The organism is Flavobacterium sp., from assembly GCF_044373165.1.
GTDB lineage: Bacteria > Bacteroidota > Bacteroidia > Flavobacteriales > Flavobacteriaceae > Flavobacterium.
In genome coordinates this window covers 1-41,298 of sequence record NZ_JBILQL010000012.1, presented here as the reverse complement: position 1 = coordinate 41,298, position 41,298 = coordinate 1, and the positions used below count along the sequence as shown (strand labels likewise).

Genomic DNA, 41,298 nt, shown 5'->3' with positions numbered 1-41,298 from the left:
GTTAAACAATTTTTATGCCAAACTATTCATTATGAGTAAGAACTTAACAAAGAGAGCAGAGGACTATTCCAAATGGTATAACGAGCTGGTAGTTAAGGCTGATTTAGCCGAAAATTCAGGCGTTAGAGGTTGCATGGTGATTAAACCATACGGCTATGCAATTTGGGAGAAGATGCAAGCAGAATTGGATCGTATGTTCAAAGAAACAGGTCACAGTAACGCCTATTTTCCTCTTTTTGTTCCCAAAAGCATGTTTGAAGCCGAAGAGAAAAACGCTGAAGGTTTCGCTAAAGAATGTGCTATAGTGACTCATTATCGATTAAAAAATGATGAAAGCCGTCCGGGTAAGTTAATGGTTGATCCTAATGCTAAACTGGAAGAAGAGCTTATTGTTCGTCCTACCAGTGAAGCTATTATTTGGTCAACCTATAAAAATTGGGTTCAATCCTACCGAGATTTACCACTATTGATTAACCAATGGGCTAATGTTGTGCGTTGGGAGATGCGTACCCGATTGTTTTTAAGAACCGCTGAGTTTTTGTGGCAAGAAGGGCATACGGCTCACGCTACTAAATCTGAAGCCATTGAAGAGTCTGAAAAAATGATGCATGTTTATGCTGATTTTGCAGAGAATTTTATGGCCATCCCTGTAATCAAGGGATTGAAAACAGAATCCGAGCGTTTTGCCGGAGCGGAAGAAACGTACTGCATCGAAGCCTTAATGCAGGATGGTAAAGCCTTGCAAGCCGGAACTTCTCACTTTTTAGGGCAAAATTTCGCCAAAGCTTTTGATGTGAAGTTTGCCAGCAAAGAAGGGAAGTTAGAGCATGTTTGGGGTACTTCTTGGGGAGTGTCAACCAGACTCATGGGAGCTTTAGTCATGACGCATTCTGATGATAATGGTTTGGTGTTGCCTCCTAATTTAGCACCTATTCAAGTAGTAGTAGTGCCGATATTTAAAACTGAGGAACAATGTGAGGCTATAAAAACACTAGTTGATGATTTGACCCAATCACTTAAAAAACTAAATGTTTCCGTTAAATTTGATACCAGAGATACTTTGTCGCCTGGTTTTAAGTTTAATGAATGGGAATTAAAAGGTGTTCCGGTTCGAATTGCCATTGGTCCTAAAGACTTAGAAAACCAAACTTTCGAAGTGGCAAGAAGAGATAATCTGACCAAAGAAGTTATTCCAACTGAAGGTGCCGCAACTTACATTGCTGAATTGTTATCTCAAATTCAAAATGATTTGTTTGAAAAAGCTTTATCTTATCGAAATGAACACATTACAGAGGTTAATACTTTTGAAGAGTTTAAAGATTTTTTAGAGCATAAAACCGGATTTATTTCGGCACATTGGGATGGAACCCCTGAAACAGAAGAAAAAATTAAAGATTTAACCAAAGCAACCATTCGTTGTATCCCTTTAGACAGAAAACCAGAAGAAGGAACATGTGTTTTCTCCGGAGGCAAATCAGCTGGCAGAGTGTTGTTTGCGAAAGCGTACTAATAAAAAAGATAAAAAAAATAGTTGCAGCCTTGCGGGATTAAAAAATAGTTGTATTTTTGCCACCGCAATTTTAAGCAAAGATGGCCCGTTCGTCTATCGGTTAGGACGCCAGGTTTTCATCCTGGTAAGAGGGGTTCGATTCCCCTACGGGCTACAATTTTTATCTTAGGCTTAATGGCCCGTTCGTCTATCGGTTAGGACGCCAGGTTTTCATCCTGGTAAGAGGGGTTCGATTCCCCTACGGGCTACAAAATTAGTTGTAAATTAGTTTTATAAAACAATTGTTTAGTGTCTCAAACGAATGTTTTATTAGTTAAAACCAAAGTGATTATTTATTAATTGTGGGAGGTTTTTCTTTTTTAACTAATAGTTTATAAATTATTACAATTAAATTAAAAAGAAATGGCAAATCATAAGTCCGCTTTAAAAAGAATCAGAAGCAACGAAAAGAAAAGAGTGTTGAACAGATACCAACACAAAACCACTCGTAATGCAATTAAAGCATTAAGAATGGCTACTGATAAGTCTGATGCTTCTGCAAAATTGTCTGTCGTAATTTCAATGATCGACAAGTTAGCTAAAAAGAATATCATTCATGATAATAAGGCTTCAAACCTTAAATCTAAATTAACTAAGCATGTAGCTAAGTTATAATCAGGAAGGTTATCAATTAAAAAAGCACCCAATCGGGTGCTTTTTTTATTTACTGTAATTTATTCTTTTTGTTTGAGCCCTTCTATCATTTCTTTGGTGATAGGTTTTGAAAGGAAATCAACTACCATGGGGTAATTTTTAGTCTTCTCTACATCTTGTGGGTCAATGGTTGAGGACAGAACAATAAATTTCGCCTCAGGGAAAGTTTCATGGTATCTCTCTTCTAAATAGTGGTCTAAAAATTCCCAACCATTCATTATAGGCATGTTTAAGTCTAAAAGTACTAAGCGTGGATAAGTCATGTCTGATTGCTGGGCTAATTCTTTAAAAAAAAGAATCGCTTCCTCACCATTGGTAGCCGTTAGTATTTCTTTGGCAAAGGAGGCGCGCTCAATCACTTTTTTACAAAGCATTAAGGTAATAGCATCGTCATCAACACAATAAATCTTATCTAACATATTTTTAGCTATTTTTAAATACGATTATAAAGGTAGTGCCTTTGCCTACCGTACTTTCTACATTTATGGTGCCACCCATGGCTTCCACTTGGGATTTGACCAAATACAAACCTAAGCCTTTACTGTCAGGATGATTGTGGAACCTTTGGTATAACCCGAATATTTTGTCTCGGTTTCGTACTAAGTCAATACCGATTCCGTTGTCTTTAAAGGTTAATATCAAATCATTATCTACTACTTTAGAAGAGATGGTAACTCGCAGCTGCTTGTTTTCAGAGCGATATTTAATGGCATTCGTGAGTAAATTCAAGAAGATGCTTTCCAAATAAGATTTGTTAATGTTTAAAATAGACACTTCTTCCAAATCAATTTTAAGGATAGGTTTGTGAAGTCCGATTAAGAAACTCAATTGGTTAAATACGTTTTCAAATATTTCCTTAATCAGTACTTTTTCTTTTTGAATGGACGGATTGTCTTTTATGATCACCACCTTCACCAAATCATTAATGGTCTCATTTAGCAAATGGGTTGACTTTGAAAAACCGGTGATGATTTCTTTTAATTCCGGATCTTCAATGGTCATGTCTTCTACTAAATTCAACAAACCGGTTAGGTTGGATAATGGCGCCCTTAAATTGTGTGATGTAATATAGGAGAACTGTTTCAAATCTTTGTTGTTTTGTGTCAACTCCCTAATCAACTGTTCTCTTTCCTTTTCCTTATTCTTTTCTTCGGTTACATCTCTTTGAATCGATATCCAGTGAGAATGTTCTCCGTCTTTGTTGGTTACCGGTATCATCGAAAAGTTATTCCAAAATTCTTCCCCGTTTTTTTTGTAATTAATGGTTTCAACGAAGCATTCTTTATAGTCTTGAATAGCAGTCTTCAACTTGTCGAATTCGAGTATGTCTGATTTTGGTCCGATGAACATTATAGGCGATTTCCCTATTACATCCTCAGCCGTATAGCCGGTCATATCGGTGAAAGCGGAATTCACAAATATAATGTTGGGAATCACCTCTTTTGAGGTGTCGATATCCGTAATCATTACCGCATCTTTGGTTTGGGTAATCACCGTTTCTAATAACCTAAGTCGTTGTTCTTCCTCTTTTTGCTTAGTAACGTCCTGTATGGCTCCAATCATTCTGATGGGTTTGCCTTCTTTGTCTTTTACTAAAAAACCCCTGTCAAAAACATATTTGTAACTTCCGTCAGCACATTGAAAACGGTACTCGTCTTGCCATTTTTCGGTTTTTTGCTCTAAAAAGGAATACAATTTAACCGACATCTTCAAACTGTCCTCCGGATGAATGCGTTCAAACCACCAATTTGACGTTTTCCCTACATCTTCCTTCTTATACCCAAAAATTCCCTGAATCCCTTTGTTCCATATAAAACTATCGTCTTCAATTTTCCAATCCCAAATGGTGTCACTCGTTGCTTTGGCTACAATATCATAACGCTCATTGGATTCTAAAATCTCATTATTGGTTAACTTCAATTTTTCAAAAACAGATTTGTTGTTTTGTTCATTGTGATGAAGAATCAACTTCAAAATCAAACCCGAGATTACAATAAAGAATAAATCTCTTATGTAGAAGTATAAAGAAGTATGCTCCGGGGAGTTTTTGATATAATCTAGAAAAAATTGATGACCAATAAAGGCCACAAACATTAAAATAAGGACGTAAGTTAATGTAATTTTATTCGAATTATTTTTCATTACTTCAAATATATAGATTTTCAATTTAGTTTTAAAATTTGATGGAAAACTTATCAAGGTTTTTATAAACTTTTGATCCTATTTTAAGAAACAGTAAACTAATGCCCTTATCGTTTTTTATCTGAAAATAAAGTGTACCTTTGCACCCACAAAAAAGCACACATGGAATCTATCAGAAACATTGCAATTATTGCGCACGTTGACCACGGTAAAACCACTTTGGTTGATAAAATTATGTACCACTGTCAATTATTTCGCGAAAATGAAAATACGGGCGACTTAATTCTAGACAACAACGACTTAGAGCGAGAAAGAGGAATTACCATTACCTCAAAGAATGTTTCTGTAGTTTACAAAGGCACTAAAATTAACATTATTGATACTCCGGGCCACGCCGATTTCGGTGGTGAAGTAGAGCGTGTCTTAAACATGGCCGATGGCGTTTGTTTATTGGTAGATGCTTTCGAAGGACCTATGCCGCAAACCCGTTTTGTATTGCAAAAAGCCATCGACTTAGGATTAAAACCTTGTGTGGTAATCAATAAAGTAGACAAAGAAAATTGTACTCCGGAAGAAGTGCACGAAAAAGTATTCGATTTAATGTTCGAATTAGGCGCCGAAGAGTGGCAGTTGGATTTCCCAACCGTTTACGGTTCTGCCAAAAACAACTGGATGTCGGATCATTGGGAAAATGTTACCACTAACATCGAACCGCTTTTGGATATGGTGGTGGAACACGTTCCGGCTCCAAAAGTATCTGAAGGTACACCTCAAATGTTAATCACCTCTTTAGACTTCTCTTCTTTCACCGGTCGTATTGCCATCGGTCGTTTGGAAAGAGGCGTTTTAAAAGAAAATATGCCTATCTCTTTGGTGAAAAGAGATGGTAAAGTATTCAAATCAAGAATCAAAGAACTACATACTTTTGAAGGTCTTGGCCGTAAAAAAGTGGAAAGCGTTATAGCAGGTGATATCTGTGCTATCGTTGGAGTAGAAGGTTTCGAAATTGGAGATACTATAGCCGACTTCGAAAATCCGGAAGCTTTGCAAACCATCGCTATCGATGAACCAACGATGAGTATGTTATTTACCATAAACGATTCACCTTTCTTTGGGAAAGAAGGAAAATTTGTAACCTCGCGTCACATCAAAGATCGTTTGGCCAAAGAATTGGAAAAAAACTTAGCCCTAAGGGTAGCCGATACCGATTCTGCCGATAAATTCATGGTGTTCGGTCGAGGCGTTCTCCACTTATCAGTTTTAATCGAAACCATGAGAAGAGAAGGATATGAATTGCAAATCGGGCAACCGCAAGTAATCATCAAAGAAATCGACGGTGTTAAATGTGAGCCAATCGAAGAATTGACCATCGACTTACCGGAACACGTTTCCGGAAGAGCGGTTGAGTTCGTTTCTGTTCGTAAAGGGGAAATGCTTTCAATGGAAGGTAAAGGCGAGCGTATGATTATCAAATTCAACATTCCGTCAAGAGGAATCATCGGTTTGAGAAATCAATTATTGACCGCTACTGCCGGAGAAGCCATCATGGCACACCGTTTTATCGGTTACGAACCATTCAAAGGAGAAATTGCCGGGCGTATCAACGGTTCGTTAATCTCTATGGAAAACGGTAAAGCGATTCCATACTCAATCAACAAATTACAAGACAGAGGTAAGTTTTTCGTTGATCCTAACGAAGACATCTACGAAGGTCAGGTGGTTGGAGAAAACTCTCGTGGCGATGATATGACGATAAATATCACCAAAACCAAACAGTTAACCAACTTCCGTTCTGCCGGTGCCGACGATAAAAACAAAATCGTTCCGGCCATCAAGTTCTCTTTGGAGGAAGCCTTGGAATACATTCAAAAAGATGAGTATGTAGAGGTTACGCCTAAGTCATTGCGTTTGCGTAAAATTTACTTGAATGAAAACGACAGAAAACGTTTTAAACTATAAGTTTAGAATCACCATAAAAAGAAACCCATTCACAATTGAATGGGTTTTTTGTTTTCTTGAAGCTAATCCGGCTATCCGTTGCAATCTTTTTTGTGTCACCCTGAGCGTCCCGAAGTTTCGGGAAAGGACTTTTATGCTTACAAAAAAGGATTTCCACTACTATCCGGGCTAGAGATTCTGATTTTCTAATTTACTTTTCTTGAAAATTGAAAATATGTTATTGCCGAATGTCCACAGGAAATTCTCCTCTTAATCAAATGGGCTAGGTTTATTTTTTCAGCAGGAATTCCATCGGAATAGACAATCTTTCCGCCCAAGCTTCTTCAGAATGATTTTTTCCCGGAAAGAATTTGGTTTGCCAATTGTCTGAAGTAAATCCTTTTTCAACCATAACGCTGTCAGCCATTTTCTGCAACGGCGGATACAAGGCGTCTAAGGTTTGGTCGCCGTAATCAAAGTAAATTCGGTTAGACTTTGGATTAGGCAGTTTTTTTCTCATGTACGCATAAAAAGCGTCCGGAATCGGATTGTTTTCCACTGCAAAAATACCCGGCCAATGGGTCGAAATACAAGCCGCAGCACCAAAAACTTCAGGATATTCACATATCGCATACAACGAAATCAAGCCGCCCATACTCGAGCCCGCAATAAAGGTGTTGTCTTTGTCTTTGGCTGTGGAAAATCTTTTGTCGATAAATGGCTTTAATTCGGATACCAAAAACTTCAAATACAAATCGGAGTAAGGGTTAAAGCTTTCCTTTGTTCTACCGGCTTTTTGGAGTTGGGCTGTAATAGTATCTTTTTGTACCGCAGTCAAACTCTCATAAGGCTTTTGCGGAAAATATTCAGGATGCCTTTTTGCCGCAATATTCCAAATACCAACTACTATAAACTTTTTGACTTTACCATCTGCATTCAGTTTACCGGCTACTTCGTCTACTTCCCAGGCTTGTTTGTTCCAAGTAGTAGTGGCATCAAAAAGCATTTGGCCATCGTGCATGTAAATTACGGCGTATTTTTCAGTGGTGTTGTAGCCTTTCGGTAACCAAACATCAACATTTCGACCCTCAACAAACTCCGAATAAAAATTTTCAAAACGCTGTACAAAACCACTGGTCACTTTGATGTCTTGTGCTTGGAGTAAACTTTGGGTAAGCATCAATAAAAGGCAAAAGGTGGTTTTCATAATTTATCGTTTTAAAGTAAAATGTCCTTTAGCACTTCGGCCATCTTCAAATTGAATCGAATACCAATAATCGTCTCCCGGCATTGGTCTTCCGTTGTAAGTTCCATCCCATCCAATTTCAGTGGTACTGAGTTGTTTCAGCAGTTTGCCGTAACGGTCAAAAATATAAATTATCGAACGGAAATTATAAAGTGCGCTGACACCTTTCACATTCCAAAAATCGTGAAATCCGTCGCCGTTTGGCGTAAAGTACTTAGGAATTCCCAATACCGGAACTACAATTGGTCCTAAAACACCACAACCGTTTTTATCTCTAACATAGAGTGTGTGGAAACCAATTTGTACATTGGTAAAGAAACCGGTATCACGGTAGGGTCCGCCGGCATCATCTAATGCAAATTCATATACTCCTGAACCATTAACTGTAATAGCAATAGAATTAATATCTTGTAAGTCTTCAATATTGATATTTTGAATACTGGCAATTTCCGAACCAAGAACAGTAATGGTTCTGGTTTTAGAACATCCGGCACTGTTAGTTACTACAACGCTATATACACCGGGAGTGTTGACTGTAATAGTATAATTAATTTGTCCCGCCATAATGGTATTGTTTTCATACCATTGGTAAGTGTAAGCCGCCGGTGAGCTGTTGTCCAATAGCCCTGCATTTAACAAAGCCTCGGTTGACGGTAAACAAATGATAACCGTTTCTTCCTGATCGATTTTCGGCGTCGGATTTACTGTAAAAGGAATTATCGTTTGAGCCGTACAACTTGTATTGATAGGATTCTCAACTATTACGGTTACATTTTGAGTACTAGTTCTGAACGGATTTGGAAGTTGGTTCGGAATATTACTCGGAATTAAAACATTATTTTCATCATAATAATATACATTCATCCCGGTTTGTGTACCTAAAATTTGGCCTAAAATACCTGAAGTGTCAAAATTATAAAGACCATTCTGATTGATCGGAATAAATTCGTCATCGCAAACAATCACGTCATTCAGGTCAACTGCAAAGGCTTGCGGTAAATCATCCACTATAAATTGCAGTTGTACTTCATCATAACAAGGTTGACCACCCGTTTGAGTAGTATTGTTGCTGACTCTAATAGTTATGGTTTCCGAACCATTCACAAAGTACGGATTGGTAAACGGCACAATTTGAGAACCGTCTGCTCGGTAATATTTTACATTTACACCGGTTTGCCCGTTCAAAACCGTTGTAGCAAAAGTGGAAGTGTCAAAACCAAAAATGCCATCGTGGTCATCATCGCAAGCCCGAATTAAATTAGCGGCATTTATCGGATTTGCTATTGGTGTTGATTCTACAACCACATTGAAAGTCCTAAAACCAAAGCAAGAGTTGTCTAAAGTACTGTCGACACGGACCCAAATGGTTTGCAAGTTAGGAAAACCTATATTTCGGTAGTTAGCGATATTGGTTATGGCTAATGAGTTTCCGTTGGCATCAGTCTCGGCTAAGAAATCGGCTTCGGTTTTGTAAAATTTGATGCTCACATTTGTTGGCAAAATAGCTGCCAAACTGTTTTGAATAGCAGTGAAATTGAATGGTCCCGAGATTCCGTCGTAATCGTCATTAATTGCATCCAAATAGTCATCGCACAAATATTGATTCGGAATGATAAAGTTTGGTGGAATTTGGGTAACCGAAACCACCAAATCAATTCGGGCAACCCGATAACAACCATCGCTGTTTTCTACTCGGGCATAAACACTGCCGGTTCCCGAAGTGTAGGCGATAGGGTTGGTTATTTGTGCTGTTGCAATCTCATTTTCTGCCGCGTTTAATGAGGTAAAATAGGTGAAAGTTTCATTCAGGTAATTCCCTGAAATCACATCGTTTTTTTGGGTTAGGTTGAAAATCGAAATACCATCAGTATCGTTGTCACACTGTTTCAATGATATCGGAGTGGTTACTACCGGTAAAGCATAAGTTGTTAGTGTTGCCGAATCGGAATACAAGCCACAACTGTTGCCGTTTTTATTTAAAAAAACGCGGTATTGGTAACCCGCCATAGCCGGTGTAACATTAGCTACTGTTAATGCCACTGTAGTTGTTCCGGAATAGTTGGCATTGTTGGTTAAATTTGTCCAAGTCAAACCATTGTCAGTGGAAAGTTGCCACAAATAACTGTTAACCGTTACCGAGGTAAGTGTAAATACCGCTGATTGTAATTCACAAGTAGCCACGTCTTGTGGTTGTGCCGAAATGGTAATCGGAGCTGCGATTGTATAATTTCCGTTCGGAATACCATAACCGCTACTGTTTAAAACTAAACCTTCACCGATAATAGTGACAGGCATGTCGCCCAGAATTCCATCGTTGTTTTCATCAGTAAAGCCGGCTTCTGTAACATCAAAACAACCATCATTGTCACTATCGGATTCTAGGTAATTAAAAATTCCGTCTCCATCAGTGTCTGTGATACTGTAATTGATTATGCCACTGTCGGGATTTGTTTCCAAATTGTTAGCAATACCATTACTGCCAACCGGATTTACTGTGATTCCATTGGTATTGGTGCTGTTACCCGGACTACCGGATTCTATGATGTCAAAAATTCCGTCGTTGTCACTATCAACATCTAAATAATTCGGAAAACCATCATTGTCTTGATCATCGGGTGTTATACCGGTGCCAAATAGGTCGTCTATACCATCGCCATTAGCATCAACTCCTGATAAGACCGTGTAATTTTCTCCTTGTGATTCCACCATATCTGGTATAGTATCATTGTCACTGTCAAAATCATATTGGTCCGGCACACCATCGTTATCAGAATCTTTAGGTACACAATTGGCAATCAACCTCATTGCTGCTCTACTGGTGTTCGTGTCGACTAAATTGATATTTGTTATTGTAATGGCGTTGATTAAGTTTCCTTTGATAGAAAACGTACCTGTCCCGGGAAGCAAAGCAATAGTGTTGTTTAAACGGAATCGGATTTCAAAAGAAGAGTACTCGCTGACACCGCTTTCAAAAATTCCGTCGTAATTGGTATCAATTAAGATTTGATTGTCAGGATTTAAAACAGTAAGGGTTTTGTTAATCGGACATTTGATCCTAAACTCGGTTGAAGCACTGAAATAGTCGTTGTTATCCGCTACAGAGGCATATTCTAATGCCAAACTGATTGGATTGTTGAAGGTGGCGGTATAACTAACACCGTTGTTTTTTCCGGTCGCTGCTTCCGTAACAAAATTACCTGAATTGTCACCTACAATTGGTGTCGTTGAAGGTGTTCCTGTGCCCGTGAAATTGATACTTCCAATAAAAGAATTAATGTAATTATCCACAAAAACACTACCCAACGTGGTATTGGTTAAATTGACTCCCAAATCACCATAAGATTCGTTACAATTAGTTATACCGTCGTTGTCGTTATCCGCATCAATGTTATTATTGACTCCGTCATTTTCATCATCCGAAGGGCAGGAACTAACCGGTATTTCTGTTGAATTGATGGGTAATGTACAGCTCGAAATAGTAGCTGAAACATAATAGTATCCTGGACCTAAAGCAGAAGGGGTGTAACTGCTGTTGGTTGCGCCACTGATAGGATTTCCGTTAAAATACCATTGAAAAGTATCAAACGGACTCAGGGTATTTACTGAAAGTACTGTATTTGGAATACAACTTTGCTGGTTAACATCCAGTTGGGTAAAAGATATTTCAGGTTCAAAAGTAAATCCCGAATAGAAACCGCCAAAAGTAGCTGCGCCACTGGTTCCGTAAGCAGCCAAATACAATTCTTCAGTAGAATATACAGAAACATTACCTGTTAATCCTGTGATGACATAGGTTTCATAATCATCATTTCCTTGTACAGGAGTTGGTCCGTTAACAGTAGCAATTCCGCTTAAACTGCTTAGGGTATAGGGTACGTTGTCAATTAAAAATGTAAGAGTTGCACCAACTTTAGTGACTAAAGTGACTCTTCCCGTAAATTGTCGTGTCCCTACAAAGTTTATCGCCGGAATATTATCGATGATTCTTGGCGTTTGACAGCTTAAAGGCGGAACAAAGAATAGTTCTTGATTGCGCTGGTCTACAGCACTATTGTCTCCAATACTCTGATAAGCGAATACTTTTTGACTGGTTCGCAAGTACAAATTTCCTGAAGCATTAAAGTTGGAGCCGTCTAGAACAAGATAATCCCCTGCATTGATGGTGAAATTAGGCGTGGTTGAACCCGATAAAAAGACCTCAGTATTATCAACATCTGCCACTAATAAAACCGTCTCAACAGCATTCACTCCCGTACTCTTAATGAAAATAAATTCTGTATTACTTATTCTTTCCAAGGGAACAATTTGGTCAAAACCCAAATCAAGATTTCCTTGTGCATTGCTTCCGCCAAAGGAACCACAATTCAAGGCAATTGGCTTGTCAGAAGTCACCAAGGCACCAATAAGACCGGCACGATTGGGATTGTGCGGTCCTTGAACACTCATTACATAACTTTCTCCGCTGTTCAACACAATACTGAAAGGAGTGTCACCGTTACTGCTGTTGACAGGTTGTATTCCGGTACCAAAGTCACTGAAGTTAATTGTGGTATTGTTTTCGGTGGCTAAGACGGAAACAAAAGTGTTGTGTATGTTAACATAATTTCCAACTTGCAAGTTGGTTAAAGCACCTATCCTGAAATGATTTCCTAAAGAAGCTTTTCCTTTTGAAACTAATTGTCCCGCTTGATTTCCGTCGCCTGCTGTTACTCTGGCAGAAACGTAAATTAGGTCATCTGCTTCAACAATATAGCCTTTGTTTGAAAATATTTGGTTGGAGGAACCCGCATCTACATGGAGTTGTGTATTGTTTCCAAAACCTACGTAATAAATAAAAGGATTATTTCTGGAAACTGTTCCGTTGATGATATTTCCTCCTAATTCAATAATTCTGAAATTGATCGGATTAACATTAGGTGTTGAGATGTATAAATACTGGTCTTCTGAGATTACTGCACTCGAACCGGATAAAGGCGGTATGTAATGTGTTTTACTAAATTGTGAGAAACAATTTGAAGTGAAAAATGCGATAAGGAATAAAAAAAATAACTTCTTTTTCATTCGCTAAAATTAGGAAATAAAAAAGAAAACATAAAACGAACTGCTCTATTTATGTTTTCTTTAAGAATTGATTTTAGGCAAGCCAAATCTACGCTGACTTGCCTAGTATTGTGATTGATGATCGAATTATAAATCTCTTTTTTCGATGATTTTATAAGAGGAATAAATAAAAATGGCCGACCAAACTAAAACGACGGCAACTGAGGTGTAGGGCACATCATAATTTCTCATGTCTTCCACTCCAAGTTGGCTTCCAATGGTTCTAACAGCATTCAACTTTGTAAAGGGTTGAGGCACCAAACTCCACATAGACATCAATGGGAAATAATCGTATATTTTATCTACTAATGCGCTGTTTTTAAGGTTGTTGTAGGCAATGGCATAGGAAATCATTTCAAAAATAAACCACATAAACAAAAAGCCCAGAGCAAAAGCGGAACGTTTTATCAAAACTCCTATAAAAAGGCAGAAGGAAAAGAATCCTACTAATTTTATAAAGTAAGCGAACAAATAGTCCATGCGGGAGAAAATAATTCCAATTTCATCAAATGAAGAAAAAATCAATCCCAAGATTAAAGAAACAATAAAAACAAATAAGGTTGAAATGGCAGCAAACAAAACAATAGTATAAACCTTTGAAATGATAAATTCCTTCTTACTCATTCCGTCTATCAGGTTTTGTTTTAAGGTGCCGTAACTGTATTCATTAGCCATCATCGAAACAATAATAACCGCAAGGAAAATTTTAAGGAATGCTGCAATAAAAGAGTTAAAATGCCATATAAAAGGAAAATCAAAAATTCCTTGGTCAGCCAATCTGATGGGTATAGGCCCGATATCAAATTTAATGGAGGCGATAAACGATAAAAATGTAAGTAATATAAAATAGGTGATGGTAAGGATTCTACTAGCTTTATTTTTCCAGATTTTTTGTAATTCTATGGATAAAAGTCTTTTCATTGTCTTGATCTTGTTATTTTGTTAAGGCTAAAAATTGTTCTTCCAAGCTTAGTTTTTTCAGTACCAAATGGTTCAAGTAAATGTTATTTTCGAAACAGTATTTGTTCAAAACAGCCGGTTCAATCAGGCTTTTAAAATGAGCCACTATTTTACCTTCTACTTCCGATGTTTTTTCAATTTCCGGATGTTTTAGCAAAATTTCTGAAAGCTTTTTCATGTCATCAGCCTGAAGTTCAAAGTGGCCTTCATTTGCAATCATTCCGTTGACAGTTCCATTGTACAAAATTTCACCATAACGCAATACCAAAACATGACTACATACTTTTTCTACTTCATCCAAAAGGTGAGAAGCCAAAAGTATGGTGGTGCCTTGAGAAGCAATTAACTTAATAATGTCACGAATTTGGTGAATTCCTTGTGGGTCGAGTCCGTTGGTTGGCTCGTCTAAAATTAATATTTCAGGATCATTCAAAAGTGCTGAAGCAATAGCCAAGCGTTGTTTCATTCCTAATGAAAAGGTTTTGAACTTGCTGTCTTTTCGATCGGTCAGTCCAACTATCTCTAACTTTTCCTGAATTTTTTCGTAATTGATGCCTTTAATTTTACAAACCAACTCCAAGTTTTCTTTGGCGGTCATATAAGGATAAAAATTAGGACGTTCAATAATGGCGCCTACTTTTTTCAAAGCGTCGTGGGTAAGCATAGTACCATCGAACCAATGGTATTCACCCGAGGTTTTGTTTACTACATTTAAAACAATACCTAAAGTTGTTGATTTTCCGCTGCCGTTAGGTCCAAGAATACCATAGACATTGCCTTTTTGAATTTCGAGTGAAACGTTATTTACCGCATGGATTTTGCCGTAACGTTTGTGAAGATTTTTAATGGATAAAATGGTCGATTCCAATGGTCAGTTTTTTAATTCAAAAGTATGACGAATGAAATCTATTTTTGTTACTGTTCTTTTTTTTGAAAATAAAACCTACTGAGGAATTGTTTTTTAAGATTCAAATAAAACAAGGTTTCGTTAATGTCTTTCAGTCTTGTGGTTAGTGTAATTTTATTCCCTCTGGAGTCGTTGGTTGCCTGAGTTCTGCAGACAGTACATTCGAATTCACTGAAATGCAAATTGATTTTTTTTGTTTCCACATATTGATGTCCGAGTAGGGAACAGCGATAATTTTTTTTCACCATTCCTTGAGTCAAGTAAATGTTTTTCATAGGATAGGATTTTAATGCGTTGTACTTTACCTATACAGTATTGTCAAATCTAAGAGACTTGATTAGTATAAACTTATTATTTTGTCGTTGATAAGCAAAAAATAATCGACAAAATACAGATAATCAACACTTTATTAAAAAATAAACTTACAAAAAACGGGAAGGTGTTATTTATTTGTAAGGTACTATAACCGGTTGTCCGATTTGAAAATCAGGAAGTGCTAAGTCGTTGTTTTTGAAAGAATTGGTTCTGAAAAGATTTTCGCCTTCAAAAGGAATGGAAGGATAGTAGGATAGCGATATTTGAAAACTGTTAAAAACCAAGTAATCGTTATTAATCAGTACGCCAATACTAAACTTAGAATAGAGTGTTTTGTCTAAAAACCGATTATCTTCATCGCCTAAAAATCCGAATGTCATATTGTAAAAAGGGCTAAAGTGAAAGCCGTGCCAATTGCCCGGAGCATAAGTTTGCGTTTGAAAAGCTACCGATAGTTTTCTTGTTCCGTTGATCAAAGGATTGTTGAATCCGGCAATTCCGTTGTCGTCAGAAATAATCAACCGGTCTTTGATAATGGGCGCGCGATGGTTTCCGATAACCATAGTAGGCTTAATGAATTGACGGAGTTTCCAATTGCCGACGTTGAGTAAATTGGTAAAGTAATTGCCTTCAATTCTAAAAGTAGTTTCTTCAGAGCAACCGTTGTTAAAAAAACTTCCCCATTCGATATTGGTACTTAAATAACCGAATGAAAAATAATCGCCATAGGCAAATCGACCGCCAAAATAACTTCTCTTGATATTGTTTTTTTCTTGAAATCCTCCGGTAATCGAGTAAACTTGACCATAGGGTATGTCTTCAATAATCCCGAAATTAAATAAGTATTTGTCTTCTGCAAATTTCCGAGTATTCAAACCTATTGTAGCCAAATACAATTTTTCATTGGCAAAAAATCGGCTTGGGTCGTAGATTAAATCCGGGGTTTGCAGGAATCTTACATTTTTAAATCCCAGTGTAGTTACTAAGTTGGTTGTTCTAGAATCTTCGTTTTTTCCCTTAAATATTTTAAATGAATGTCCGAACCAATATTCTTGAGCATCTGATTTGAAGTTTTGATTGTTGAAAATACCGCTGTTGTTGGGCAAAGAATCAATAAAAAAGCGCTTTTCAAAAAACATACCGCCGGCCAATCGTGTTAATGGTGAGAAAAACTGTCGCTCTATTCGGGCGTTTTTGGTGGTGTAATTGTTTAGCGAATTCTCATAAGTTAACGAAGTATTTATAAACGTATTCTTGATGTTGTTTATAGAATACCTGCCTAAATAGGCGTCTCTACCGGTTTCAAAACGCCTGGTATATTCGTTGCGAAATTCGTGTCCTAAACCTAAGAAGTTTCGTTCTGTTAGTTCAAAGTTACCCTGTGAAGTTGATAACGCACCATTTGGAATCAAACTCCATGTATCTAAAACCCGTATCGAAATGTCTACCGAATCACGACTTCCCGGTATTTCAACCGGCTTGATAACAACGCTTCGGGTATACCGTTGTCTTCTAATTAAACGTTCAGATTCTTTGACAATCAAAGAATCTAAAGGGTCATTTTTTTTGAAAAGGAGTAGGTTGCGAATCGTCCAGCTTTTTGATTTGATGTGCAAACTGTTGCCAAATTTCTCAAAACCTTTTTCGGGTTGGTCTTTGAAATTTTCTGCAGAATAACCAAAAGGATCTAAGGTTTCTATGGTAATGCTTCGGATGATTTTACCTTCGTTGCGGTCAAATGATTTTTTGATTAAAAAACGCCTTCTTTTGGCACCGCTGGTTGATTTTGTTTGTCGGTTGGATTTGAATAATAACCTGTATATAAAACGATTAAACTTACTTTTCTTGGAGTAGTTTTCAATTTTTTTATACACTTGGGTTGAATCGTTACCGCTGTTAACCTCTTTTTGCTGCGCCGATATGTTGCCGCAGTACAGCAATAGCAATAGGAAAAGGTAGGACTTGAGGTTCATAGCATTTAATAACGAAAGGGAAAGATATAAAATAAAACCGCTACACTAAAAAAACCCCCAATTGATTTAACAATTGAGGATAGTGTTTTTTCTGGTTTGAATTTATGATTTTTGCTCTTTGTTGAAGTAAACCAAGTAGTAATACATTTGCTTTTCTTCATCCCAGCCTTTTTCCACAAACTTTTCAGCGCTTTCCGGATTGATAAAATCGAGTTTGATTTGAATATTAGTGTCTAAGTTGATGACATTCTTAATCGATTTTCGGGCATCAGTTACTGCTGCATTGGCAATAGGGAAGTTGGTAATGTCTTCAATACTGTATTTTTCGCCTTTGTCTACTTTGTAGTTCTTGAACTCCGGAATCAAATCGGGATTGTCCAATACTTCATTCAAGAATTTGCTTTCTTCAAACTCGTCGTTTTTGGCAAAGAAATTCACCGAACGATTCATAAACATGACTTCTTCTTTTTTATCTTCTGCCGGAAGTACTACATCTTTAGCAAATCCTTGACAGAATTTTAAATACTTTTTAGTGTAGAAATTTTCATCTTGGAAAGCATCTACGGAAAGGAAATGTTCCAACCAATAGCGCGCATCATAGCGGTTGCTGTCGACGGTCAGGATTTTGTACCCTTCTTCTTTTTTGTGGTTGAAAATCAAACAGCCTTTATCCAATTTATTAAGGTTGATACCTTGTTGCAGTATCATTTCCAAAGTGCTGCCTTTTTCTTCAAATTGCATAAAATCGCTCTTGATTTCACTTTTGAAAACACCAATGGCATCAACGGTGTTATTGTCAATAGAAACATTGGTCAAGTAAGCCACATATACTTCTCCATTCTTAATGTGCGGATGATTGGACTGTTCAAATAAGTGTTTGGTTATTTTTTTAGAAACCTCATGCGTATCACTCGGATTGGTGAAAATTTCTGTAGCCAAATTAAACATGTCGTTGTATTCTAAATCGACATCGTGGGCAAATTGAAAATAGTTTTCTTCTTTTTCGCGGAAAGGCTTAAAAAAATACTCTTTCAAGAGCGGCACAATTTCGTCATTCAGACCATAAGGTTGTTCCGATAAAAAAATAGCTTCGTTGCGGCTTTTGTTTCCAACTCGGTGGATGGATAACGATTCGATGTGGGCGTTGAATAGGTTGATCATTTGTGGCTGTTAGCTATCAGCTGTTAGCTTTTAGCAGTTTTATAATTATAATTTTTCTTATTAATGTTTCAGTGCTGATAGCTAAGAGCTAACAGCTAAAGGCTTTACTAATTCCAATTCTCTTCAAATCCAAAATCTTCAAAGCTGTCGTCTCCGCCAAACATGTCTAAATCGTCCTCGTCTAAATCGTCTTCAAACTCAGAGTAGAAGTCTTCGTTTTCGGCTTCAAATTCTTTTTCCGGTGCAACATTTGGTAATTCTCCGTGAGAGAATAACAGGTTGGGATAAATGACACCGCTTTCGGCATCTTCAATAGCGGCCAATTCAACTAAGAATGTCCACATATTGATAAAATCGTAAACATAAATAATCTTGGTTTGGTCTTCGCCTAATAGTTGGTTTAAAGGATAATCGCTCATGATTTTCATTTCACCGGGAACATCGCCCGAATCAAACATTGGGATTTCCTCTTCTTGGTTCCATTGGTCGTCACAGGTGTAAAAGGAAGCCACTTCTAAGCCGTCAAAACCAAAAGCATTAACTATGGCATTGTGCAAATCTTCTAAAGTATCTTCTTCCTGAATAGCAATGTCTCTGAAAACATCTTCTTCGGCATCGAGTATGGCTCTGAATTTATAAATCATAATCGTAATTTTTATAAGCGCACAAAGGTAAATTTAATTTGCAATATTTGATTTGAGAAAGCCGAATTGTTGAAAACTATTTGGACATAAAAAAACCGGCACTAGGACCGGTTCGTTCTTATTTTTTTTCCTCATTACAGAGACCAACTACTCTATGAAAGGTGTCATGTAATGCAGCTAATGCCTTTTTTATCTCGTAGTCAGATGACTTTCTTTGTACCAAATCATTCACTTTTTTAGTCTCTTTCTTCAAAATCACTAACGATTCAATGAGTTTTGGACTTCGGTATTCTTCAGGCATGTTTTCTACCGATAAGGCTTCGGCTCTTTCAACCAAAAGTTCAGAATTCGACTTGATAGGATTCAGAATTCCTTCCTCTGAAGAATGGTAACTTTTTGAAATAACTTCGTGATAAGCTCTAATCTCAGGCCAACGTTCTGTTATGGTTTGAGCCGAAACAGAATTCAGGGCAAAGAATGCCGCAAAGGCAAAAAGTGATTTGATAATTTTCATTGTTTAGTGGTTTTGGTTATGCAATGCTACAGAATTTTATTGGGATATTTTGTTAAAGTAATTTTTTTTTAAAATTTTCTACAGTTCATCTGCCAAAATCTACAATTCGGTTCATTTAAATTTTTATGCCTGCTTTTTTGCCTGAAGTTTGTCTCATCAAAACAAAAAACAATGAAATCATTTTACACTTTCGTTTTTCTTTTAGCCACTTTCGCAATTCAGGCGCAACAAACTATTTCAGGAACCGTACTCGATGAAAAAAGCAAGCCTATCACCGGTGCTAACATTTTTATCGATGGCACTTATGACGGTGCTTCGTCTGATGAGAGCGGGAATTTTAAATTCACCACAACTGCTAACGGCAATCAGGTTTTAGTGATTAGTTTCTTGACCTATGAAACGCTAAAAGTCACAATTAATGTGGCTGAATGTCAAAATAAAGTTTTCAAACTCAAGGAAAGTGTCAATTCACTCGATGCCGTTATTGTTACCGCCGGAACTTTTGATGCGGGCGAAAAAGCCAGAGTTTCGGTCTTGAAACCCTTAGATATTGTAACTACTGCCGGTGCATTAGGTGATATAGTGTCGGCTTTGCAAACGTTACCCGGAACCCAAACCGTTGGCGAAGACGGCAGATTATTCGTTCGTGGTGGTGAAGCCGATGAAACCCAAACTTTTGTAGACGGTATTCGAGTAGCCCAACCTTATGGCGCTACAACAGCGAATGTACCAACCAGAGGGCGATTTTCTCCTTTCTTATTCAGTGGCATGTCGTTTTCTACAGGAGGTTATTCGGCCGAATACGGAGAAGCTTTGTCGAGTGTATTGTTGTTAAATACCCAAGACGAAGCCACCGAAGAAAAAACAGATATTTCGTTAATGACCGTTGGTTTAGGTTTGGCCAATACCCAAAAATGGGGCAACAACTCGTTGAGCTTTAACACGGCTTATATCAATTTAGAGCCGTACCAAAAAGTATTTCCGCAACGTGCCGATTGGAACAAACCTTTTCAGTCACTTTCGGGCGAAGCGGTTTACCGTCATAGTTTTGAGTCGGGTTTGTTTAAATTATATGCGGCTTTTGAGGCTTCTCAATTCGACATCAACAGCGAAACCATCAACAGTCCGGATAAAATAAGAGTTGATTTGAACAACAATAATTTTTATTTGAATTCCTCTTACAAAAGAAATTTTGGTTCACAATGGCAATTGTTTACCGGTTTGAGTTATGGTTACAGCCAAAATACAATCGGTATTAATGTTGATAATGTATCGAATGGGGAACACGCTTCCCATTTGAAATTGAAAGTAAAAAAGTCTTTCTCTGATCGCGTGAAACTGTCTTTCGGGAGCGATTATTTTATGACTCGTTTTAGCGAAGATTTCAAAGCCAATTCAGGTCAAACCTTCAATAGCGGTTACGATGCCAATATCGCTGCTGTTTATGCAGAAACGGATATTTTCTTCTCTAAAAAGTTTGCTTTTAAGTTGGGCGCTCGCTCGTCCCACAACGATTTGCTTAACGAAACGGTCATAGCGCCAAGAGCTTCCTTAGCCTATAAAGTGTCTCAAAACGGTCAGTTTTCCTTTGCCTACGGTAGTTTTACTCAAGCACCACGGCAAGACTACTTGAAATATGCGGATGATTTAGAGAGCGAAAAAGCGGAACACTATATTTTGAACTACCAATTCAACAAAGATCGCAGAACGTTCAGAGCTGAAGTGTATTTAAAATCGTATGAAGATTTAGTGAAGTTTGACACGCAGTCTGTTCAATTTGATTCCAATTTCAGCAATTTGGGTTCAGGTTATGCTCGAGGATTGGATGTGTTTTGGAGAGACAACAAATCGGTTAAAAATCTGGAATACTGGATTTCCTATTCTTACATAGATACCCAAAGAAATTACCGAAACTTTACCGCTGAAGTGACGCCGAGTTTTGTGGCCAACCACAGTTTGAGCTTGGTATCGAAATGGTGGATTAACAAATGGAAATCGCAGTTAAGTGTTACCAATACTTTCACCACCGGACGACCATTCAATAACCCTAATGAAACCCAATTTATGAATGGCAGAACCAAAGGCTATAATAACTTAAGCTTGGGTTGGGCTTACTTAATGACACAGCAAAAGATACTGTATTTTTCAGTCTCTAATGCATTAGGAACGGCCAATGTTTTTGGTTACGAATACGCCAATACACCCAATGCAGAAGGTGTTTACAATAGAAGAGCCATTCGCCCAACCGCCGATCAGTTTTTCTTTGTAGGTTTCTTTTGGACCATTAGTGAGAACAAAAAGGATAATCAGTTGAATAATTTATAGGTGCTAACAAACTAAGGCAAAAGTCTCAGCACCATAGCATCTTAGTACCTCAGCACCTTTTTAAAAACAATTCATCCCCAAAAATCTACAGTTCGGTCATAATAAATTTCACAGCCGTACCAACCTCCCTAATTTTGGAGTATAAAATAACAAGAGTTTTAATCATCAAAAAAAAGAAATCATGACAAAAATTATTACCATTATCGCCCTTTTAGTTAGTTCTATTTTATCCGCTCAAACCTCTTATGAACAAGGTATGGGAAAAGCACTCGGCCTCTGGAAAGAAGGCAAATCTAAAGAAGCTTCTGATTTAATGGAGCGTATTGCCGCAGCCGAAAAAAACAACTGGTTGCCCAATTATTATGTAGCTTTTATCAATACAACGGAAGCCTTTAATCCGGCCAACAAAAACAATGCAGCGGTATTAATTGAAAAAGCCCAACAAGCGCAAGATGCAGCTTCAATGGTAAGTCAAAATAACCCGGAACTATTAGTTATGCAAGCCATGATTTATACCGCCATGATAGTTCAAGATCCTATGGCTAACGGCATGAAGTATTCTCCTAAAGTAATGGAGTTGTACACCAAAGCTAAATTAATAGCCCCCGAAAATCCCAGAGCGGTGTATTGCAAAGCCGAGTTTGAAATTAACAGTGCGCAATGGACCGGAGCCGATGTAAAAAAATTATGCTTAGATTTGGAATCAGCAATTCCATTGTTTGAAAAGTTTGTGCCCGAATCACCTTTTCACCCAAAATGGGGATTAGAAAGAGCGAAAGAAGCGTTGAAGAATTGTAAATAAAGGCACTAAGATACTAGGGCACTAAGGTTCTAAGAAAATGAACTCAGTGCCTCAGAACCTTAGCACCTCAGAACCTTAGCACCTAAAAAAAAGTAATGAAACCATTATACAAAGAAATTCCCAGAGCCATCATCATTTCACTAACCATCTTTGTAGTGTTGGTTTTGATTCGATGGATTACCGGAAATACCATAACCTTCGATTATGGCTTGTTGGTCAACTTTGGCTATACCATGCTTTACGGGTTGACTTTATACCTTTCGAATGCCTTTGTTTTTATCTATTTAGATAAGGTTTTCAAAACAGAAAGATTTACACCTAAACGTATTTTGATTGGGTTTATACTATCGTTTTTGGGATCTATCGGCGTGATTTTTTTATTGCGAATTTTTGAAGATGTAATCATAGAAGGAATACCATTCAGTGTATTTTTAAGCAAAGAACACATGGCCAATTACTTGGTGGCGATTGTGATAACTTTGGTAGTTACTTTAGCTTTTCACGCTTTTTATTTTTACAAAGCCTATGCTGAAAACAAGGTCAAAGAACAAAAAGTCATCGCCGGAACCGCTTCGGCTCAATTTGAAAGTTTAAAAAACCAAATCGATCCGCACTTTTTATTCAACAGCTTGAATGTGTTGAGTTCCTTAATTGAAGAGAATCCGGATAATGCACAAAAGTTTACAACGTCTTTGTCTAAAATCTACCGCTATGTTTTGGAACAAAAAGACAAAGAACTGGTGTCAGTGGAGGAAGAATTGTCATTCGCCAAAACGTATATGAATTTGCTTAAAATGCGTTTTGAAAACAGTATCAGTTATGAACTGCCAACTGAATTCGACAATCCGGAAGCCAAGGTAGTACCGTTATCACTCCAGCTTTTATTGGAAAATACTATCAAACACAATGTAGTGAGTGAGCAAAAACCACTTCACATCAAAATTTATATTGAAAGCAATTACTTAATAGTTGAAAATAATTTACAAAAGAAGGAAGTCTTGCAAGATCGAAAAGGCGTTGGACTGCAGAACATCGTTAACCGATATGGCTTGATTTCAGAAAGAAAGGTTTTGGTCGAACAAAACGAAACCGTTTTCAAGGTCAAAATTCCAATTTTAACCAAACAAATTGTCATCATGGAAACACAAAATATTTACAATGAAAACATGGCTTATGTCAGAGCCAAAGAACGAGTAGAAAAACTAAAAGGATTTTACGGTAACTTAATTTCGTATTGTTTCGTTATTCCGATTTTAATATTCATTAATCTTAAGACCAGTAATTTTCAATGGTTTTGGTTCCCGATGTTGGGTTGGGGAATGGGCTTGACTTTTCATGCCTTAGAGACTTTCGGTTACGGGAAATCCTGGGAAGAAAAAAAGATTCGTGAGATTTTGAATAAAGAAAACAACCCTAACAATAAATGGAGTTAGTTATGGAAAAGTCTAATGAAATTTTAGAACAAATCGCCAAAGAAAGAGTACACAAGTTAAAGCAGTTTTACACGCACTTGTTTATTTATGTCATCGGAGTATTAGTGTATGTGTCTAAAACCTATTTTGGAGTGCCATTGAACTTTTGGCCCATTCGTTTTATCAATGAATTTGTGATGGGAGTTTGGACATTCTTCTTAGTCATGCAAGCCTTACAGTTATTCATAACACAAAAGGTTTTCGGAACCCAGTGGGAACAAAGACGCATTCAGAAAGTTATAGAGAAAGAAAAAATAAAGCAACAAAAATGGGAGTAATCATGGAAACAAATAACGAATTTGAGCGCTATCAAAAAGCAAAGAAACAAGTAGAAGAGATCAAAGGATTTTATGGCCATTTGACTTCGTATATATTAGTAATGGGCTTGTTGATTTTTATCAATTTGCGATACACACCACAGTACTTATGGTTTGTTTGGTCAATGTTAGGTTGGGGAATCGGATTGTTTTTTCATGCGATGAGAGTCTTCAATTGGTTTCCGTTTCTCAATAAAGAATGGGAAGAAAAAAAGATCAAACAATACATGGAACAAGAAAACAAAAGCAATAAATTTGAATAGTTATGGAAAATTACGACGAAATTAAATACCAAGAAGTTGCGAAAAGAGTCCAAAAAATCAAAGGTTTTTATACGCATGCCGTTGTTTATTTGGTAATCAATACCGCAATCATTATTTCTCAGATTCAATTTAGCAGTAACGACAGTTGGAGCTTCGAACTCCGCCATTTTTCTACAGCTTTCTTTTGGGGTATCGGATTAGCGGCCCACGGACTTTCTGTTTTTATGCCTACCATGATTTTGGGCAAAAATTGGGAAGATAGAAAAGTTAAGGAGCTAATGGAAAAAGAAAAAAATAATAAATGGGAATAAAAATAGGCGCTGAGGCACTAAGGTTCTAAGTAAAAAGACCTTAGTACCTCAGAACCTTAGTACCTCAGAACCTTATAGCCTAAAGCATGAACATCATCATCATCGAAGACGAGAAGCCAGCAGCTCGATTGCTCCAACGCAAAGTGGAAAAATTGGGTTTAACAGTCAACACACTTTTACACTCCGTAGAAGAGGCCATTCAATGGTTTAACGCCAATACGCATCCCGATTTGATTTTCCTCGATATCCAATTGTCCGATGGACTATCATTTGAAATTTTTGAGAAAATCGATATCAAAAGTGCCGTTATTTTTACTACGGCTTATGATGAATATGCCTTGCGAGCTTTTAAACTCAATAGCATCGATTATTTGTTAAAACCCATAGACGAAGACGATCTGGAGACTGCTGTTACCAAATTCAAGAGTCAGTTTCAAAAGAGTTTGGTGACCGGTTTGGATTTCGAAGCCATCAAAAAAATGTTAGTCAATCCAATCGACCGACAATTCAAAAAGCGCTTTACCATCAAAATGGGACAGCAACTCAAAATGATTAATATAGAGGAAGTTGAGTGTTTTTACAGTGAAAATAAAGGCACTTATTTGCACACTTTAGACAACCGCGATTATTTGCTAGACAACACTTTAGAACAACTCGAAACCGAAATCGATCATGATGCTTTTTATCGCGTTTCCCGTAAATTCATTATTCCGATGAAAGCGATTAAAGAGATACAATTGCACAGCAATTCCCGATTGAAAGTGATTTTGCCGACCTACAAAGACGATGAGGTGATTGTAGCCAGAGAACGGGTGAATGAGTTTAAGGAATGGTTAGGATAAGCTGCTTAAAGTTGGTAAAGTTTTGTTAACTCTGTTTCAATCTCAACCCTAAGTTGTTAACTTCGTTAGCTTTAAATACAAGATATGAAATGGCTTTCGGCTTTGTTATTTGTTTTGGTGTTGACATTGGGTCAAACTGCTTCGGCTCAAATAGCGGTTTACGAAAAGTTTGAGGCCTTTGAAAAGGACATTATCAAAGAAAATGATTCTATTTATGTAATTAACTTTTGGGCTACTTGGTGTGCACCTTGTATAAAAGAGTTGCCTTATTTTGAAAAATTACACACTGATAATCCCAAAGTGAAAGTCATTTTGGTAAGTTTGGACAGCCAAAAAGATTTGGAAAAAAAGCTGATTCCGTTTGTAGCAAGAAAGCAATTAACCGCCAATGTTATTTTATTAAGCGATAAAGATTACAATTCGTGGTTAAACAAAATCGACGAGTCTTGGTCGGGCGCTATTCCGGCAACATTCATCCTGGACGGTAAAAGAAAACTTTTTGCCGAACGCGAATTTGAAAGCTTTACCGAGCTCAACGACTATGTTAACGCATTTATCCATCATAACTAAATAATTCATTATGAAAATTTTACCCTTTCTTATTATTTTTTTCAGCTCACTGTTTGTGGGTGAAACACCGGTTTCAAATGGCTACCAGCCGGGAGACAAAGCCACCGACTTCAAATTAAAATCGGTAGACGGGAAAATGTACAGCATGGCTGATTACAAAGACGCCAAAGGTTTTATCGTTGTCTTTACTTGCAATACTTGTCCGTTTGCGGTTAAGTATGAAGACCGAATCAATGCCATTGCCAAAAAGTATACACCAAAAGGTTATGTTTTATTGGCCATTAATCCGAATGATCCGGAAGCACAACCCGCTGATACTTTTGAATTGATGCAAGCCAAAGCTAAAGAGAAAGGATTTGCCTTTCCTTATTTGGTGGATGAAGGACAAAAAATTTATCCGCAATATGGCGCTACCAAAACACCACATGTATTTTTACTGGATAAAAATTTAATCGTGAAATATATTGGTGCTATTGATGACAATTCTGATGATGCATCGGCTGTAAAAGAGAAATACCTTGAAAATGCCATTCGATTTTTAGACAATGGTAGCGAACCTAGTCCGGCTCAAACCAAAGCCATAGGTTGTTCGATTAAAACCAAGAAAAAAGCTTAAACGATAAGGACTTCAATTGAAGTCCTTTTTATTTGATGAAAACTTTTCTTATGCCTACTAAGGCAAAGATTAGCAAAGTATAGGCTATAAAAAACGGGACAATCAATTCAATCCAACCCAATGGTAGCATTATGGCTATGATTAATAACTGAAATCCCAATCCGTAGAGTGAGAGCAGTGTCATAAACCAATTGGGAAAGGTCTTTACTTTGTAGGCATCTGAGTCTAAAGTGTGAATGATTTTGTCAAAAAGGCCATAAACAATTTGATAAATACCAAATAAAATATCCACTGATTTTTGGGTTTCACCCGGTAAAGCTTTCGGTGCTTTGTACTCGAAAATTTTACTGGTTCCATCACCGCCAACCGATTTATTTCTTAAAATAACATAATAATAATTGTACAGAGTGCCTTGTAATTGAAGTCCGATAAAAGCCAAAAGCGTAAACCAAATCGAGGTTTCAGAAACATAACAAATTGCTATCAAAAACAAAAAGTTCAAAACAATATCAAATACGCTGTCTAAATACCTTCCGGAGTAAGACGGTGTTTTTTTTAGTCGGGCCAATTCACCATCAGCGGCATCAATCCCCGATTTTAGAAGGATAAAAAAGGCAGCCAGTAAGTAATGGTGTTCCAAAATGCAATAAATTGCAATCAGTCCGGAAAGCCCGAATAGTAAAGTAACATGAATAGGAGTGAAGCGAGAATCTTTTAATTGAAGAGCGAAAAATCTCCCGAAAGATCTTCCGTAATCCGATAAATCTAAAAATTTATCTTCTGTGGCAAGTTTAGACATTTAAGTTGGTAAACAAGGAAACTGTGACAATATAGTCGGGTATGCGTATTATTTTGAAAATCGATGTAAAGTATACGTCATTGCCGTCAATAAAAAGAAAGCCACAACCTGATGTGTTAAACCTAACCAAAGCGGAACCGCATACAACAAAGTAAGAACACCTAAAGCGAATTGGACAAAAACCAACAAAACCAAAGCATTCAAGCCTTTTTGTTGTTGGGCCGAAATGATATTTTTTTTGCTTTTGAAATACAAGTATAAAATCAAGCCAACAACTACATAAGCCATGCTTCGGTGCACAAATTGTACGCCGCTTTTGCCTTCTGTAAATCGCAGTAACCAACTGTCATATTCCATTTTAATACTGTCGTGAAAAAACTGTCCGTCGCTCATTAACGGCCAATGGTTGTGAATTAATCCGGCGTTCAAACCGGCTACGAAACCACCGTAAATGATTTGGGCGATTAAAAAGAACATTGTAATTCGCGCTAATTTTTTTAGAGGTAAAATCACTGCTTTTCTTTCCGGATAAATCAAATCCAAAGCCACCCAAAGCGTGTAAGCAAAAGTGATAAAGGCAAAAGTCAGGTGCAAGGCCAAGCGAAAATGACTCACATCCGGACGGTCTACTAAACCGCTTTTCACCATAAACCAACCGAAAAACCCTTGTAAAGCACCCATTCCCAACAGTATGAAGCATTTGTTTAAAGTGGCTTTGTCAATGCGTTTTTTGATTAAAAAGTAAACAAACGGAATGATAAATACTAAACCAATGATTCTGCCGATAAAACGATGAAACCATTCCCAAAAGTAGATGAATTTGTAATCGTCTAATTGAAAATCGTTGTGGATATTTATTTTTTGGTATTCCGGGAATTTCTTGTAGTCTTCAAAAGCTTGTACCCATTTTTCTTCGCTCATTGGAGGAAAGGTATCGGTTACCAAATGCCAATCGGTCATTGACAAACCGGAATTGGTTAAACGAGTGATACCGCCAACAACAACCATGATAAACACTAAAACACAACCGGAAAGTAGCCAATAAATGACTGATTTGTCTTTTTTCATTTCTATAAAATGTTTTGCAAAATTACCAATTGGAAAACGAATTAGCCATTCAACAAAAGTTAATCTAATACCAATTTATTTCACTCTTTTCAACCCTATTTTTTCGGCTTTGGATAAAACAAAATCGAAGGCGGCTTGGTATTCGTTAGGAATTTCTCCTTCCAAAATAGCTTCTTTAACCGCTTCTTTTAACACACCAATTTCTCGTGAAGGTTGCAAATTGAACAGTTCCATAATCTCTTCACCTGAAATTGGCGGTTGGAAATTGCGCACATGATCGCGTTCTTCCACTTCAATGATTTTTCTTCGAACAATGTCAAAATTGTTGTGGTATTTTTTAAACTTAGTCGGGTTTTTGGTGGTGATATCGGCTTCGCATAAAGTCATCAGGTTGTCTACATCTTCGCCGGCATCAAACACCAATCGTCGTACTGCTGAATCGGTAACTATATCTTCCGATAACACAATTGGTCTTGAACTCAGCATCACCATTTTTTGCACGAATTTCATTTTTTGGTTCAAAGGCATGTGCAATCTTTCAAAGATTTTCTTCACCATTTTACCACCTAAAAATTCATGCCCGTGAAAGGTCCATCCTTGTTTTTTATTGAAGCGTTTGGTTGGCGCTTTGCCAATATCGTGTAACAAAGCCGCCCAACGCAACCATACATCATCGGTATTCGGGCAAATATTATCTACCACTTCCAAAGTATGGTAAAAGTTGTTTTTATGGGTATGACCTTCGATTTCTTCTACGTTGTTGAGTGCTGTCAATTCGGGTAAAATAATATCGAGTAAACCGGTTTTGTATAAATGTAAAAAGCCAATCGACGGTTTCGGGGTTTCGAGAATTTTGTTCAATTCGGTTACAATACGCTCGCCCGAAATGATTTTGATTCGGTCTTTATTGTCGGCAATCGCTTGCAAAGATTCTTCTTCAATAGTAAAATTCAATTGGGTAGCAAAACGAATCGCTCTCATCATGCGCAAAGGATCATCTGAATAAGTGATGTTTGCATTTAAAGGCGTTTTGATAAGCTTGTTTTGCAAATCGGTTAAACCATTAAATGGGTCAACCAAATCCCCAAAATTATTAGGATTCAAAGAAAAGGCCAAAGCATTGATGGTAAAATCCCGGCGGTTTTGGTCGTCTTCCAAAGTGCCGTTTTCCACCAAAGGATTTCGACTGTTTTCTGCATAACTTTCTTTGCGAGCGCCTACAAATTCGATGTCGATTTCTTTGTAACGCAACATAGCTGTACCATAGTTTTTAAAGACTTGTACTTTGGGTTTATTGGGTAATAATTCGGAAACTTTTAAGGCTAAATCAATCCCGGAACCAACCGCAACGATATCAATGTCTTTTTTGAAATCGCGTTGCAACAAATAATCGCGCACAAAGCCGCCAATCACGTAACTCTCCAGATTGAGTTCTTGGGAAGCTTTTGAAATGATTTCGAAGATTTTATTGTCTAATGCTTTGGTGTAATTCATAATTAATTTGAAGATTTGAAGATTTGAAAATGGATGGATTAATTTTCAAATTTTCAAATTGTTTACTTGCGAATAATCTTAACCTGACTATCACTACTTAATTTAATAATGGTTGAGGGTTTGTCGCAATTTTTTTCGTGGTGCAAATTTACTACATAGTCCACACCGTTTAAAATTTCGGGACTAATTTCTTTAAAAGATTTTGGGGTAAACATACCTGAAATATTAGCCGAAGTGGAAACCAAAGGTCTTTTCATGCGTTCCATCAATTTGAAACAAAATGGTTCTTTAACAATTCTCACACCAAGCGTTTTGTCGTCGGCAATGATATTTGGGGCTACATTTCTGGGATTGTCCAGAATTAAGGTGGTTGGTTTTTCGGATAAATCTAAAATTTGCCAGGCAACTTCGGGAATTTCTTTGAACACATTGTACATCATTTTTTCGCCGTTCATCAGCACTATCATGCTTTTGGTTTCTGTTCTTTGTTTCAAGGCATAGATTTTTTTGATGGCTTCTTCATTAGTAGCATCGCAACCAATTCCCCAAACCGTGTCGGTTGGATAAAGAATAATCCCGCCGTTTTGGATGACTTCAAAAGCTTTATGTACTTCTTCGTTGAGATTCATTTTGCAAAATTTTTGTAAAGATAATGTAAAACACAAGAATTCAGTTTTGGTATCTTTGCCGAAATGCCTTTTAAGTTTTGTCAGGATAGTTTTTTTTTGAAAGGAAAAAGTAAAATTATCGAAGCACAACGGCAAAAACAAATTAACCAACTAATGACTACTTACAATTTTATTTTAGTATTATTGTAATAATGAAATTATCAGTAATCATCACCACTTACAACGCTGAAGAATGGCTTCATAAAGTTCTTGTAGGCTATAGTGTTCAAACTACAGATGATTTTGAAATTGTGATAGCAGATGATGGTTCTACGCCAAAAGTCAAAGAAGTGTTGGCTTTGTTTTCAACTAAGTTTAAGCATCCTATTATCCATGTTTGGCAAGAAGATTTGGGCTTCCGAAAGTCGGAAATCCTCAATAAAGCGATCCTTAAAACCAACGCCGATTATTTGCTCTTTACCGATGGTGATTGTATTCCGAGAAAAGATTTTGTGGCGGTTCATTTAAAACACAAAGAAACCGGATGTTTCCTTTCCGGCGGCTATTTCAAATTGCCAATGGATTTGTCTAAAGCCATTACTGATGAAGACATAGTCAACCAAAATTGCTTTAGTGTTTTATGGCTCAAAAAACAAGGTTTGCACTTGAGTTTCAAAGCTTCAAAACTTACACAAAACCGTTATTTTGCCTCGTTTATGAATTGGTTAACGCCTACCAAACGCACTTTCAACGGACACAACACTTCGTGTTTTAAAAGCGATATAGTAGCGGTTAATGGATTTAATGAAGACATGCAATATGGAGGTTTAGACCGAGAAGTAGGCGAACGAATGTTTAACAACGGATTGATTTCAAAGCAAATCAGATACTCAGCAGTTTGTGTACACTTAGATCATGCTCGTGGTTATTACAGTCAGGAAGGTTGGGATAAAAACCTAGCCATCAGAGCCTACAACAAAAAACACCATGTCATAAAAGTAAAAAACGGCATTGAAAAGCACTCTTAGCGTTTGGTTGGTTTTCCAAAAAGCGAATGCATTTTCATTCTTCTGAACAGCGATATTTTTCTTTTTTCGGGTATACCGAATTCTGAGCTGTATTTTTTTACGGCTTCTACCATTCTTTCGGCTGATTTCCCGTCGATGTAAGGATGGTATTGATTGAAAATTTCTTTTCGGTTTGGGGCAAAAGAATCTTGGGTAAGGTTATTTTCAACCAATTGAATTAGCTGATGGTAATCTGAACTGTTCTCCCAAAGGATGTTTTCCGAAATGTTTTTGAAAGTCACCACCGGTTTGTCCAAAAGTAAAAACTCATAAATTACCGAGGAAGTATCGCTGATTAACAAATCGGCCATCAATAAAAATTTGATGATGTTTTTTTCAGTTTCAAAGATGATATTGGGTGTTTCATCAGCGAGTTTTTTATACGTTTCCAACCATTCGGTATTCATCAACGGGTGAAACTTTAGCAACACCAAATAATCCGGGTTTTTTACCAAAGCTTTCAACTCTTCTGTTAAAAAAGGTGCAGAAGTCAGTTTGGGAGAAAAAGTAGGCGCGTACAACAGTATTTTTTTTGCCCCGTGTTTTTGTAAAAGTTTTTGCTTTTCGGTATCATATTTGTGAAAATCGGTACCGTATACATCCAGTTTAGGCCAACCGGTTTCTATCACTTCAAAATCGCGGTATTTGTTTTTAAAAGCGATGAATTTTTGAGTAAAATAAGGACCTTGAGTTAAATACAGGTCAAAGTAATGGCGTATTCTGAAATGGCCTTTCTTTTCACCGGCCAAACCGTGAAAGACTTGGACTTTTATGCCTCTTAAATAATGAGGAACTTCATTGCCGGGCACAAAAATCGCATCACTTTGGTAGGCTTCTAAGTCGGAGATGGTTGTAGTGTGATTTTCATTAGTAAACGGAAAATCTCCCAATATTTTTGGGTTGACATACCAAATATATTCTTCTCCATTCAATGCCAAATAGTGCTTAATGGGTTCAAGAATTCCGAATGAATAATTGTTTTGGCAAAAAAGAATGCATTTCATTTTAGAGCATTTTGTTTACATTCTCTAAATCTTCTACAAAGTCAATCTCCATACAATTGTAAGCAGAAATATCAACAGCAGTAATTTTTATTCCGTCTTTCTCAATGGCCAACTCCAAACCTCTTTCAAAGTAATCATTGTCGTCACATTCTTCCAATCGGTTGATGAAATGTTGGATGTCTTTGGAGGCAATAAAATTGATGCCAACAGCTTCCCCAAGACCATTTTTTACGGTTTTGGAGAGTTCGTTGATATAACCGTCTTTTAAAGTGTATTTCACTTCTTCCTCCGCTACTTTGCTGGTATTTACCGCTACAAAAGAGGTTTTTGATTTGATAAAAGGATACAGTATATCAAGAATTTGTCGATCGAAAACCACATCGCCATTGAACCACATCACCGATTTATCTCGGTTTTTGCGCAAGGCTTGCAACAAACTTTTAGAAGTATTAGTTCTGTCGAAAAACGGATTGTAGATGTAGGTAAGCTCGGGAAATCGCTCCATGATTAAATCCTTTTTGAAGCCTACAACCACACTAATATCATCTATGTCAAACTTTGATGCGATGTTTTCGGTTTGGTATTCCATGATACTTTTACCGTTTTTTAAAGGTGTTAAAGGCTTTGGGAACGGATTGCCTAATCTTGACCCGATACCGGCGGCTAGAATAATTATTTTCATGTTAATTTTTTTGTCTTGGTTGATTTTTCTCTAAGCATTAGCTATTCATTTTATTATTTATCCATTTTAAAACATAGCTCTGCATGCTTTTGCTTCCTAATTCCAAGCTTTGCAAACAAACAAATAGTTTGCTTTTATTCCAATCAAACCAAAATAATTTGAATATGGTCGGAATAACTTTATAAGTTCTGAAATAGGTTAATTGATAGTCCGTTTTCAAAACATAAGTTTTGTTTTTGATCTCCAAATGATTTGAAAGCGATGAAATGATGAACTGATCGTTGTGTCTGAACTTGTGTTTGATATTATTGAGCAGTAATTCGGGATTATGGGTGAAAAAATTTTCTAAAGTCGATTTTCTCACCGAAACCGGAGTATGGTCTCTGCGTACGTATTTCTTAGTAAATCCGGCAATTCGGGCACTTTTTTGTTGTAGCGCTTTGTAACCTACATTGGTTTTTAAATTCTTATTAAAGTATTTGTTATAGGTCTTTCGAAACCAACTGTTTCTGTAAAAATAATCCCAACGACCTCGAATGACAGGCAAACCATTAACGAAAAAATCTTCCATTTTGGTGGCTCTCATCAAGAAAGTGTCGTCGTTAAAAATGATAAAATGTTCTGCCATTTCCGGAATTCGATACAACGCGGTTATAATTGAACACGAGTTAAAAGTAGGCAAACAAGTTTCATAATCTTTAAAAATCACAGTATGATCAACCAACTTTAGATTGATGTTTTGTTTGGCCGCTGCTTCTTTTAAATGTTCAAATGATTTTGGCTGTTGGTTATCGGTCACCAAAAAAATAGTTCTGATAAACGGGGCAAACTTTATTATTGACGCAATAGCAATGTCAATTTCATCAATAGAATTGTACCGTTTGCTGCTGATTTTATTGTTCCAATCAATTTTCTTTTCCAAGTGAGTATTGATTTTTTCTCGCCACACAGCATCACTGCCATCTACCCAAGTGATTACAGCGTCTATTGTAATGTCATTTTTATTTTCAATACTCATAATGGTATAAATCTATATCGTTTGAGGCTTAAACCGCAACATCGTATTCTCTTAAAGCATTATTAAGAGAGGTTTTCAAATCGGTTGAAGGTTTGCGCGTTCCGATGATTAAAGCACAAGGCACTTGGTAATCACCCGCGGCAAACGATTTGGTATAACTTCCCGGAATAACCACTGAACGCTCCGGAACATATCCTTTGTATTCAATTGGTTCGCTTCCGGTTACGTCTATGATTTTGGTTGAGGCTGTCAAACAAACATTGGCACCAAGAACGGCTTCTTTACCCACATGAACACCTTCTACCACTATACATCTGGAACCGATAAAAGCACCGTCTTCGATGATAACCGGCGCGGCTTGTAATGGCTCTAAAACACCGCCGATGCCAACTCCACCTGAAAGGTGAACCTCTTTACCGATTTGGGCACAACTGCCAACCGTAGCCCAAGTATCTACCATGGTACCTTCATCAACATAGGCGCCGATATTGACGTAACTCGGCATTAAAATAACGCCTTTTGAAATGTAAGCACCATAACGAGCGGTGGCCGGTGGAACAACTCGGATTCCTTTTTCGGCATACCCGGTTTTTAGTAACATTTTATCGTGGTATTCAAAAATTCCCGCTTCCCAAGTTTCCATTTTTTGGATTGGGAAGTACATCACTACTGCTTTCTTTACCCATTCGTTTACTTGCCAGCCATTGTTTGTTGGTTCAGCAACGCGCAAAGTTCCCGCATCTAACAAGGCAATTACTTCTCTAATCGCATTGGTTGTTGTTTCTTCTTGCAATAAAGCGCGGTTTTCCCAGGCTTTTTCTATGGTATTTTGTAGTGTAGTCATGGTTTCGTTTTTTTCTTTGGATGGTTCGGACTAAAATCTTGAATGAGCAAAGATAGTTTCATTTTTAGAAAGTTGCAAAGCATTTCTCTCTTCCGACTGAGAATCAAAAAAATGTTAAATTCTAACATCAACTTAACAGATTAAGTAAGTTTGTTCTAACCTTATAACCGATAAATTTTTACTCATGAAAAGAAAGTTTTTGCTTTTACTTGCTTTAGTTTCAGTATTTTTTAGTTGCCAAAAACAAGCGGATGACAAGCATTCGATTCAAGATTCAATTGCTCAATCAGATTCAATAGTAAAACAAGAGGCACATAATGCTAAAAATTCATTAGATTATATCGGAATTTACAAGGGTGTTTTGCCTTGTGCAGATTGTGAAGGTTTAGAGACAGTGCTTTGCATCAATGAAAATAACACCTATAAACTACAAACCCGATATTTGGGTAAAGGAGACAAAGTATTTGAGCAAAAAGGCACATTTGTTTGGGATGATAAAGGAATTAAAATCATCTTGAATGATATTAAAAATGCCCCAAATCAATATTTTGTTGGGGAAAACAAGATGACACAATTAGATTTATCGGGTAAAATAATCACCGGAAAACTGGCCTTGCAATACGTTTTGTCCAAACAGGAAAATGAGGATTTAACCCATGTGAATGAATCTGAACAAACTCAGAAAGTAAATTTAAACAATCGTATGGAAGCCCAAACGGTTATCAAAAAAGTAAATCCGGCTGTTGGCAAAGCTACATTAGCCGAAACCAAATGGAAATTGATGACTTTGAATGGTAAAATTGTAAAACAAAGCGGAAAGAAAGATTATTTCATCAAATTAAACACTAATGATGGCAGATTTTCTGCTTATGCCGGCTGCAACAATATTTCCGGCAGTTATGTAATGCCATCCGCTTTTGGTTTGTCCTTTTCAAAAGCGGCTATGACTCGAATGGCTTGTCCTGAAATGGAGGTGGAAAGTCGTTTTGCCAAAATGCTGGAACAAACGGATCGCTACACTATAAAAGACAATATTCTTAAATTTCAAAAAGGGAAAGCGGTAATTTTGGCTACCTTTGAGCCGATAAATTAAACCGAATGCCCAGAATTTTAGCCATAGACTACGGAATCAAGCGAACCGGTTTAGCCGTTACCGATGAGTTGCAAATTATTGCCTCGGGTTTGACCACAATTCCTTCTGATACAGCGATTACTTTTTTGAAAGACTATTTTGCTAAAGAAAGTGTAGCCAAAGTTTTGATTGGCGAACCCAAACAAATGAATGGTCAACCTTCGGAAAGCACTCCGGTTATTGAAAAATTTGTCGCCGATTTTAGCCAAGCTTTTCCCCTGATGAAAGTGGAAAGAGTAGATGAACGGTTTACCTCTAAAATGGCATTCCAAACCATGATAGATAGTGGCTTGTCGAAGAAGCAAAGACAAAATAAAGGTTTGGTAGATGAGATAGCTGCCACAATTTTGCTCCAAGATTATCTCACTCGAAAAATGATTTAATTTTGTTACTTTTGCTCCTTAAAAAATCGAATCAAGCATAAAAAAACACCTTTTTTTGTTTCATTCTAAATTCAGATTTCAAAATGATAATTCCCATTTACGGATACGGCGAACCTGTTTTAAGACAAGTAGGTGCCGAGATTTCTCCTGACCATCCCAATTTAAAAGAGATTATTGCCAATATGTATGACACTATGTATAATGCTTACGGTGTTGGATTGGCAGCGCCTCAAGTTGGTTTAGCCATCAGATTATTTGTCATCGATACTGAACCGTTTAGCGACAGCGATGATTTGTCAAAAGAAGAACAAGAGCAATTGAAAACGTTTAAACGCACTTTTATCAATGCCAAAATGCTCAAAGAAGAAGGCGAAGAATGGGGATTCAATGAAGGTTGCTTGAGCATACCGGATGTGCGCGAAGATGTATACAGAAATGAACGCATCACTTTAGAATATTATGATGAAGATTTTAATAAAAAGACCGAAGTTTTCGACGGTTTAATTGCGCGCGTAATCCAACATGAATACGATCACATCGAAGGTATTTTATTTACCGATAAGATTTCGATGCTGAAAAAAACATTGATTAAAAAGAAGTTGCAAAACATCATGGATGGGAAAGCAAGACCGGACTACAAAATGAAGTTTGCCAACAAAAAAGGAAGATAGTTTTTTAAATTCCAAAATTGAAATTGCAGTTTCCAAAAAAAAAACAACCCATTCCCAAAACTAATTTTTTGATTCTGAAGGTAATATTTAAACTGAAATGTTAAAAAAATAGTTGGGATTTGGAATTTAAAAATTTGGAATTTTATTTATTTATATTTGTCCCCTAAATTTAAATTAAGAAATGAACGTAGAGAAAATTTTAGCTATAGCCGGTAAGCCGGGTTTATTCGAATTGAAATTACAAACCCGTTCCGGATTTTTAGCAGAATCCCTTTTAGACGGAAAGAAAATTACTGTTGGCATGAGAAGCAACGTAAGCTTACTGTCGGAAATTTCCATGTACACCTACAGCGAAGAAAAACCGTTAGCGGACATCATGAGAGCTATTGCTGTCAAAGAAAATGAAGGTCCGGCGATTTCTCACAAAGAAGACAACGACAAGTTAATCAGTTATTTCAAAGAAATTTTGCCGGATTACGATGAAGATCGCGTTTATGCTTCTGACATAAAAAAAGTGTTGAACTGGTACAACATCCTTCAGTCAAAAGGTTTGGTGTCTAAAGAAGAACCCAAAGTAGCCAATGCCGAAGCCATCAAAGAGGAAGTAGTAAAAGAGGTAAAAGAAGATGCCAAAGCCAAAAAAGCGCCTAAAAAGACAAAAAAAGAAGAATAGTTAATTACTTCTTTATAAATACAAATCCTATTGTTGATATTCAATGATAGGATTTTTTATTTTTACTCCAAATAATATTAAATATTAGATATCAGATATTAAATATCTAAAATCTAATATCTAAAATCTAATATCTAAAATCTAATATTTAAAATCTAATATCTAAAATCAAAATGAACACGCGCCAACAACAACTCGAAGCTTTCAACCGGTTATTGGATATAATGGATGATTTGCGAGAAAAATGTCCATGGGACAAAAAGCAAACGCTCGAGAGTCTACGCCATTTAACCATTGAAGAAACTTATGAATTGGGCGATGCTATTTTAGACAATGATTTACCGGAAATCAAAAAAGAGTTAGGAGATTTGCTGTTACACATTGTTTTTTATGCTAAAATCGGCAGTGAAACCAATGACTTCGACATAGCCGACGTAGCCAATAGCATTTGCGACAAGCTCATCGACAGGCATCCGCATATATACGGTGATGTTGTGGTAGCTAACGAAGAAGAAGTAAAGCAGAACTGGGAAAAACTCAAACTCAAAGAAGGTAAAAAATCGGTGCTGGAGGGCGTGCCGAAAAGCTTGCCGGCTTTGGTCAAAGCCAGCAGAATCCAGGATAAAGTGAAGGGTGTAGGCTTTGATTGGGAAGAACCGCATCAGGTTTGGGATAAAGTCCAGGAAGAATTGCAAGAACTCCAAGTGGAAGTCCGTGCCGGTAATCAAGATAAAATGGAGAGTGAGTTTGGCGATGTGTTGTTTTCTATGATTAATTACGCTCGATTCCTTAAAGTCAATCCCGAAGATGCTTTGGAACGCACCAATAAAAAATTCATCAAGCGATTTATGTATTTAGAAAGCAAAGCCACTGAGTTAGGTAAACCTTTAGCGGAGATGACTTTAGCAGAGATGGACGTTTTTTGGGAAGAAGCGAAGAGATTGTAGTTTTCAGTGTTCAGTCGGATGTGTTCAGTTGGCATTCGAGTTTTACCATTTGAGTCTTTTTTTTGTTCTATTTTCTTTTCTCTATTTCACTATATTTGATAAACTAACCAACCAAAAACACTTTATGTCTGAACAAAAACACGAATTAAAACGTTCCCTTGGGCTAATTGACGCCACCAGTATAGTTGCCGGTTCCATGATAGGTTCCGGTATTTTTGTAGTAACCGTATACATGGCGCGCGATTTAGGTTCCGCTACCTGGATTTTAATCACTTGGTTGATCACAGGCTTGTTGACCATGTCGGCCGCACTAAGTTATGGCGAATTGGCCGGAATGATGCCTACTGCAGGAGGACAATTTGTATACATTCAGCGCGCCTACGGTAAATTGGCTTCCTTTCTCTATGGCTGGACGGTTTTTACGGTAATTCAAACAGGAGTTATTGCAGCCGTAGCAGTAACTTTTGCCAATTATACGGCCGTATTTTTTCCCATCTTGCAAGAAGAAATTTTTCGGGTAGGCGATAGTTTTGTGTTTAAGAACAGTCAGGTCTTAGCCATGGCGAGCGTGGTGTTGCTTACGTATATCAATACCAAGGGTGTTAAAAACGGGAAAGTCATACAGTTGGTTTTTACCTCGGCCAAATTAATCGCGCTATTTGCATTGATTGGTTTCGGATTGTACATTGGTTTCAGCACAGATACCTTTTCAAACAACTTTAACAACACTTGGGAAGCCAGTAAAACCGTTTTTGATGAAACCACTAAAACGGTTACCGTTACCAAGTTAACCGGTGTAGCTTTGTTTGGAGCCATCGGCGCAACAATCATTAATTCTTTGTTTTCCAGCGATGCTTGGAATAATGTGACTTTCATCGCCGGAGAAATTAAAGATCCTAAGAAAAATATTCCCAGAAGTTTGTTTTTGGGAACATTAATAGTAACGATAATTTACATTTTAGCCAATGTGGCTTATTTAGCACTTTTACCATTAAACGGTTCTCCCGATGGTTCTGTAGTGGAAAACGGAATTATGTTTGCCGCTCAGGATAGAGTAGGAGCGGCGGCTGCTAATATGATCATGGGTAATATTGGAGTATTTGTCATGGCCGCTTTGATCATGGTGTCTACCTTTGGTTGTAACAGTGGTTTGGTTTTATCGGGCGGAAGATTGTTTTATGCTATGGCCAAAGACAATTTGTTTTTTAAGAAAGCAGGAGAATTAAATAAGCACGACGTTCCGGAAAAAGCGCTTTGGTTCCAATGCATTTGGGCTTGTGTATTATGCATTTCCGGCAAGTATGGCGATTTATTGACCTATGCGACTTTCGCTTCGTTGTTGTTTTACATACTGACGATTTACGGCATATTTATTTTGAGAAAGAAAGAACCAAATGCTGAAAGACCATATAAGGCTTTTGGTTATCCTGTCATTCCGGCTTTGTATATAATTCTTACTACCGCCATTTGTGTAGCCTTATTAATTTATGATACGGTCAACACCGGTTTGGGATTAGTCATAGTGGCTTTGGGGATTCCGGTGTATTATTTGTTTATGAACAAAAAAGCGTAAAAAAAAGAGTCTCCAAACGGAGACTCTTTTTTTTGTTATTTCGTAGGAACAGTTTCTAACAATTCTACTTCAAAAATAATATTGGAGTTTGGCGGAATTACGTTTCCGGCGCCTCTTTCACCGTAGCCCAATTTGGATGGGATGTAAATCAAATATTTGTCTCCGAAATTCATCAAGTTCAATCCTTCTAAGAATCCGGGAATCAAACCGTCTTTTCTGCCGTATTGGAAAGGGAATGGTTGGTAGCCGTTTTGTTTGGCTCTGTTCTCGTCGAATTTACCAAACTCTTTGCTAACGGTTTCATAACTGCTGTCGAACAAACTTCCGTCTTCTAAATAGCCGGCATAGTGGATATAAACCGTTGCGCCTTCAGCCGGTTTTTTACCGTTGCCTGTTTGTAAAACTTTGTATTTTAAACCGGTAGCCGTTTCAGTAGCTGTTGCTTTTGCTTCAGATAAAGCATTGCCTTTAGCTTTGATAACCAGCCCGTAAGTAGTATTGTATTGTTCTTTTTTTAGTTTTTCTCCCTCTTCTTGCTTTCTTTTGTTTTCGGCAGCAATGGCAACTTCTTTAGCTTCATCGGCTGCTTTGTTGGCCATGTAATCTGCAAAAACTTTCTGCGCATTGAATTTTTGAGCTTCAGCACCTTTGCGGATGATGCTTATTTTTTTCATTACGTCGTTTTGCTTGATTTTATTTAACACATCCATGCCC

At 37.2% G+C, this 41,298-nt stretch carries 39 protein-coding genes and 2 tRNA genes; 21 read left to right on the top strand and 20 right to left on the bottom strand.

The features are described from left to right. Positions 1-31 precede the first annotated feature (31 nt). From proS to rpsT, 4 genes are all read left to right on the top strand, one after another. The gene (gene proS / locus ACIQ32_RS03375; protein ID WP_396194269.1) at positions 32-1,510 is read left to right on the top strand and encodes a proline--tRNA ligase; all 1,479 of its coding nucleotides are present in this window, start codon (positions 32-34) and stop codon (positions 1,508-1,510) included. A gap of 82 nt (positions 1,511-1,592) precedes the next feature. After that, a tRNA-Glu gene (locus ACIQ32_RS03370) sits at positions 1,593-1,664 on the top strand. Positions 1,665-1,686: 22 nt separating this feature from the next. Next, positions 1,687-1,758 (top strand) — tRNA-Glu (locus tag ACIQ32_RS03365). A gap of 154 nt (positions 1,759-1,912) precedes the next feature. Then, on the top strand, positions 1,913-2,164 hold the full coding sequence (rpsT, locus tag ACIQ32_RS03360) for a 30S ribosomal protein S20 (protein WP_396194268.1): 252 nt from the start codon (positions 1,913-1,915) through the stop codon (positions 2,162-2,164). 59 nt (positions 2,165-2,223) lie between these two features. Here rpsT and ACIQ32_RS03355 read toward each other — a convergent pair whose 3' ends face one another. Both ACIQ32_RS03355 and ACIQ32_RS03350 read right to left on the bottom strand, forming a co-directional pair. After that, the gene (locus ACIQ32_RS03355) at positions 2,224-2,622 is read right to left on the bottom strand and encodes a response regulator transcription factor (protein ID WP_396194267.1); all 399 of its coding nucleotides are present in this window, start codon (positions 2,620-2,622) and stop codon (positions 2,224-2,226) included. A gap of 4 nt (positions 2,623-2,626) precedes the next feature. Beyond that, positions 2,627-4,345: a PAS domain S-box protein gene (locus ACIQ32_RS03350; protein ID WP_396194265.1), complete on the bottom strand. Its 1,719-nt coding sequence runs from the start codon at positions 4,343-4,345 to the stop codon at positions 2,627-2,629. Between the two features lie 162 nt (positions 4,346-4,507). On the opposite strand from ACIQ32_RS03350, the gene typA reads away from it, so the two are divergent. Beyond that, a complete protein-coding gene (gene typA, locus ACIQ32_RS03345) occupies positions 4,508-6,304 on the top strand; it encodes a translational GTPase TypA (protein WP_396194264.1) in 1,797 nt (598 codons plus the stop codon). 268 nt (positions 6,305-6,572) lie between these two features. Here typA and ACIQ32_RS03340 read toward each other — a convergent pair whose 3' ends face one another. The 9 genes from ACIQ32_RS03340 to ACIQ32_RS03300 all read right to left on the bottom strand — a co-directional run bounded on the left by ACIQ32_RS03340 (position 6,573) and on the right by ACIQ32_RS03300 (position 19,103). Continuing rightward, entirely contained in the window at positions 6,573-7,490 is a 918-nt protein-coding gene (locus tag ACIQ32_RS03340; RefSeq protein ID WP_396194263.1) for an alpha/beta hydrolase, read from the bottom strand. A gap of 3 nt (positions 7,491-7,493) precedes the next feature. Then, positions 7,494-12,590: a T9SS type B sorting domain-containing protein gene (locus ACIQ32_RS03335; protein ID WP_396194262.1), complete on the bottom strand. Its 5,097-nt coding sequence runs from the start codon at positions 12,588-12,590 to the stop codon at positions 7,494-7,496. A gap of 126 nt (positions 12,591-12,716) precedes the next feature. Next, positions 12,717-13,550, bottom strand: coding sequence for an ABC transporter permease (locus ACIQ32_RS03330; RefSeq protein ID WP_396194261.1), 834 nt, complete (start codon positions 13,548-13,550; stop codon positions 12,717-12,719). A 13-nt stretch (positions 13,551-13,563) separates the two neighbouring features. After that, positions 13,564-14,457: an ABC transporter ATP-binding protein gene (locus ACIQ32_RS03325; protein ID WP_396194259.1), complete on the bottom strand. Its 894-nt coding sequence runs from the start codon at positions 14,455-14,457 to the stop codon at positions 13,564-13,566. Between the two features lie 47 nt (positions 14,458-14,504). Further along, a complete protein-coding gene (locus tag ACIQ32_RS03320; protein ID WP_396194258.1) occupies positions 14,505-14,771 on the bottom strand; it encodes a hypothetical protein in 267 nt (88 codons plus the stop codon). A 171-nt stretch (positions 14,772-14,942) separates the two neighbouring features. Continuing rightward, positions 14,943-16,784 carry a hypothetical protein gene (locus ACIQ32_RS03315; protein WP_396194257.1) on the bottom strand — a complete coding sequence of 614 codons (1,842 nt, stop codon included), beginning with the start codon at positions 16,782-16,784 and terminating at the stop codon, positions 14,943-14,945. Between the two features lie 102 nt (positions 16,785-16,886). Beyond that, positions 16,887-17,945, bottom strand: a complete 1,059-nt coding sequence (locus ACIQ32_RS03310) for a nucleoid-associated protein (protein ID WP_396194256.1) — start codon at positions 17,943-17,945, stop codon at positions 16,887-16,889. Between the two features lie 107 nt (positions 17,946-18,052). Beyond that, positions 18,053-18,589, bottom strand: a complete 537-nt coding sequence (locus ACIQ32_RS03305; RefSeq protein ID WP_396194255.1) for a hypothetical protein — start codon at positions 18,587-18,589, stop codon at positions 18,053-18,055. 118 nt (positions 18,590-18,707) lie between these two features. Further along, positions 18,708-19,103, bottom strand: a complete 396-nt coding sequence (locus ACIQ32_RS03300) for a hypothetical protein (RefSeq protein ID WP_396194254.1) — start codon at positions 19,101-19,103, stop codon at positions 18,708-18,710. 171 nt (positions 19,104-19,274) lie between these two features. Between ACIQ32_RS03300 and ACIQ32_RS03295 the strand changes: the two genes are divergently transcribed. The 9 genes from ACIQ32_RS03295 to ACIQ32_RS03255 all read left to right on the top strand — a co-directional run bounded on the left by ACIQ32_RS03295 (position 19,275) and on the right by ACIQ32_RS03255 (position 26,621). Next, positions 19,275-21,428: a TonB-dependent receptor domain-containing protein gene (locus tag ACIQ32_RS03295; protein WP_396194253.1), complete on the top strand. Its 2,154-nt coding sequence runs from the start codon at positions 19,275-19,277 to the stop codon at positions 21,426-21,428. A 181-nt stretch (positions 21,429-21,609) separates the two neighbouring features. Next, complete coding sequence (locus tag ACIQ32_RS03290) at positions 21,610-22,230, top strand: hypothetical protein (protein ID WP_396194252.1); 621 nt, start codon at positions 21,610-21,612, stop codon at positions 22,228-22,230. A 95-nt stretch (positions 22,231-22,325) separates the two neighbouring features. Further along, entirely contained in the window at positions 22,326-23,663 is a 1,338-nt protein-coding gene (locus tag ACIQ32_RS03285) for a 2TM domain-containing protein (protein WP_396194251.1), read from the top strand. A 2-nt stretch (positions 23,664-23,665) separates the two neighbouring features. Beyond that, positions 23,666-23,980, top strand: coding sequence for a 2TM domain-containing protein (locus ACIQ32_RS03280; RefSeq protein ID WP_396194250.1), 315 nt, complete (start codon positions 23,666-23,668; stop codon positions 23,978-23,980). A gap of 2 nt (positions 23,981-23,982) precedes the next feature. After that, positions 23,983-24,282: a 2TM domain-containing protein gene (locus ACIQ32_RS03275; RefSeq protein ID WP_396194249.1), complete on the top strand. Its 300-nt coding sequence runs from the start codon at positions 23,983-23,985 to the stop codon at positions 24,280-24,282. 2 nt (positions 24,283-24,284) lie between these two features. Then, positions 24,285-24,593 (top strand): 2TM domain-containing protein, encoded by a 309-nt coding sequence (locus tag ACIQ32_RS03270; protein ID WP_396194248.1) that lies wholly within the window; start codon positions 24,285-24,287, stop codon positions 24,591-24,593. Positions 24,594-24,679: 86 nt separating this feature from the next. Continuing rightward, positions 24,680-25,435: a LytR/AlgR family response regulator transcription factor gene (locus tag ACIQ32_RS03265; RefSeq protein WP_396194247.1), complete on the top strand. Its 756-nt coding sequence runs from the start codon at positions 24,680-24,682 to the stop codon at positions 25,433-25,435. Between the two features lie 84 nt (positions 25,436-25,519). Continuing rightward, positions 25,520-26,005 (top strand): TlpA family protein disulfide reductase, encoded by a 486-nt coding sequence (locus tag ACIQ32_RS03260; protein ID WP_396194246.1) that lies wholly within the window; start codon positions 25,520-25,522, stop codon positions 26,003-26,005. Between the two features lie 10 nt (positions 26,006-26,015). After that, positions 26,016-26,621: a thioredoxin family protein gene (locus tag ACIQ32_RS03255; protein WP_396194245.1), complete on the top strand. Its 606-nt coding sequence runs from the start codon at positions 26,016-26,018 to the stop codon at positions 26,619-26,621. Between the two features lie 28 nt (positions 26,622-26,649). Here the strand turns inward: ACIQ32_RS03255 and ACIQ32_RS03250 are convergent, their stop codons facing one another. The 4 genes from ACIQ32_RS03250 to ACIQ32_RS03235 form a co-directional block, all read right to left on the bottom strand. Further along, positions 26,650-27,420 carry a CDP-alcohol phosphatidyltransferase family protein gene (locus ACIQ32_RS03250; RefSeq protein ID WP_396194244.1) on the bottom strand — a complete coding sequence of 257 codons (771 nt, stop codon included), beginning with the start codon at positions 27,418-27,420 and terminating at the stop codon, positions 26,650-26,652. Between the two features lie 48 nt (positions 27,421-27,468). Continuing rightward, positions 27,469-28,488 carry a COX15/CtaA family protein gene (locus ACIQ32_RS03245; protein ID WP_396194243.1) on the bottom strand — a complete coding sequence of 340 codons (1,020 nt, stop codon included), beginning with the start codon at positions 28,486-28,488 and terminating at the stop codon, positions 27,469-27,471. A 75-nt stretch (positions 28,489-28,563) separates the two neighbouring features. Beyond that, on the bottom strand, positions 28,564-29,982 hold the full coding sequence (locus tag ACIQ32_RS03240; protein ID WP_396194242.1) for a CCA tRNA nucleotidyltransferase: 1,419 nt from the start codon (positions 29,980-29,982) through the stop codon (positions 28,564-28,566). Between the two features lie 62 nt (positions 29,983-30,044). Further along, the gene (locus tag ACIQ32_RS03235) at positions 30,045-30,611 is read right to left on the bottom strand and encodes an L-threonylcarbamoyladenylate synthase (protein ID WP_396194241.1); all 567 of its coding nucleotides are present in this window, start codon (positions 30,609-30,611) and stop codon (positions 30,045-30,047) included. Positions 30,612-30,802: 191 nt separating this feature from the next. Between ACIQ32_RS03235 and ACIQ32_RS03230 the strand changes: the two genes are divergently transcribed. Beyond that, positions 30,803-31,618, top strand: coding sequence for a glycosyltransferase family 2 protein (locus ACIQ32_RS03230; RefSeq protein ID WP_396194240.1), 816 nt, complete (start codon positions 30,803-30,805; stop codon positions 31,616-31,618). Here the strand turns inward: ACIQ32_RS03230 and ACIQ32_RS03225 are convergent. From ACIQ32_RS03225 to ACIQ32_RS03210, 4 genes are read right to left on the bottom strand one after another with little or no spacing between them, the layout of a single operon-like run. After that, positions 31,615-32,661 (bottom strand): CDP-glycerol glycerophosphotransferase family protein, encoded by a 1,047-nt coding sequence (locus ACIQ32_RS03225; RefSeq protein ID WP_396194239.1) that lies wholly within the window; start codon positions 32,659-32,661, stop codon positions 31,615-31,617. The two genes, ACIQ32_RS03230 and ACIQ32_RS03225, sit on opposite strands and share 4 nt — an antisense overlap. A 1-nt stretch (position 32,662) precedes the next feature. Beyond that, complete coding sequence (locus tag ACIQ32_RS03220; RefSeq protein WP_396194238.1) at positions 32,663-33,343, bottom strand: NTP transferase domain-containing protein; 681 nt, start codon at positions 33,341-33,343, stop codon at positions 32,663-32,665. Between the two features lie 37 nt (positions 33,344-33,380). Next, complete coding sequence (locus ACIQ32_RS03215; RefSeq protein WP_396194237.1) at positions 33,381-34,361, bottom strand: Stealth CR1 domain-containing protein; 981 nt, start codon at positions 34,359-34,361, stop codon at positions 33,381-33,383. 28 nt (positions 34,362-34,389) lie between these two features. Further along, entirely contained in the window at positions 34,390-35,205 is an 816-nt protein-coding gene (locus ACIQ32_RS03210; RefSeq protein WP_396194236.1) for a 2,3,4,5-tetrahydropyridine-2,6-dicarboxylate N-succinyltransferase, read from the bottom strand. Positions 35,206-35,389: 184 nt separating this feature from the next. On the opposite strand from ACIQ32_RS03210, the gene ACIQ32_RS03205 reads away from it, so the two are divergent. The 6 genes from ACIQ32_RS03205 (at position 35,390) to ACIQ32_RS03180 (ending at position 40,584) form a co-directional block, all read left to right on the top strand. After that, complete coding sequence (locus ACIQ32_RS03205) at positions 35,390-36,298, top strand: copper resistance protein NlpE N-terminal domain-containing protein (RefSeq protein WP_396194235.1); 909 nt, start codon at positions 35,390-35,392, stop codon at positions 36,296-36,298. Positions 36,299-36,303: 5 nt separating this feature from the next. Continuing rightward, positions 36,304-36,720: a Holliday junction resolvase RuvX gene (ruvX, locus tag ACIQ32_RS03200; RefSeq protein ID WP_396194234.1), complete on the top strand. Its 417-nt coding sequence runs from the start codon at positions 36,304-36,306 to the stop codon at positions 36,718-36,720. Positions 36,721-36,803: 83 nt separating this feature from the next. Further along, on the top strand, positions 36,804-37,391 hold the full coding sequence (gene def / locus ACIQ32_RS03195) for a peptide deformylase (protein WP_396194233.1): 588 nt from the start codon (positions 36,804-36,806) through the stop codon (positions 37,389-37,391). A gap of 181 nt (positions 37,392-37,572) precedes the next feature. Then, the gene (locus ACIQ32_RS03190) at positions 37,573-38,064 is read left to right on the top strand and encodes a DUF5606 domain-containing protein (RefSeq protein ID WP_396194232.1); all 492 of its coding nucleotides are present in this window, start codon (positions 37,573-37,575) and stop codon (positions 38,062-38,064) included. Between the two features lie 173 nt (positions 38,065-38,237). Then, positions 38,238-39,011 carry a nucleoside triphosphate pyrophosphohydrolase gene (gene mazG, locus ACIQ32_RS03185; protein WP_396194231.1) on the top strand — a complete coding sequence of 258 codons (774 nt, stop codon included), beginning with the start codon at positions 38,238-38,240 and terminating at the stop codon, positions 39,009-39,011. 124 nt (positions 39,012-39,135) lie between these two features. Next, complete coding sequence (locus ACIQ32_RS03180) at positions 39,136-40,584, top strand: APC family permease (protein WP_396194230.1); 1,449 nt, start codon at positions 39,136-39,138, stop codon at positions 40,582-40,584. Positions 40,585-40,619: 35 nt separating this feature from the next. On the opposite strand, the gene ACIQ32_RS03175 is transcribed toward ACIQ32_RS03180, so the two are convergent. Continuing rightward, positions 40,620-41,298 (bottom strand): FKBP-type peptidyl-prolyl cis-trans isomerase (locus tag ACIQ32_RS03175; RefSeq protein ID WP_396194229.1); only part of this gene is annotated, 679 nt, incomplete at its 5' end.

Excerpts from the sequence above, each read along its gene's own strand:
- def (WP_396194233.1), top strand. The coding sequence starts at position 36,804 with ATGATAATTCCCATTTACGGATACGGCGAACCTGTTTTAAGACAAGTA.
- ACIQ32_RS03235 (WP_396194241.1), bottom strand. The coding sequence starts at position 30,611 with ATGAATCTCAACGAAGAAGTACATAAAGCTTTTGAAGTCATCCAAAAC.
- ACIQ32_RS03260 (WP_396194246.1), top strand. The coding sequence starts at position 25,520 with ATGAAATGGCTTTCGGCTTTGTTATTTGTTTTGGTGTTGACATTGGGT.
- ACIQ32_RS03330 (WP_396194261.1), bottom strand. The coding sequence starts at position 13,550 with ATGAAAAGACTTTTATCCATAGAATTACAAAAAATCTGGAAAAATAAA.
- ACIQ32_RS03275 (WP_396194249.1), top strand. The coding sequence starts at position 23,983 with ATGGAAACAAATAACGAATTTGAGCGCTATCAAAAAGCAAAGAAACAA.
- ACIQ32_RS03265 (WP_396194247.1), top strand. The coding sequence starts at position 24,680 with ATGAACATCATCATCATCGAAGACGAGAAGCCAGCAGCTCGATTGCTC.
- proS (WP_396194269.1), top strand. The coding sequence starts at position 32 with ATGAGTAAGAACTTAACAAAGAGAGCAGAGGACTATTCCAAATGGTAT.
- ACIQ32_RS03255 (WP_396194245.1), top strand. The coding sequence starts at position 26,016 with ATGAAAATTTTACCCTTTCTTATTATTTTTTTCAGCTCACTGTTTGTG.
- ACIQ32_RS03305 (WP_396194255.1), bottom strand. The coding sequence starts at position 18,589 with ATGATTTATAAATTCAGAGCCATACTCGATGCCGAAGAAGATGTTTTC.
- ACIQ32_RS03240 (WP_396194242.1), bottom strand. The coding sequence starts at position 29,982 with ATGAATTACACCAAAGCATTAGACAATAAAATCTTCGAAATCATTTCA.
- ACIQ32_RS03320 (WP_396194258.1), bottom strand. The coding sequence starts at position 14,771 with ATGAAAAACATTTACTTGACTCAAGGAATGGTGAAAAAAAATTATCGC.
- ACIQ32_RS03220 (WP_396194238.1), bottom strand. The coding sequence starts at position 33,343 with ATGAAAATAATTATTCTAGCCGCCGGTATCGGGTCAAGATTAGGCAAT.
- typA (WP_396194264.1), top strand. The coding sequence starts at position 4,508 with ATGGAATCTATCAGAAACATTGCAATTATTGCGCACGTTGACCACGGT.
- ACIQ32_RS03350 (WP_396194265.1), bottom strand. The coding sequence starts at position 4,345 with ATGAAAAATAATTCGAATAAAATTACATTAACTTACGTCCTTATTTTA.
- ACIQ32_RS03245 (WP_396194243.1), bottom strand. The coding sequence starts at position 28,488 with ATGAAAAAAGACAAATCAGTCATTTATTGGCTACTTTCCGGTTGTGTT.
- ACIQ32_RS03210 (WP_396194236.1), bottom strand. The coding sequence starts at position 35,205 with ATGACTACACTACAAAATACCATAGAAAAAGCCTGGGAAAACCGCGCT.
- ACIQ32_RS03180 (WP_396194230.1), top strand. The coding sequence starts at position 39,136 with ATGTCTGAACAAAAACACGAATTAAAACGTTCCCTTGGGCTAATTGAC.
- ACIQ32_RS03335 (WP_396194262.1), bottom strand. The coding sequence starts at position 12,590 with ATGAAAAAGAAGTTATTTTTTTTATTCCTTATCGCATTTTTCACTTCA.
- ACIQ32_RS03250 (WP_396194244.1), bottom strand. The coding sequence starts at position 27,420 with ATGTCTAAACTTGCCACAGAAGATAAATTTTTAGATTTATCGGATTAC.
- rpsT (WP_396194268.1), top strand. The coding sequence starts at position 1,913 with ATGGCAAATCATAAGTCCGCTTTAAAAAGAATCAGAAGCAACGAAAAG.
- mazG (WP_396194231.1), top strand. The coding sequence starts at position 38,238 with ATGAACACGCGCCAACAACAACTCGAAGCTTTCAACCGGTTATTGGAT.
- ACIQ32_RS03215 (WP_396194237.1), bottom strand. The coding sequence starts at position 34,361 with ATGAGTATTGAAAATAAAAATGACATTACAATAGACGCTGTAATCACT.
- ACIQ32_RS03290 (WP_396194252.1), top strand. The coding sequence starts at position 21,610 with ATGACAAAAATTATTACCATTATCGCCCTTTTAGTTAGTTCTATTTTA.
- ACIQ32_RS03340 (WP_396194263.1), bottom strand. The coding sequence starts at position 7,490 with ATGAAAACCACCTTTTGCCTTTTATTGATGCTTACCCAAAGTTTACTC.
- ACIQ32_RS03315 (WP_396194257.1), bottom strand. The coding sequence starts at position 16,784 with ATGAACCTCAAGTCCTACCTTTTCCTATTGCTATTGCTGTACTGCGGC.
- ACIQ32_RS03295 (WP_396194253.1), top strand. The coding sequence starts at position 19,275 with ATGAAATCATTTTACACTTTCGTTTTTCTTTTAGCCACTTTCGCAATT.
- ACIQ32_RS03300 (WP_396194254.1), bottom strand. The coding sequence starts at position 19,103 with ATGAAAATTATCAAATCACTTTTTGCCTTTGCGGCATTCTTTGCCCTG.
- ACIQ32_RS03230 (WP_396194240.1), top strand. The coding sequence starts at position 30,803 with ATGAAATTATCAGTAATCATCACCACTTACAACGCTGAAGAATGGCTT.
- ACIQ32_RS03355 (WP_396194267.1), bottom strand. The coding sequence starts at position 2,622 with ATGTTAGATAAGATTTATTGTGTTGATGACGATGCTATTACCTTAATG.
- ACIQ32_RS03310 (WP_396194256.1), bottom strand. The coding sequence starts at position 17,945 with ATGATCAACCTATTCAACGCCCACATCGAATCGTTATCCATCCACCGA.
- ruvX (WP_396194234.1), top strand. The coding sequence starts at position 36,304 with ATGCCCAGAATTTTAGCCATAGACTACGGAATCAAGCGAACCGGTTTA.
- ACIQ32_RS03280 (WP_396194250.1), top strand. The coding sequence starts at position 23,666 with ATGGAAAAGTCTAATGAAATTTTAGAACAAATCGCCAAAGAAAGAGTA.
- ACIQ32_RS03285 (WP_396194251.1), top strand. The coding sequence starts at position 22,326 with ATGAAACCATTATACAAAGAAATTCCCAGAGCCATCATCATTTCACTA.
- ACIQ32_RS03225 (WP_396194239.1), bottom strand. The coding sequence starts at position 32,661 with ATGAAATGCATTCTTTTTTGCCAAAACAATTATTCATTCGGAATTCTT.
- ACIQ32_RS03205 (WP_396194235.1), top strand. The coding sequence starts at position 35,390 with ATGAAAAGAAAGTTTTTGCTTTTACTTGCTTTAGTTTCAGTATTTTTT.
- ACIQ32_RS03190 (WP_396194232.1), top strand. The coding sequence starts at position 37,573 with ATGAACGTAGAGAAAATTTTAGCTATAGCCGGTAAGCCGGGTTTATTC.
- ACIQ32_RS03270 (WP_396194248.1), top strand. The coding sequence starts at position 24,285 with ATGGAAAATTACGACGAAATTAAATACCAAGAAGTTGCGAAAAGAGTC.